This is a genomic window from Actinomyces sp. W5033, assembly GCF_051303165.1.
This window is the reverse complement of sequence record NZ_JBPPGD010000001.1, coordinates 195369-242786: the sequence shown is the minus strand read 5'-3', so window position 1 is coordinate 242786 and position 47418 is coordinate 195369. Positions and strand designations below refer to the sequence as shown.

Annotated in this window: 42 protein-coding genes and 1 tRNA gene; 26 read left to right on the top strand and 17 right to left on the bottom strand. The window is 71.7% G+C overall.

The annotated features are described in order from the left end of the window. Positions 1 to 103 precede the first annotated feature (103 nt). The 3 genes from hisG to ACSJJR_RS01060 form a co-directional block, all read right to left on the bottom strand. The gene (gene hisG / locus ACSJJR_RS01070; RefSeq protein ID WP_435941659.1) at positions 104 to 949 is read right to left on the bottom strand and encodes an ATP phosphoribosyltransferase; all 846 of its coding nucleotides are present in this window, start codon (positions 947 to 949) and stop codon (positions 104 to 106) included. A 75-nt stretch (positions 950 to 1024) separates the two neighbouring features. Beyond that, on the bottom strand, positions 1025 to 1288 hold the full coding sequence (locus ACSJJR_RS01065; RefSeq protein WP_435941658.1) for a phosphoribosyl-ATP diphosphatase: 264 nt from the start codon (positions 1286 to 1288) through the stop codon (positions 1025 to 1027). An 80-nt stretch (positions 1289 to 1368) separates the two neighbouring features. Then, positions 1369 to 2541: a DUF3866 family protein gene (locus ACSJJR_RS01060; RefSeq protein ID WP_435941657.1), complete on the bottom strand. Its 1173-nt coding sequence runs from the start codon at positions 2539 to 2541 to the stop codon at positions 1369 to 1371. A gap of 33 nt (positions 2542 to 2574) precedes the next feature. On the opposite strand from ACSJJR_RS01060, the gene ACSJJR_RS01055 reads away from it, so the two are divergent. From ACSJJR_RS01055 to ACSJJR_RS01015, 9 genes are all read left to right on the top strand, one after another. Further along, on the top strand, positions 2575 to 3555 hold the full coding sequence (locus ACSJJR_RS01055) for a helix-turn-helix transcriptional regulator (RefSeq protein ID WP_435941656.1): 981 nt from the start codon (positions 2575 to 2577) through the stop codon (positions 3553 to 3555). Continuing rightward, positions 3555 to 4529, top strand: a complete 975-nt coding sequence (locus tag ACSJJR_RS01050; protein ID WP_435941655.1) for a helix-turn-helix transcriptional regulator — start codon at positions 3555 to 3557, stop codon at positions 4527 to 4529. Before ACSJJR_RS01055 ends, ACSJJR_RS01050 begins: the two co-directional genes overlap by 1 nt. Before the next feature lie 167 nt (positions 4530 to 4696). Next, positions 4697 to 4978, top strand: a complete 282-nt coding sequence (tatA, locus tag ACSJJR_RS01045) for a twin-arginine translocase TatA/TatE family subunit (RefSeq protein ID WP_435941654.1) — start codon at positions 4697 to 4699, stop codon at positions 4976 to 4978. A 101-nt stretch (positions 4979 to 5079) separates the two neighbouring features. After that, complete coding sequence (gene tatC, locus ACSJJR_RS01040; protein WP_435941653.1) at positions 5080 to 5976, top strand: twin-arginine translocase subunit TatC; 897 nt, start codon at positions 5080 to 5082, stop codon at positions 5974 to 5976. 110 nt (positions 5977 to 6086) lie between these two features. Then, positions 6087 to 7073 carry a diacylglycerol/lipid kinase family protein gene (locus ACSJJR_RS01035; RefSeq protein WP_435941652.1) on the top strand — a complete coding sequence of 329 codons (987 nt, stop codon included), beginning with the start codon at positions 6087 to 6089 and terminating at the stop codon, positions 7071 to 7073. 30 nt (positions 7074 to 7103) lie between these two features. Beyond that, positions 7104 to 10073 (top strand): DEAD/DEAH box helicase, encoded by a 2970-nt coding sequence (locus tag ACSJJR_RS01030; RefSeq protein ID WP_435941651.1) that lies wholly within the window; start codon positions 7104 to 7106, stop codon positions 10071 to 10073. 80 nt (positions 10074 to 10153) lie between these two features. Continuing rightward, entirely contained in the window at positions 10154 to 11068 is a 915-nt protein-coding gene (locus ACSJJR_RS01025; protein ID WP_435941650.1) for a DUF808 domain-containing protein, read from the top strand. 1 nt (position 11069) lies between these two features. Further along, on the top strand, positions 11070 to 12692 hold the full coding sequence (lnt, locus tag ACSJJR_RS01020) for an apolipoprotein N-acyltransferase (RefSeq protein WP_435941649.1): 1623 nt from the start codon (positions 11070 to 11072) through the stop codon (positions 12690 to 12692). A 15-nt stretch (positions 12693 to 12707) separates the two neighbouring features. Further along, positions 12708 to 13472, top strand: a complete 765-nt coding sequence (locus tag ACSJJR_RS01015; RefSeq protein WP_435941648.1) for a polyprenol monophosphomannose synthase — start codon at positions 12708 to 12710, stop codon at positions 13470 to 13472. 118 nt (positions 13473 to 13590) lie between these two features. On the opposite strand, the gene ACSJJR_RS01010 is transcribed toward ACSJJR_RS01015, so the two are convergent. Then, positions 13591 to 13944 (bottom strand): RNA polymerase-binding protein RbpA, encoded by a 354-nt coding sequence (locus ACSJJR_RS01010; protein WP_435941647.1) that lies wholly within the window; start codon positions 13942 to 13944, stop codon positions 13591 to 13593. A 195-nt stretch (positions 13945 to 14139) separates the two neighbouring features. On the opposite strand from ACSJJR_RS01010, the gene ACSJJR_RS01005 reads away from it, so the two are divergent. Both ACSJJR_RS01005 and ACSJJR_RS01000 read left to right on the top strand, forming a co-directional pair. Next, positions 14140 to 15264, top strand: a complete 1125-nt coding sequence (locus ACSJJR_RS01005) for a 6-phosphofructokinase (RefSeq protein WP_435941646.1) — start codon at positions 14140 to 14142, stop codon at positions 15262 to 15264. 41 nt (positions 15265 to 15305) lie between these two features. Then, positions 15306 to 15899, top strand: a complete 594-nt coding sequence (locus ACSJJR_RS01000; protein ID WP_435941645.1) for a GNAT family N-acetyltransferase — start codon at positions 15306 to 15308, stop codon at positions 15897 to 15899. Between the two features lie 128 nt (positions 15900 to 16027). Here ACSJJR_RS01000 and ACSJJR_RS00995 read toward each other — a convergent pair whose 3' ends face one another. Then, entirely contained in the window at positions 16028 to 16477 is a 450-nt protein-coding gene (locus ACSJJR_RS00995; RefSeq protein WP_435941644.1) for a hypothetical protein, read from the bottom strand. A 147-nt stretch (positions 16478 to 16624) separates the two neighbouring features. Between ACSJJR_RS00995 and ACSJJR_RS00990 the strand changes: the two genes are divergently transcribed. The 4 genes from ACSJJR_RS00990 to ACSJJR_RS00975 all read left to right on the top strand — a co-directional run bounded on the left by ACSJJR_RS00990 (position 16625) and on the right by ACSJJR_RS00975 (position 20286). Continuing rightward, positions 16625 to 17746, top strand: coding sequence for an FtsX-like permease family protein (locus tag ACSJJR_RS00990; RefSeq protein ID WP_435941643.1), 1122 nt, complete (start codon positions 16625 to 16627; stop codon positions 17744 to 17746). Beyond that, entirely contained in the window at positions 17743 to 18477 is a 735-nt protein-coding gene (locus tag ACSJJR_RS00985) for an ABC transporter ATP-binding protein (RefSeq protein ID WP_435941642.1), read from the top strand. The genes ACSJJR_RS00990 and ACSJJR_RS00985 overlap by 4 nt, the downstream gene beginning before the upstream one ends. 10 nt (positions 18478 to 18487) lie before the next feature. Further along, a complete protein-coding gene (locus ACSJJR_RS00980) occupies positions 18488 to 19138 on the top strand; it encodes an SGNH/GDSL hydrolase family protein (RefSeq protein WP_435941641.1) in 651 nt (216 codons plus the stop codon). A 140-nt stretch (positions 19139 to 19278) separates the two neighbouring features. Continuing rightward, positions 19279 to 20286 (top strand): LacI family DNA-binding transcriptional regulator, encoded by a 1008-nt coding sequence (locus ACSJJR_RS00975; protein WP_435941640.1) that lies wholly within the window; start codon positions 19279 to 19281, stop codon positions 20284 to 20286. Between the two features lie 154 nt (positions 20287 to 20440). Here ACSJJR_RS00975 and ACSJJR_RS00970 read toward each other — a convergent pair whose 3' ends face one another. Together ACSJJR_RS00970 and ACSJJR_RS00965 are read right to left on the bottom strand one after the other, a co-directional pair. After that, positions 20441 to 22528, bottom strand: coding sequence for a glucose PTS transporter subunit IIA (locus tag ACSJJR_RS00970; protein ID WP_435941639.1), 2088 nt, complete (start codon positions 22526 to 22528; stop codon positions 20441 to 20443). 373 nt (positions 22529 to 22901) lie between these two features. Then, positions 22902 to 24443 (bottom strand): glycoside hydrolase family 32 protein, encoded by a 1542-nt coding sequence (locus ACSJJR_RS00965; protein ID WP_435941638.1) that lies wholly within the window; start codon positions 24441 to 24443, stop codon positions 22902 to 22904. A gap of 244 nt (positions 24444 to 24687) precedes the next feature. Between ACSJJR_RS00965 and ACSJJR_RS00960 the strand changes: the two genes are divergently transcribed. Further along, positions 24688 to 26316 (top strand): Hsp70 family protein, encoded by a 1629-nt coding sequence (locus tag ACSJJR_RS00960; protein WP_435941637.1) that lies wholly within the window; start codon positions 24688 to 24690, stop codon positions 26314 to 26316. Between the two features lie 54 nt (positions 26317 to 26370). Here the strand turns inward: ACSJJR_RS00960 and ACSJJR_RS00955 are convergent, their stop codons facing one another. The 6 genes from ACSJJR_RS00955 to gndA form a co-directional block, all read right to left on the bottom strand. Next, on the bottom strand, positions 26371 to 26883 hold the full coding sequence (locus ACSJJR_RS00955) for a MerR family transcriptional regulator (protein ID WP_435941760.1): 513 nt from the start codon (positions 26881 to 26883) through the stop codon (positions 26371 to 26373). 323 nt (positions 26884 to 27206) lie between these two features. Further along, a complete protein-coding gene (locus tag ACSJJR_RS00950; RefSeq protein WP_435941636.1) occupies positions 27207 to 27722 on the bottom strand; it encodes a bifunctional nuclease in 516 nt (171 codons plus the stop codon). A 70-nt stretch (positions 27723 to 27792) separates the two neighbouring features. Next, on the bottom strand, positions 27793 to 28437 hold the full coding sequence (ftsR, locus tag ACSJJR_RS00945) for a transcriptional regulator FtsR (protein WP_435941635.1): 645 nt from the start codon (positions 28435 to 28437) through the stop codon (positions 27793 to 27795). Positions 28438 to 28535: 98 nt separating this feature from the next. Then, a complete protein-coding gene (locus ACSJJR_RS00940) occupies positions 28536 to 28988 on the bottom strand; it encodes an FHA domain-containing protein (RefSeq protein WP_435941634.1) in 453 nt (150 codons plus the stop codon). Between the two features lie 111 nt (positions 28989 to 29099). Beyond that, a complete protein-coding gene (pepN, locus tag ACSJJR_RS00935) occupies positions 29100 to 31757 on the bottom strand; it encodes an aminopeptidase N (protein WP_435941633.1) in 2658 nt (885 codons plus the stop codon). Beyond that, positions 31757 to 33250 (bottom strand): NADP-dependent phosphogluconate dehydrogenase, encoded by a 1494-nt coding sequence (gene gndA / locus ACSJJR_RS00930; protein ID WP_435941632.1) that lies wholly within the window; start codon positions 33248 to 33250, stop codon positions 31757 to 31759. The genes pepN and gndA overlap by 1 nt, the downstream gene beginning before the upstream one ends. Positions 33251 to 33551: 301 nt before the next feature. On the opposite strand from gndA, the gene zwf reads away from it, so the two are divergent. From zwf to ACSJJR_RS00905, 5 genes are read left to right on the top strand one after another with little or no spacing between them, the layout of a single operon-like run. Next, the gene (gene zwf, locus ACSJJR_RS00925; protein ID WP_435941759.1) at positions 33552 to 35048 is read left to right on the top strand and encodes a glucose-6-phosphate dehydrogenase; all 1497 of its coding nucleotides are present in this window, start codon (positions 33552 to 33554) and stop codon (positions 35046 to 35048) included. Beyond that, entirely contained in the window at positions 35045 to 35974 is a 930-nt protein-coding gene (locus tag ACSJJR_RS00920; RefSeq protein ID WP_435941631.1) for a glucose-6-phosphate dehydrogenase assembly protein OpcA, read from the top strand. Before zwf ends, ACSJJR_RS00920 begins: the two co-directional genes overlap by 4 nt. A 26-nt stretch (positions 35975 to 36000) precedes the next feature. Continuing rightward, entirely contained in the window at positions 36001 to 36126 is a 126-nt protein-coding gene (locus ACSJJR_RS00915; protein ID WP_435941630.1) for a hypothetical protein, read from the top strand. Positions 36127 to 36184: 58 nt separating this feature from the next. Further along, positions 36185 to 37207, top strand: coding sequence for an HNH endonuclease family protein (locus ACSJJR_RS00910; protein WP_435941629.1), 1023 nt, complete (start codon positions 36185 to 36187; stop codon positions 37205 to 37207). Between the two features lie 9 nt (positions 37208 to 37216). Further along, the gene (locus ACSJJR_RS00905) at positions 37217 to 37678 is read left to right on the top strand and encodes an RNA-binding S4 domain-containing protein (RefSeq protein WP_435941628.1); all 462 of its coding nucleotides are present in this window, start codon (positions 37217 to 37219) and stop codon (positions 37676 to 37678) included. 8 nt (positions 37679 to 37686) lie between these two features. Here the strand turns inward: ACSJJR_RS00905 and ACSJJR_RS00900 are convergent, their stop codons facing one another. Beyond that, on the bottom strand, positions 37687 to 38556 hold the full coding sequence (locus ACSJJR_RS00900) for an HAD-IIB family hydrolase (protein ID WP_435941627.1): 870 nt from the start codon (positions 38554 to 38556) through the stop codon (positions 37687 to 37689). Positions 38557 to 38606: 50 nt separating this feature from the next. Next, positions 38607 to 39437 (bottom strand): aldo/keto reductase, encoded by an 831-nt coding sequence (locus ACSJJR_RS00895; protein ID WP_435941626.1) that lies wholly within the window; start codon positions 39435 to 39437, stop codon positions 38607 to 38609. Between the two features lie 70 nt (positions 39438 to 39507). On the opposite strand from ACSJJR_RS00895, the gene ACSJJR_RS00890 reads away from it, so the two are divergent. Continuing rightward, entirely contained in the window at positions 39508 to 41286 is a 1779-nt protein-coding gene (locus ACSJJR_RS00890; protein ID WP_435941625.1) for a glycoside hydrolase family 2 protein, read from the top strand. Positions 41287 to 41339: 53 nt separating this feature from the next. Beyond that, entirely contained in the window at positions 41340 to 41996 is a 657-nt protein-coding gene (locus tag ACSJJR_RS00885) for a DNA-3-methyladenine glycosylase I (protein ID WP_435941624.1), read from the top strand. 161 nt (positions 41997 to 42157) lie between these two features. On the opposite strand, the gene ACSJJR_RS00880 is transcribed toward ACSJJR_RS00885, so the two are convergent. Then, positions 42158 to 42234, bottom strand: a tRNA-Pro gene (locus ACSJJR_RS00880). A 128-nt stretch (positions 42235 to 42362) separates the two neighbouring features. Continuing rightward, the gene (pgi, locus tag ACSJJR_RS00875; protein ID WP_435941623.1) at positions 42363 to 44018 is read right to left on the bottom strand and encodes a glucose-6-phosphate isomerase; all 1656 of its coding nucleotides are present in this window, start codon (positions 44016 to 44018) and stop codon (positions 42363 to 42365) included. Positions 44019 to 44204: 186 nt separating this feature from the next. Between pgi and ACSJJR_RS00870 the strand changes: the two genes are divergently transcribed. From ACSJJR_RS00870 to ACSJJR_RS00860, 3 genes are all read left to right on the top strand, one after another. Beyond that, positions 44205 to 45317, top strand: coding sequence for a pentapeptide repeat-containing protein (locus tag ACSJJR_RS00870; RefSeq protein ID WP_435941622.1), 1113 nt, complete (start codon positions 44205 to 44207; stop codon positions 45315 to 45317). Continuing rightward, positions 45318 to 45779, top strand: a complete 462-nt coding sequence (locus ACSJJR_RS00865; protein ID WP_435941621.1) for a hypothetical protein — start codon at positions 45318 to 45320, stop codon at positions 45777 to 45779. It abuts the gene before it with no gap. A gap of 67 nt (positions 45780 to 45846) precedes the next feature. Continuing rightward, positions 45847 to 47157, top strand: coding sequence for a pentapeptide repeat-containing protein (locus tag ACSJJR_RS00860; protein ID WP_435941620.1), 1311 nt, complete (start codon positions 45847 to 45849; stop codon positions 47155 to 47157). Positions 47158 to 47418 lie beyond the last annotated feature (261 nt).

Below are 47418 nucleotides of genomic sequence, written 5' to 3'. Positions count from 1 at the left end.
CCGACGTCATGCGGGGGGTGGGGGGGTGGGGGGTGGGTTGGGGGAAGCCCTCCCCCCCCCCCCGCTGCCGCGCCGGGCCCCCGGCGCACGACGGCCCGGCGTCTCACAGACGGCAGGCGAGCAGGGAGGACACGAGGATGGCGCGCGCGCCGACCTCGTAGAGCGCGTCCATCACCCGGTTCATGTCCTTGCGCGGAACCATGGCGCGCACCGCCACCCACTCCGGGTTCTGCAGCGGGGAGACCGTCGGCGACTCGATCCCCGGCGTGATGGCGGTGGCCAGGTGCAGGTCGTTCATGCGCACGTCGTAGTCGATGAGCACGTAGGAGCGGGCGCGCATGACGCCCTCGAGACGACGCACGAGGGTCGCCAGTCCCGGCTCCTCGCGGTAGCGCTCGGTGGTGATGAGCACGGCCTCGCTGGCGAGGATCGGCTCGCCGAAGACCTCCAGCCCCGCGGCGCGCAGGGTCGTGCCGGTCTCGACGACGTCGGCGATGAGGTCCGCCACCCCGAGCTGGACCGAGGACTCGACGGCACCGTCGAGGTGGACGGTGGTGGCCTGCACGCCCTGCGACTCGAGGTAGCTGCGCACGAGCACGTCGTAGGAGGTCGCCACCCGCTTGCCGGCGACGTCGGCCAGGTCCCGCATGGTGCCCACGGGGGCGGCGAAGCGGAAGGTGGAGCGGGCGAAGCCCAGCGGCAGGTGCTCCACCGCGTCCACGCCCGAGTCCAGCAGCAGGTCGCGCCCGGTGATGCCGACGTGGACCGTGCCCTGGCCGACGTAGACGGCGATGTCACGCGGACGCAGGAAGAACAGCTCGACGTCGTTGTCCTCGTCGAGCAGGACGAGCTCGCGTCCGGTGCGCCGGGTGCGGTAGCCGGCCTCCTTGAGCATGGTGGTGGCGGGCTCGGACAGGGACCCCTTGTTGGGGACGGCGATGCGCAGCACGAGGGCGCTCCTCAGGTGGTTCGGGGTGGGGGGCAGGGCGTTGCCCGGCGGGCGGGGCACCCCACGGGGACGCTCTCACAGGTAGCGGTAGACGTCCTGGAGGGTGTAGCCCTTGGCGATCATCATCACCTGGGCGTGGTACAGCAGCTGGCTCAGCTCCTCGCAGGCAGCCTCATCGGACTCGTGCTCACAGGCCATCCAGGCCTCGGCAGCCTCCTCGACGAGCTTCTTGCCGATGAAGTGCACGCCCCGGTCGAGCTCGGCGACCGTGCCGGAGCCCTCCGGACGGGTGGCGGCCTTGTGCTCGAGCTCGGTGAACAGGTCCTCGAAGGTCTTCATGGCCTCAGGCTATCGGAAAGCCACGAGGCCACTGGTCAACCACCGGCCCGGCCGACTCGCCTAGCCACGCGCCGGCTCGCTCAGCCACGCGCCGGCTCCGGGTACAGCAGCCGGCACACGTGACGCCCGGCGGCGGCCGCGGCCAGGAAGGCGGCCGTGTCCTGCTCCAGGCCGCGCCCCATCGTCGAGAGCGTGACGCCGGTGTGCGCCTGGGCCTGGCGCAGTGCCTCCAGGAGCCCCTCGGTAGGGAGCTCGACGAGCCGGTGCTGTGCGGCGCCCGGCCTCGGCGCGCACAGGGCCTCGGCGTCCCCCCGCACCTGCGCCCCCAGGTCTCCCGCAAGGAGGGGCATGACGACGTCGGCCCCCGCCAGCGCGACCTGCCCGTAGGCGGTCATCGAGTGGTGGGAGACACCACGGTGGCGTTGACGCGCGTCCGCCTGGGACACGCGCAGGCAGGCCACCGGGCGCCCGCCCAGGGCGGCAACGGCGTTGACCACGTCCCCACAGGCCACCCCGGAGAAGCCCCATGGGGTGTCGGTGCCCAGGTTTCCCGGCCCCTGGGTGACGATGACGGCGTCGGCACGCAGGACGTGCCGGGCCGCCAGGAGCGCGTTGTGGACGCTCACCGCCTCGATGTCACCGCCCCAGGCCTGGCCGGCGGTCACGGTCCCGGCGAGCCACCCCACCTCACGCAGCCGTGCGACGGCGCGTGAGTAGGCCAGGGGCAGCGCGCCGCCGTCGGTCATGACGTAGACGGTGCGCGGCTGCGACAGGCCCTCGGGGCGACGCAGCCCGGCGATGACGGCCGGAAGGCTGGAGTGCAGGTCCGCCACCACCACCGGCATCCCCTCCAGGGCGAGGTCGCCGACCGCCCGGGACAGCAGACCATGGTGGGCGGTGCCCTGCTCGTCGACGCCGGTGACCATGACCTGGTCGGGCATGTACCGGACCTTGACGAGGTGGCCCTCACGGGGCGGGTCAGCGGCCAGCACGTCCAGGCGTGCGCTGACCATGGCGTGCCCGCCGGTGCCCAGGGCGCGGTCGAGGGCGGAGACCTCCAGGCGCACCCTCTCGGCCTGCCCGGGCACGCCGGTGACCTGCTCGTAGGCGATGGCGCGCAGCGTGCTGCCGGGACCCAGGCACCGTGCGCCGGCGGGAGCGGCGGTCACCCGCACCTCGAGCTCGGCGCAGGCGCGGCCAGCCGGCCCCCACACGTGCCGCAGTGAGAGCACCTCGCCGTCACGCCACATCATGGGCACAGCCTACGGTGGCCCTAGTCTGTGCGCGTGAGCCCCACCGTGTCCCAGGTCCCGGCAGAGGAGCGGCAGGTCAACCTCCTGCTCGCTCTGCGCCACACCCGCGACGGCATGAGCGCCACCGAGATCATCAGCCGGGTCGGCGGCTACGACCCTGACGGCGGTGACCGGGCACGGCGCATGTTCGAGCGGGACAAGGACGTCCTGCGCTCCATCGGCGTGCCCATCGTCGTGAGCACTGTGGCGGGGGAGCCCTGCTACCGGGTCGATGAGGACCACTACGTGCTCGAGCCCCTGCACCTGGAGGCCGCGGACGTCGCCGCCCTGGAGCTGGCGGCCTCCGCCTGGCGCGACGGCACCCTGCCCCAGCCCGCCCGGCGCGCCCTGACCAAGCTGCTCGCCGTCGCCCCCGCCCGCACGGGGGACGAGGTGGTGCCGGAGCTCAGCATCGACCTCGCTGGCCAGGACGTGCCCGCCGTGCTGCTGGCCGCCGTCGAGGAGCGCCGCCTGGTCGCCTTCGACTACCTCTCCGCCCGCACCGGCACCGTGCGCCACAGGATCGTCGAGCCCCACCGCCTGAGGCTGAGCGAGGGCGCCTGGTACCTCGACGGGCGCGACACGCGAGTGCCACCACCCCCACCCGGCACCGCCAGCGATGACGGGCGCCGCGTCTTCCGCCTGGCGCGTGTGCGGGGCGAGGTGAGCCCTGTGGGCCCGCCCGGGGCCTTCACCCCCGCCCCGCAGCCCGACGCCGCGACCGGCGCCACCGCCGTGCTCGCCCTCGCCCCGGGGCGCGCCCACGCCCTGCGGCGTCGCGGGCACCAGCCGCGCACGAGCCGTCGGGGCCCCGAGGGCTGGGACGTCGTCGCGGTCGGCTACGAGGACCTCATGGTCATGGCCGGCAGCCTTGCCGCCCTCGCGGACGCCGTCATCGTCCTCGAGCCCAAGAGCCTGCGCGAGGCCGTCCTCGACCACCTGCGCGGTGCCGCCGCGCTGACCCAGGAGCAGTGATGGCACGCCCCTCCTCCACCGACCGCCTCCTGCGCCTGCTGGCGCTGCCCGCCTGGGTGTCCGAGCACCCGGGAGCCTCCCTCGCCCAGGCCGCCGCCCAGTTCGGGGTCACCGAGGACCAGCTGCGCCGCGACGTCGAGACCCTGTGGGTCTCCGGCCTGCCGGGCGGCACGCCGGACGTGCTCGTGGACTTCGACGCCGACCTGCTCGAGGAGGGACGCCTGCGCCTGACCACCCCGCTGGGCCTCGACCGCCCTGTCACCCTCACCCGGGAGGAGGCAACGGTCCTGCTGCTGTCACTGCGGGTCCTCACCCGCCTGCTGTCCGCGGTCCCCGGCGCCACCGCGCCGCTGCACCGTGCCGAGCAGGCCCTGGCCCAGGTGCTCGGGGTCAGCCCGCAGGCGGTGACCGTGACCGAGGACCCGGTGACGACTGCCGTGACCCGGGCCCTGGCCGAGGGCAGGCGCCTGCACCTGGTGTACGCCTCTGCCACCGATGAGCGCAGCGAGCGCGACGTCGATCCCTTCGAGATCGTCTCCGACGGCTCCCACCTGTCCCTCAAGGCCTGGTGCACGCGCAGGCGCGCCGAGCGCACTTTCCGCCTCGACCGGGTGCTCGAGGCCACGGTGACGGCCCGGCCGGTGGCCCCTCACCGGCGTCTGCGCGGCCAGGGGCTGGAGCGGCTGGCGCACCGGCCCGAGACGGAGACCGCCTCGCTCCACCTGGCGCCGGCCGGCCGCTGGCTCGTGGAGCAGGCCGGCTGCGACAAGGTGGAGGAGCACGCCGACGGCACGCTCACCGTGACCGTGCGCGGGCGCAGCCGCCCGTGGCTCGTGGGGCTGGTGCTCAGCGCCGGACGTCATGTCCTGGACGTCCAGCCCTCCAGCCTGCGTGAGGAGGCTGCGGCCCGTGCGCGTGCCGCCCTGGCACTGTGGCAGGACGGGCCCCAGCAGGCAGCCGCGGGCACGCGCTGAGCGCTGGAGCCGCGGGCACGCGCTGGCGCTTGCCGGCTTGCTCACAGCCACCGGTCATGCGCCTACGCCGAGGGTGGAACACGACAATCGGTGCGCAGGCACCTTCTCGAGGTGCCGTTAGACTCTCAGTCGTCTCATCGGGCCGAAACCCAATTTGGAGTAGTGCTGTGAAGTTCTCACCCACCCACATCGTCGTCCTCCTCGTCCTCGTCCTGCTCATCTTCGGGGCCGGCAGGCTCCCGGAGATCGCCGGCTCCATCGGCAAGTCGATGAAGGTCTTCAAGAAGGAGGTCAAGGAGCTGCGCGAGGACGACCTCGGCACCGCCGCGACCCCCGCCCCGCCCGCCCAGATCCAGCAGCCGCAGCAGGGCACGTACTACACGCAGCCCACCCAGACCGGGCAGGCCGCCCCGCAGCAGTACACGGACGGCGCTGCCCCGCAGGCCTGAGCCCCGCCCGCCGAGCGTGACGTCTGGGGCGGTGCTGTCAGCCGTGACGGCACCGCCCCGTCCTACGCGCCCCACCACGTGACACCGGACAGGAGCAGGTCATGGCCAAGGAGCCGAAGGCCGGCAAGCCGACCAGCCGCAAGGACAACCCCGAGGCGATCATGTCGATCGGGGACCACCTGCGCGAGGCACGCAACCGTCTGTTCATCTCGGCGGTGGGCGTGCTCGTCATGGCGGTGGTCGGCTACATCCTCTACGACGAGGTCTTCTCCGTCATCACGCGCCCCATCGAGGTGGCCAACGCCAACGGTGCCAACATCTCGATGAACTTCGACACCGTCCTGTCCTCCTTCGACATGAGGCTCAAGGTGTCGATCTGGCTGGGGGTCCTGTTCGCCTCACCCTTGTGGATGTACGAGTTCTGGGCCTACGTCGGCCCCGGCATGACCCGCAAGGAGAAGCTCTACACCTGGGCCTACGGCCTGACCGGCCTCATCCTGTTCGGCTCGGGCGTCGCCCTGGGCGCCTGGATCCTGCCCCACGCCGTGTCCATCCTCACGAGCTTCATCCCCGAGTCCGGAACCGGCTTCATCCAGGCCACCCTCTACCTCAGCTTCGTCATGAGGCTGCTGCTGGTCTTCGGCCTCGCCTTCCTCCTGCCCGAGCTGATGGTGGCCCTCAACCGCCTCGGGCTGGTCAAGGGCACGACCATGCTCAAGGGCTGGCGCTGGGCCGTCCTGGCGATCTTCACCTTCATGGCCTTCGCCAACCCCCTGCCGGATCCCTGGTCGATGATCCTCATGGCGCTGCCGATCACCGGCCTGTACTTCCTCGCCTGCTTCATGTCGATCGGCCATGACAGGCGCGTGGCCCGGCGCCGCGCCAAGGAGGACGCAGAGCTCGACGCCGCCCTCGCCCACACGCCTGCCGCCCCTGCCCTTCCGGCCGCCGACGCCTCCAGCGCGGGCCATCTGCCTGCTGCCGCGAGCGGGTCCTGACACCGCCGCGCCCACTGCGGCGCGTACCAGTCTCCTCGCTCCTGTTCCCGGCGCGCGCCCTGCCCACCCGTGTGCCCTGCCCACCCCTCCCGACCTGGTTGTGAGACCCCATGCGTATCGCCCTCGCCGGCAACCCGAGCGCCCGGCACGGCCGCCACACGGACGCGGCCGAGCTCGCCCGGACCGGCCTTGTACGCCGTGGCCATGACGTCGTCGTCGTCACCGCCAGCTCCTACGACGCCACCCGTGAGGCTGCCACCGCGCTGCTGGAGAACCACGAGCTCGACGCGCTCGTCGTCGTCGGCGGTGACGGCATGGTCCACCTGGGTCTCGACGTCGTCGCCCTCACCCGCCTGCCGCTGGGCATCGTCGCCGTCGGGACCGGCAACGACGTCGCCCGGCACTTCGGCCTGCCCTCCAGGGACGTGGAGGCCAGCCTCGACGTCATCGACGCCGCCCTGCGCGGCGGCCACGTGGTGGACGCCGACGCCATCCACGTCTCGCGCCCCGACGCCACCCCCGTCGCCCCCGAGCACGAGTGGTGCATGGCCACCGTCGGCACCGGCCTCGAGGCCGCCGTCAACGCCCGGGCCAACGCCCTCGTGTGGCCCCACGGCGAGGCCCGCTACACCGTCGCCGTGCTCGGTGAGATCGCCCGCCTGCGCCCCTACGGCTACCGGGTGACGACGGACTCGGGCACCTGGGAGGGCGGTGCCCTCATCCTGTCCGCCGCCAACACCCGCTACATCGGCGGTGGCATGGACCTGGCGCCCCAGGCGAGCACCTTCGACGGCCTGCTCGAGGTCCTGCGCCTGGACCCACTGTCTCGCACAGGCCTGCTCGGGCTGCTGTCCAAGGTCTTCTCCGGCGCCCACATCGGTCACCCGGCGGTCCACGTCGAGCGCACCCGCACACTCGTCATCGAGGCCCTCGAGGGGCCTGGTCTGCGCCCACCCCCGCACCCCATGGCCGACGGCGAGCCGCTGACGACGCTGCCCCTGCGGTTGGAGGCCGTGCCGGCGGCCGTGCGCCTGCTCGTGCCAGCCCCCGGCGGCGGGCAGGCAGCCGGGGCAGGAGCCGAGGACACGCAGGACTGACGGCTGCCGGCCCCACGTAGGGTGGGGCTCATGACACCCTCAGCCTCCGAGCGCTACGCCGCCGCGCGCCGCCGCCAGGCCGCCTCGCGCACGGAGCTCGCACGTTTCGCCGCCGGCTACGACTTCCCCCTCGACGACTTCCAGGTGCGCGGCTGCGAGGCGCTTGAGCGCGGCGAGGGCGTTCTCGTGGCCGCCCCGACGGGCGCGGGCAAGACGGTCGTCGGGGAGTTCGCCGTCCACCTCGGGCTGGCCAAGGGGCTCAAGACCTTCTACACCACGCCCATCAAGGCCCTGTCCAACCAGAAGTACCTCAACCTCGCGCAGCGTTACGGCGAGGACAGGGTCGGCCTGCTCACCGGCGACACCTCCCTCAACCCTCACGCCGAGGTCATCGTCATGACCACTGAGGTGCTGCGCAACATGCTGTACTCGCTCTCGCGCGACCTCGACCGCCTCGGCTTCGTCGTCATGGACGAGGTGCACTACCTTGCCGACCGCTTCCGCGGTCCCGTGTGGGAGGAGGTCATCATCCACCTGGCCCCGCAGGTGCAGGTGGTCTCCCTGTCCGCCACCGTCTCGAACGCGGAGGAGCTCGGTGACTGGCTGGGTCACGTGCGTGGCACCACCGCCGTCGTCGTCTCTGAGCACCGGCCGGTGCCCCTGACCCAGCACATGATGGTGGGCCGGCGCCTGCTGGACCTGTACACGGTGCCCACCGAGGCGGTGGGCACCACCGGGGCTGCGGCCCACGAGGAGGCCGCGGCGCCGAGTGGGGCTCCGGGCTCCGGCACTGCGAGGACGGGTGCCTCGCCCTCCCTGCTGCCCCCGATCAACCCCGAGCTGCTCAAGGCCGTGCGCAGCGCCCGGCGCGCAGCCGCAGGGGAGACCACCGCGTCGGTGCAGGCACGCGGCAACCAGCAGCCGTGGAGACGGGGCAGGACGGCAGGCAGCCGTGCCCCGCGGCGGGCCGAGGGCGGTGCCCGCTGCGCCCGCCTGCGCCCGCCCTCGCGCCTGAGCGTCATCGACGCCCTCGAGGCAGCCCACCTGCTGCCAGCCATCGTCTTCATCTTCTCGCGTGCGGGCTGTGAGCAGGCGGTGGCCCAGGCAGTCGCCGGGGGAGTGGACCTCACCACCGACGCCGAGGCGCGGCGCATCCGCGAGGTGATCGAGCGGCGCACCGCGCAGGTGCCGGCCGTGGACCTGGCCGTCGTGGGCTTCCACGCCTGGGCGCACGCCCTCGAACGGGGCGTCGCCGCCCACCACGCCGGCCTGCTGCCGGTGTTCAAGGAGACCGTCGAGGAGCTGTTCAGCGCCGGGCTCGTCAAGGTCGTCTACGCCACCGAGACCCTCGCCCTGGGCATCAACATGCCTGCGCGCACCGTGGTCCTGGAGTCCCTGCGCAAGTGGAACGGCTCGGCGCACGTGACCCTCACACCGGGCGAGTACACCCAGCTCACCGGCCGGGCCGGGCGCCGCGGCATCGACGTCGAGGGGCACGCCGTCGTCCTGGCCGCCGACGACGTCGAGCCCAGTCTCGTCTCCTCCCTCGCCTCCCGGCGCACCTACCCGCTCGTCTCCGCCTTCCGCCCCACCTACAACATGGCGGTCAATCTCCTGGGCCGCTCGACGCGCCGACGCGCCAGGGAGGTCCTGGAGTCCTCCTTCGCACAGTTCCAGGCCGACCGCGGGGTGGTCGAGCTGGCCGCCCAGGCCCGGCGCCGACGTCGCTCCGTGGCCGGCCTGGAGGAGCAGATGACCTGCCACCTGGGGGACTTTCGCCAGTACGCGCTGCTGCGCCAGCGCATCGCCGACGCCGAGGCGCAGCTGTCCCAGCAGAACCGGGCCTCGCGCCGGGCCGGCACCAGCCGCGAGATGTCCTCGCTGCGCCGTGGGGACGTCGTCGTCTTCCCCACCGGGCGCCGCTCGCGCCACGGCGTGGTCCTGGAGGTGGGGCAGGACCGCACCGGCACCCCCGCCCTGACCGTCCTGTCGGAGGACTCGCGCGTGCTGACCCTCAGCCCGGACACGGTGCCTGACGGCGTGGTGCGTGTGGGCGCCGTGCGCGTGAGTGACGCGGTGGACCTGCGCCGGCCGCGTGAGCGGGACCGCCTCGTGGGCAGGCTGGTGCAGGCGCTGCGCTCGGGCAGCCTGGAGCAGGCTGAGCCAAGGCGCAGGCACGGGGCTGAGGAGGCGGGGCCGGGGACGGCGGCGACCCAGGAGCGGATCGAGGCGCTGCGCCACGAGATGCGCGCCCATCCGTGTCACGCCTGCCCCGACCGTGAGGAGCACGCCCGCGTGGGACGCGCGTGGTCCAAGGCCCTGGCGGAGGCGGACCGGCTCCAGGCCCGGATCGAGTCGCGCACCGGCACCATCGCCCGTGTCTTCGACGCCGTGTGCCAGGTCCTGCTCGAGCTGGGCTACCTCGAGCCCGTGGACCGGGGCCACCCCGAGCGCGAGCTGCGTGTGAGCGCCGCCGGCCGCCTGCTCTCACGGGTCTACGCCGAGCGCGACCTGCTCGTGGCCGAGTGCCTGCGCCGGGGCGTGTGGGACGGGCTGAGTCCGGCCGAGCTGGCCGCCGCCCTGTGCGCCTGCGTGTACGAGCCGCGCGCCGCCGCTCAGGGAATGCCCCTGCCGGTGCCTCCGGGCTCGGCGCTCGGGGCCGCCCTGCGGGCCGAGGCCGGGGTCTCGCGGCGTATCAACGACCTTGAGTCCCTCATGAGGCTGCCCGCCTCCTCGGGGGCCGAGCCTGCGCTCTGCGGCCCGGTGCTGGCCTGGGCCGAGGGGGCGACGCTCGCGCAGGTGCTGGAGGACTCCGAGCTGACGGCAGGCGACTTCGTCCGCTGGGTCAAGCAGCTGCTCGACCTGCTCGGGCAGGTCGCGTGCCTGCGTCCCGACCCTAAGGAGCCGAGCCTGTCAGCCTCCGTCTCCCGGCTGTCGGTGGCGGCCGCCGAGGCCGTCCAGGACGTCAGCCGGGGAGTCGTCTCCTGGTCCTCGGTCTGAGCCGGGGTTGAGGGGACGGTAGGCTCCTGGGCGCCCGCGCCGTTGCCAGCGGCGGTGACCTTCTTTCGTCAGGAGAACGCGTGTCCGGATTCTTCGCCCTGCTGGAAGACATCGCCACGCTTGCCAAGCTCACCCTGGCCACCGTCGACGACACCGCCTCCATGGCGGTCAAGACCTCCGCCAAGGTCTCGGCGGCAGCGGTCGATGACGTGGCCGCCACGCCGCAGTACGTCACCGGCATCACGCCCGAGCGTGAGATCCCCATCATCAGGCGCATCACGCTCAACTCGCTGCGCAACAAGATCCTCATCATCCTGCCGGTGGCGCTCGTGCTCAGCTGGCTGGCGCCCGGGCTGCTGCCCGTGGCCCTCATCTGCGGCGGCGCCTACCTGTGCTTCGAAGGAGGGGAGAAGATCCTCGAACCGGTCCTGGCGCGGTTCCTGGGCGTCCACCACGCCCAGGAGCACACCGGCCCGGTGGACGAGGACACCATCGTCCGACGGGCCACGACGACGGACTTCATCCTGTCCACCGAGATCATGCTGCTGGCGCTCGCCGAGGTGCAGGGCCAGTCCTCAGGGCGCCGGGTCGTCGTCCTCGTGCTCATCGCCCTCATCATCACCTTCGCCGTCTACGGGCTCGTCGCCGCGCTCATCACCCTCGACGACCTCGGGCTGCGGCTGGCGGCACAGGGGCGCACCGCGACCGTGCGCCGCCTGGGGCACGCGATCGTGCGCTCGGCCCCGGGGCTGTTCAAGGTCATCGGTGTCATCGGCACGGTCGCCATGCTGTGGGTCGGCGGGCAGATCCTGGCCCACAACATCGCCACGGTCGGGGTCACCGCCCCTCACCACCTCATGAGCCACGCGGCCGAGCTGGTGGACAACCCGGTGGCCTCCTGGCTCCTGTCGACGGCGACGGCCTGCGTCTTCGGCACCGTGGTCGGCTCCGTGCTCACGGTTCTCGTCCTGGCCCTCAGGAAGCTGGCTCGCTGACATGCTCGGCACGCGTCGCCGACGCAGCACCCGGCGCCGGGCGACCGGGCTCCACGCACGCGCAGCGCGTGGCAGCCTGGCGCGCCTGGGTGCCGGAGCGCTGGCCGGACTGCTGCTGTGGTCCGCCTTCCCGCCCCACGACCTGTGGTTCTGCGCCCCCGTGGCCCTGGCGGCCCTCGAGCTGGCCACCCGGCAGCGCCCGGCCGCCGAGAGCGCCACGACCTTCCTGCTGTTCGGTATCGGCCTGTTCGCGCCCCTGCTGCACTTCACCAGGGTCTCGATGGGCAGCCCCATCGGCTGGGTGGCGCTGACCGTCGTCGAGAGCCTCTACCTCGCCTCGCTCGGCGCCGCCTGGGCTGTGGTCTCGCGCAGTGGGCCGCTTGTGTCAGGAAAGTGGGCGCCGGCCGCACGCGTTGCGGTCTTTGCGGTGCTGTGGTGCGGTGTCGAACAGCTGCGCTCGAGCTGGCCCTGGGGAGGGTTCCCCTTCGGCCGTCTCGCCTACGCGATGGCGGACGCGCCGATGCTGCCGGTGGCCGCCTACGGCGGGTCGGTGGGGCTGAGCCTGCTCACCGCGCTGGTCGGCGGCTGCCTGGCGGAGACGGTGGTCCTGCTGCGCGCGCACCGCCTCCCAGGGGCGCTGGCCGCGGCCGCTGGTGCCGGCGTGCTCGTGCTGTGGCCGCTGGCGCTACCGGTGGACACCGAGGCGCAGGACGGCACGGCCCGGGTGGCCGCGGTCCAGGGCTCGGTGGCCCACGACGAGGAGGCCTTCGCCCGCGCTCTGGAGGTCACGGGCAACCACGCCGAGGCGACCGTGGCCCTCGCGCAGGAGACAGGGCAGGACCGCCTTGACCTCGTCGTGTGGCCGGAGAACGCCGCCGACCTCGACCCGAGGCAGTACGCGGCCAGCGCGGTGCTCGTCGAGCGTGCGGCGCAGGCCGTGGGGGCCCCTGTGCTCGTCGGCGCCGTCCCCTACGAGGACGGTGCGCGCTACAACGACGTCGTCGTCTGGACCCCTGGTGAGGGTGCGGGCAGCTTCTACCGCAAGCACCGTCCCGTGCCCTTCGGAGAGTTCGTCCCGCTGCGCGGGCTGGTGCGTGCCGTCACCGACCAGGCCGACCGCATCGGCACGGACATGGTGGCCGGCACCGGGCCCCACACTCTCACGGTGCGCGCGGCGGCCCAGGACCGTGAGGTCGTCCTCGCCATGGGGATCTGCTTCGAGGCCGCCTATGACGACGTGCTGCGCGCCGGCGTGCTCGAGGGCGGCGGCGTCATCGTCATCCCCACCAACAACGCCTCCTTCGTCGGTTCCTCGGAGCCGGCGCAGCAGCTCGCCCAGGGGCGGGTCCAGGCGGTCGTCCACGGGCGCAGCGTCGTGCAGGTCTCGACGGTCGGTGTCACCGCGGTCATCAGCCCCCGCGGGGTGGTGGTCCAGCGCCTCGACGATGGCGTCCAGGGCGCGCTTGTGGCGGACGTGGGACTGCGCCACTCGGTCACCGTGGCCGACCGGCTCGGCGGGTGGCCGGCCGCGACGGTGATGGCGGTGACGGCGCTGGTGACACTGGCGGGTATCGTGTCCCACGTTCGTGCACGGGGCCCGCGTGGACGCCGGCCCGGCCGCTGACGCAGGAGGAGCACCGTGAGGACCATCGTCGTCATCCCGACCTACAACGAGATCGAGTCCCTGCCCGGTGCGCTCGAGCGTGTGCGGGCGGCGGCGCCTGAGGCCCATGTCCTCGTCGTGGACGACTCGTCACCGGACGGCACGGGGGCCTTCGCCGACGCCCGAGCCGCTGAGGACGACCACATCCACGTGCTCCACCGCCAGGAGAAGAACGGCCTCGGCCCCGCCTACCTCGCCGGCTTCGCCTGGGCGCTGGACGCGGGCTACGAGCTCATCGTCGAGATGGACGCGGACGGCTCGCACCGCGCGCAGGACCTGGCGCTGCTCCTCCAGCGGGCACAGATGTCCGACGCCCCGGACCTCGTCATCGGATCGCGCTGGGTGTCGGGTGGTGCCACTGAGGGGTGGGACGCGCGGCGTGTGGCCCTGTCGAGGGCGGGCAACCTCTACGTCAACGCCATGCTCGGCACCCGCGTGAAGGACGCGACGGCCGGGTTCCGTGTGTACACCGCTGCCATCCTGCGCCGCCTGGACCTGGGGAGGGTCGAGGCCCTTGGCTACGGATTCCAGGTCAATATGACGCTGCTGGTTGAGGAGTGCGGCGGGAGGGTCGTGGAGATGCCGATCACCTTCGTCGAGCGCGAGGCCGGCCAGTCCAAGCTCTCGGGGGGCATCTTCACCGAGGAGCTGGCGCTGGTGACCAAGTGGGGGCTGCGGCGGCGCGCCGCCCAGCTCGGTGGACTCGTCAGCGGGCTGCGCCGGAGCAGGTCGCGACGCTGAGCCGTGCGGCCTTTCGCCCGGGGGAGCGCAGCCGGGGCAGGGGCAGCAAGCAGGACGGCGCGGGCGCCCGGACCGGGCGGCCGCGCCGTGTGCTGTGAGGGTGGGGCCAGTGGCGCCCTCAGAAGCGCTGGCGGTAGATCTCGCCAGAGCGCAGGAGCTCGAGCCGCTCCTCGAGGAGGACCTTGAGCTCGTCGAGGGAACGGCGCTCCAGGAGCATGTCCCAGTGGGTGCGCGGCGCCTTCTTAGGCTCGTCGGACTCGGCATCCTCCTCGCCGCGCAGGTTCGCGCTCTGACCGCACTCGGGGCACTCCCAGGTGGCCGGGACCTCCGCCTCCAGGGACATGGGGACGGTGGTCACGTGGGCCATCGGGCACTCGTAGGTGATCATCTGGCGCTCGGCGAACTCGACGCCCTCCTCGGACTCCATCGACTTCGCGCCGATGGTCATGCCACGCAGTGCGCGGTCTGCCATGCTGTTGCCTCTCGTTGAAGATCATCGCCGGCCCCGAGGCCTGGGAGGCGACACGGGGACCGCTGGCTGCAACGCTCCGACCACCCTGTTTGTTCCTGGTGGGGCGTTGTCCTGTCCGGGCTCCATCCTACCGGGTGCGCGCCGGTGCCCCGCCCCAGCAGGCGCGTACCGACGGTGGGCAGGCATAATCGTGTCATGGCCACCAAGCGCATCGGCATCCTGACCGCCGGCGGAGACGCCCCTGGACTCAACGCGGCGATCCGCGGCTTCGGCAAGGCGGTGATCCAGGAGCACGGGTGGGACCTCATCGGTTTCCGTGACGGCATGCGTGGTCTGGCCGAGAACCGCTTCATGCCCCTGGACTCGGCCTCTCTGTCGGGCATCCTCACCACCGGCGGCACCCTGCTGGGCACGAGCCGGGACAAGGTCCACCGCATGGTGGTGGATGGCGAGGAGCGGGACATGGTGCCCACCATCGTCGAGAACTACGCCCGCAACGAGCTCGACGCCCTCGTGTGCCTCGGTGGGGGAGGCACGGCCAAGAACGCCCGGCGGCTCATGGACGCCGGGCTTAACGTCCTCCACCTGCCCAAGACGATCGACAACGACATCGTCGAGACGGACTCGTCCTTCGGCTTCTCCACCGCCCTGGAGATCGCCACGGAGGCGGTGGACCGCCTGCACTCGACGGCCCACTCCCACCACCGCATCATCCTCACTGAGATCATGGGCCACCGGGCGGGCTGGCTGGCGCTGGGCGCCGGCATCGCCGGGGGAGCGGACGTCATCCTGCTGCCGGAGATCCCCTACGACGTCGATGCCATCGCGGAGAAGATCGAGCGGCGTCGCTCTCACGGCTCCTCCTTCTCCGTCGTCGCGGTCGCGGAGGGGGCGCTGTCGCGTGAGGACCGTGAGGAGATCAACCACGCCCAGGCCCTTGTCAAGGAGGCGTCGTCGCCGGAGTCGAAGGCGGCCGCCAAGCGGGGCGTCAAGCGGCTGGAGGCCTCGCACCGGGCCAACACCTTCACCCTGGCCAGCCAGCTCGAGCAGCGCACGGGGCTTGAGGCCCGGGTGACGATCCTGGGCTATGTCCAGCGCGGAGGCACGCCGAACGCCGCCGACCGCCTGCTGGGCACCCGCCTGGGCGTGGCCGGGGCGCGGGCGATCGCCGATGGCAGCTTCGGTGTCATGGTGGCGGACCGTGGCCATGGCACGGAGCTCGTGCCGCTGCGCCGGGTGGCGGGCAAGGTCAAGTACGTGCCGCGTGACCACGAGTGGATCCAGGCGGCACGCGCCGTCGGCACGGCTCTGGGGGACTGAGTCTCCTGCGCGAGGGCTGCGAGGGGTGGTTGGATAGCCCTATGAGCAGCAACGTCGCTTCCTCTTCCTCAACCGAGACCGTCTACCTGCGTCCGTTGCGAGACGACGACGCCGAGGCCGTGCGCCGGGCCTTTACCGGCTCCTCGGGGATGTCGCTGGAGGGCAGCGTGGTGGACCTCGAGTCAGCCCAGACTTATGTCAGAACGCGTGCGGACGCCGCCTCGCCTCTGCACGGCTGGGCGATCGTCGGTGGGGACGACGCCCTCATGGGGCTTGTGTCGGTCGCTGCGGACGAGGACAACGCGACGGGCGCGCTCAGCTTCTGGATGAGTGACGACTACCGTGGGCGCGGGCTGACCCGCCGCGCTGTGGCCACGGTGGCGGACTGGGCGCTGGCCGACGACGGCCTGGTCCTGGACCGTCTCGAGCTCGAGCACGTGGCCTCGTACCGCCACGCCGGCAACATCGCGCGCGCGGCGGGCTTCCTGCAGGAGGGCCTGCTACGTGAGGCGCGCGTCGTCGAGGTGCACGACGGCGAGGACGTGGTGATCGTGCGTGAGGACGTCGTCGTCTACGGCCGGCTCAAGGACGACCCCGAGCCGATCGTCGCGCGCCTGGAGATGCGCGAGGGCTGAGCGTCCGCGCGCTTGCTAGCGGGCGGCGCCAGATGTCCATCGCCGATAATGTACATTATGTCATTATGGCGGTGCGCGTGCCCCCTCGTTCAGCCGCCCAGCCCCTCACCGGTTATCGTCGCCCCACGTCACCACCGGGTGTGGGCGACATGCACCCGGGTCACCTGCACGTTCATCCTGCGCGCCGCACGGCGCGCCTGATGCGTCGCCCACAGCACGCTCGTGCCGCTGATGACGGACAGGGCCCCCAAGGGCCACAGCACAACCGCCGCCAGCCCGCTCGTGCCGACGATCATGAGCAGACCAATGACGAACCCGGCCAGCCCCACGACCGTTCCCGTGCGCCACACCGGGCTGAGGGCGCCCACGACGTCATCCGTCTGCGCCTCGACCCGCAGCCCGGCGCCGCTGCCCTGCACCGACGGCGCCCGGCCGCCTGCGGCCTCGCCCGCACGCGGGCCGGAGGCCTCCGCCGAGCGCTCCTCGTAGACCCCCATGTCGCGCAACGGTCCGTGGGGCCCCATGATGAGGCCGTCGCGAAGATCCTCGGGCATCTGAGTGCGTCCCTGTGTGGTCATGCAGCCCACCGTAGGCGTGGCTCCTGCGCTTCCTCCACGCGAAACCTGTGAGAGGCCTGAGAAGCCGTGCCCCGGTGAGCGTGCCGTAGGACTTAGGTCTACTGTTGCCCCGGGGCGACCCGGCCCCTCCCACCCCACTGAGGACCCATGTTCCTGGCACTACGCGAGATCCGACACCAGCCCGCCCGCTTCGCACTCATAGTCGCGATCATCGCGCTCGTCGGCTACGTCTCCTTCTTCCTGTCCGCCCTTGCCATCGGCCTGGCCCACTCCTACCGGGCCGCTGTCGATCAGTGGGGCGCCTGCGCTGTCGTCCTGACCGACGTGTCGAACTCCTCCATCGCCGCCTCCCGGCTCACCCAGGACCAGGTCGACGCCGTGTCCGCGGCCGCTGAGGACCATGGGCTGGTGGCCACGCCGGTCATCGCCCAGGGCACCGTCATCGAGCGCGTCGGCCGGAGCCCGTCCACCGAGTCCAGCCGCACGCGCACGGATGTCTACGCCCTGGGCATGGACCTGCGGGCGCCCCTGGTTCCCGACGTCGTCGAGGGCTCTGCCATCGACGACCCCGAGCACGAGGTCCTGCTAGACGCCTCGCTGGCCGTCGAGGGGTGGGCGGTTGGTGACAGCCTCACCATCGCCGGCACCGACCATCAGTGGAGGGTCGTCGGCCTCACCCGGGACGTCACCTTCCAGGCCTCCGGGGTCATGACTGTCGATGCCGGGGCCCTCGCCTCAGCCACCGCCACCGCGCTGTCCCCCGTCCCCAACGCCGTCGTCCTCAGCGGCGCCGACTGGCAGGAGGCCCCAGCTGCGCTCGTCGGGTCGCTGAGCGAGGCTGGCCTGAGCACCCTGAGCCCCGCGGACTTCATCGCGGCGCTGCCCGGCTACTCGGCACAGGTCCTGACCTTCAGCCTCATGATCATCGCCCTCATCCTCATCGCGGCCCTCGTCCTGGCGATCTTCCTCTACGTCCTGACGCTGCAGAAGCGCGCCGTGCTGGGCATCCTCAAGGCCCGCGGCGTGCCGACGTCCTACCTCGTGGCCTCCGGTGGCCTTCAGACAACAGTGCTGGCCACAGCCGGCGTCGCCGTCGGCCTGGGCCTGACCGTGCTGACCGGCCTCGTGCTTCCGGACACCGTCCCGTTCCGGGCCTCGGCCCCGCTTATCGCTGCCATCACCGGGGCCTTCATCATCTTCGCTGTCCTCGGCGGGCTCATCTCAGTTCGCGTCGTCGCTCGTATCGACCCGGTGGAGGCCATCGCATGAGCAGCTCCTCCCCGGTGCTCACCCTGGAGGGTGTCGCCAAGGAGTACGTCCAGGGCAGCGAGTCCGTCCAGGCGCTCGAGCCGACGAGCCTTGCCCTCGCCGCTGGTGAGCTGGTTGGCATCCTCGGCCCCTCAGGGTCGGGCAAGTCGACACTGCTGACCATCATGGGAGGCCTGCGCACGCCGACGCAGGGGGCCGTGCTGATCCACGGCGCGCCCTTCTCCGAGCTGGAGGAGAAGGAGCGGGCACGGGTACGTCACGCGCGGCTCGGCTTCGTGCTTCAGGCCGCCGGGCTGGTGCCCTTCCTGCGCCTGCGCGACCAGTTCGTCCTGCATGACAGGGTCGCCCGCAGCCGAGCACGTCGTGCCCACCGCGACCAGCTCGTCGATGAGCTCGGTCTGGGGGGCAGGCTTGAGGCCTACCCGGAGCAGATGAGCGGCGGTGAGCGCCAGCGCGCCGCCATCGCCGTCGCGCTCTACCACGACCCTGACATCATCCTGGCCGACGAGCCGACTGCGGCTTTGGACTCGAGCCGTGCCCGGACCGTCGCCGAGCTCCTGGCTGCCCAGACCCATGAGTGGGGCAAGGCGACCGTCATGGTCACGCACGACGAGCGCCTGCTCGACGTGTGCGACCGCGTCCTGGTCATGAGCGACGGCGTCCTGACCGAGACCACGCACGCCGAGGTCGTGCGCTCCGGCCCTGTGCCCCCTGGGACGGGGCAGGACTGAGGACGGCCCCGTGCCCTCGCTCCCCCGGCCCCTGCCCCACCCCACTGCCGTCTTCTTCGGGGACTCGGTGACCACCGGCTGGCAGGCCGTCACCCACCCGCGCAACCGCTGGAGCTCTCTCGTGTGTGAGCACCTGCGCTGGCGGGAGGTCAACCTCGCCGCGGACGGCATGGGCTTCTTCGCACGACGCGGCGGCCACCTCCCCGGCGGTGGGAGGGCCCCCTCCTGCCAGGACACGACCTGGCTGGAGGCCGTCGTGCGTGCCGAGCCCGACCTCGTCACCGTCAGCCTGGGGCTCAACGACGCCCCGCTGCTGCCCTCCCACCTCGACCTCGTCCGGCAGGCCGTTGAGCACGACCTGTCCTTCCTCGCCAGCCGCCTGCGCGGCGTCCCCGTCATCGTCGCCCCCTACTTCCCCGCCCTGGGGACCGGGCCCCGCTTCGAGGTCGTGCGCCGCCTGGTCCATGAGCAGGCCACGACGCTGGGCCTCGTGTCAACGGACGCGATGAGCCTGGCCATCGACGCCGAGGCCGACAGGCTGAGCATCGACGGCATCCACCCCGACGACGCCGGGCACGCCGCCATCGCCCGCGCGATGATCCACGTGTACGAGCAGCTGGTGCCGGCCCTGTGCTCGCCGGGTCCCGGGCAGGTGGGATAGGACGTGGATGGGACCAGGCGCCTCAACGGTGCGCCGCACCCGCAGACGGCTGCGAGTGGCTGCCTCGTCCACCCGATTCTGACGCACAAGTGACATAGAGTTGTCGCAGTGCCCGTGTCCCCTCAACGAGGAGTCCCTCTGTGCCGCAGCACCGTGAGCCGACGCTTGCCGATGTCGCCGAGCGGGCCGGAGTCTCCCTCACCACCGTCTCGCGGGTCCTCAACAACCGCGGGTACCTGTCCGAGGCCACGCGTGAGCGCGTGGCCAAGGCCATCGAGGAGCTGAGGTACCGCCCCAACCAGGTGGCGCGTGCCCTTCACGGCAAGTCCACGCAGAGTGTCGGCGTCATCGTGCCCACGGTGTCCCTGCCGTTCTTCGGCGAGCTCTCGGCGGAGATCGAGGACGCCCTGGCGGTCCATGGCTACCGCACCCTCATCTGCAACTCCCTGGGGCGTCGCGACCGTGAGCGGGACTACCTCGACCTGCTTGTCTCCCACCGGGTTGACGGGATCATCTCGGGCGCCCACAACGAGGACCTCAGTGAGTACCAGACCATCCACATGCCCCTGGTGACGGTGGACCGGGACCTGTCCCCCACGGTGCCGAACGTGCGCTGCGCCAACGAGGAGGGCGCCCGCGCGGCCACCGAGCACCTGCTCACACGCGGCGCACGACGCCCAGCGCTGCTCACCTCTCGCACGGGTGCCCACAACCGCCGTGAGGCCGGCTACCGGGCGGTGCTCGAGGAGGCCAGCATCGAGCCGTATGTCCTCACGGTGGACTTCCACACGCCGGACCAGCAGCGCGCACGGATGGTCCGTGAGGGCCTGGACGCGGTCAGGGGTGAGGTGGACGCGGTCTTCGCCACGGACGACCTGTCCGCCGCCGACGCGGTGGAGTGGGCCCACGAGCGGGGGCTGGCCGTGCCCGGCGAGTTCAAGGTGGTCGGCTTCGACGGCACGGCGGCCTTGCGCAGGGCACTTCCCGGGCTCACCACCGTGCAGCAGCCGATCCGGGCCATCGCCCGCGTTGCCGTTGACCTGCTCCTGGGGCAGATCGAGGCCATGAGCGACGACGGCGAGGTCCCCCACCCGGCGCACCCGGTCATTGAGCTGCCGGGGACCCTGCTCCAGGGACGCACCACCTGATCCCCACGGACGCACCCCCTGTGGCCCCACCACAGGGTCTCCCCGTGCTACCCGTGGGCCGCAGCCGTGCTGTCAGATGGTCGTCTATCACATGAGGGAGGGCCGGCTCCCTGTGTCGCAGGGGGCCGGCCCTCCCTCATGGGGGCGCGGGGCGTCAGGTAGTGGCCGTCGCCGCCGCGGGAGCGACACTGTAGAAGGCGTCGCCACGCTGGACGTCGCCAGTGTGCTGGTCGCTCAGACCGTCGAAGGCGGTCGCGTTGGACACGACGACGGGGGTGACGGTCTGGAAGCCCGCAGCCTTGACCGCGGCCCAGTCCACGTCAACCAGCGGCTGGCCACGACGGACCTTGTCACCGGCCTTGACCCGGGCGGTGAAGTGCTTGCCGTCGAGCTGGACGGTATCCATGCCGACGTGGATGAGTAGCTCGATGCCGGAGGCGGAGCGGATGCCGTAGGCGTGCGCCGTCGGGAAGGCGACGAGCACCTCACCGTCAACAGGGGAGACAACCGGCCCCTCCGCGGGGTCGATGGCTAGGCCCGGGCCGAGGATGCCGGAGGAGAAGGTCGGGTCGGCGACCTCGGACAGGGCGATGGCACGGCCCGCGATGGGAGCCGTGACGGTGAAGTCGTTGGCGGCCTCGGCGGGCAGCTCAACGGCCTCGACAACCTCGTGGGCGGCGACGGCGGCCGCCTCCATGGCCTTCTCCTGCTCGTCGGTGACGACCTCGTCGCCGGCGAGGGAGGCCGCGCCCCGGGTGGAGCCGTAGACGAGGGCGGCGACGAAGGCGACGACGAAGACGAGGGCCTCGATCATGAGGTAGGCCGGGATGTCGTCGGTGATGATCGACACGAAGCCGACGAAGCCGGCGGCTCCCAGGGCCGCACCGCGCACGTCGAAGGCGGCCACGAGGCCCGCGCCGAGGGCGGCCACGCCCATGCCGATGAAGAAGGGCCAGCGCAGGCGCAGGTTGACACCGAAGATGGCGGGCTCGGTGATGCCGAAGACGGCCGAGGCGCCACCGGCGCCGGCCAGACCCTTCATCTTGGCGTCCTTGGTCTTGAAGAAGACCGCCAGGGCGACCGCGCCCTGCGCGACGTTGGCCACGGAGGCGATCGGGAAGATGAAGTCACCCACACCGCCGTTCTGCGGCAGCAGCGGGATCTCGACGGCGGGGAAGGACTGGTGCAGACCCGTGACGACGATCGGCGAGTACACGAGGCCGAAGAGGAAGCCGCCGACGATGCCGAGCGTGTTGTAGCCCCAGTTGATGCCGTCGGTGATCCAGATGGACAGCTCACGGGTGACGGGGCCGACGACGACGAAGGTGAGGAAACCTGTGACCAGGATGGTGATGAGCGGGGTGAGCAGGAAGTCGGTGGTGCCCGACAGGCGCTTGTGCAGCCACTTCTCGATGACGGACAGCAGCCACGCCACGCACAGCACCGGGATGACCATGGCCTGGTAGCCGATCTTGTCGACGTGGACACCGAAGAGGTTCCACGCGTCCGCGGCGGGGATCTTCCCGGCGGCCACCAGGTCGGCGATGCAGGCGCCGTCCGTCAGGGAGCACTTCGTGCCGATGCCCTGGTAGAGCCAGAAGTTGCTCGTGGCCACGGAGTCGGCCATGTTGTAGGCGCTGAGCAGGGAGGTCGACACCATGGCGGCACCCATGGCCGCACCGAGGTAGACGTTGCCTCCGAAGCGCTTGGTCGCGGAGAAGCCGACGAGGATCGGCAGGAAGGCGAAGGCCGCCGACGAGACCATGTTGATGAGCGCGTCGTAGTCGGCCAGCCAGGCCCAGCGCTTGACGAGAGGCTCGTCACCGAACAGGCCCTCGGCCGACAGCACGTTGTGCAGCGCCATCATGAGACCGCCGGCGATGAGGGCAGGCAGGATCGGGACGAAGATGTCCGCGATCATCTTGATGAAGCGGGAGACGACGTTGCCGCTCTGGGCGGCCTCCTGCTTCGCCTCGTCCTTGGAGACCTCCTTGACCTTGCCGGTCTTGATCATCTCGGAGAAGACGATGTCGACGTCGCCGGGGCCGACGATGATCTGGAACATGCCGCCGGCGAGGAAGGTGCCCTTGAGGTCGGGGTCCTTGTCGAGAGCCGCCTGGTCGACCTTGTCCATGTCCGCCAGAACGAGCCGCAGGCGTGTGGCGCAGTGCGCCGCCGCGTTGATGTTCTCAGCACCACCGACGTATGTCAGGACATCTTTGGCCACGCGGGCGTGATCCATTGCCACCCGGGTTTCCTTTCTCTGGGGCCCGGCCGCTCAGCGATGAGCAGGGATGGGAGACGGGACGCGGGGACGCCACGACATCCAGTCCGGCCGGACCTGTGTCAAACGTTGGTCACACTACCGTGACCCCCTCAGTCCTGACAGACTCAGTCAAGGTGATGCGGATCACATGCGAGGAGGGGTTGTCGCAGCGCCGCCCCCTCCCCTCCCCCGCGGCGGTGGCGGCGCCCAAGGTGGCTGCGGCGACACGGGCAGCGAAGACGCACAGGGAGGCCGCGGCCACGGGCGGCCGGGCCGCCCGTGGCCGCAGACCTGGTGTGAGCACTGGAAGGCCCGGGCCCGGCGGAGCCCGCCGGGCCCGGCAGCGGGGTCAGTCGAGGAGGGCCGAACGCAGGCCGACGACACGCAGCCCTGCGTCACAGTCCACACGCGCACCGGTCGCCGTCGGCGCCACGAAGGAGCGCGAGGTCGCGGCGCAGTCGCCGTCGCCGACCAAGACCTCTGTCACCGAGCGGTCGTGGATGACCTCCAGGCGCAGCGGCGTACCCGGCTCGAGCTCGACGACCCGCACGGACTCGGGGCTGTGGTAGCGCGAGTGGGAACGGTCGATGACGAGCCGGGGCGCGCTGCCCGCGACCAGCTCGACGGTGACGAAGCAGTCCTCGTCCCCGATGGTCAGGCGCACGCCAGGGTCCGCGGCGGCCTGGGCTCCGTCCGCGGGCTGCACACGCTCGAGGTCGAGCACAAGGTGCCAGGAGCGGTGGCCCTCAAGGGCTGCCAGCACCGGCCCGAGCGCGTCGGCCCCCGGCGCGTCCTGCCCCAGGGGCACGGTTGGCCGCTGCACGAGGCGCCCACCTCGCAGGCTCAGGGCGCGGGGGATGGTGAGGCAGTGGACCCAGCCGCCCGTCCCGATCGAGGGCTGGTCATCCTGGCCGGCGTTGCCCGCCCACCCGGTCAGCAACACCGGTCCGGGCTCCGAGGGACGCCTGGCGAAGACCTGCGGGGCGTAGAACTCGAAGCCGTGGTCCACCTGGCGCAAGGTCCCGTCGCAGTCTCGCAGCTCGGTGCCCACGAGGTGCCCGACGGCGTAGACGCAGGGGAAGACCGTCTGGTAGCCCCCGGCTGCCTCGCTGGAGGCGCCCTGCGGGCAGAAGATGAGAACGTCCCACTCCTCCTGCGTCAGCTCGTCAGTGAGCCTGACCAGGCCCGGGCACTCCCACATGTAGCCCAGCGCGTCGAGGCGCCCGGCGGCGTCAGGGAAGGTGAGCTCGCCGTCGAGCTCCCAGGACAGCAGGTCAGCCGAGCGGTACAGCAGCGCGGCACCCGTGCAGTCCTCGCGCTGGACGCCCAGCAGCATCCGGAAGCCGCCCGGACGCTCAGGGTCACGCGCCACCTGGGGGTCGCGGAAGTGGGCGGTGTAGCCGGGTGCGTGCGTGGGCAGCAGGGGGTTGGCGGGCCACTTGGTGAAGGTGGACAGGTCCGCGCTCGTGACGAGGCACTGGCTGGCGGTGCGCTCGTCGGTCTGCGGGTCCTTGAGGTTGCCGGTGTAGAACAGCTGGTAGGGGGCCGCGGCCGGGGCGCTGGTCAGCTCGTCGCCCTCCAGGACGACGGCGTTGCCGGAGTAGGCGCCGTTGGCGTCGTAGAAGGAGTCCGGCACCACGGCGGGGTCGTGGTGCTCCCAGTGGAGCAGGTCGGTGGAGGACGCGTGCCCCCAGTACACGAGACGGCGCTGTCCGTGCATCGGCGTGTACTGGTAGAAGGCGTGGCAGGTGCCTGCGTCGATGAGCAGGCCGTTGGGGTCGTTGAGGCGGCCCACGGGCGGGGCCAGGTGGACCAGAGGGTAGTCCGGGTCCGACTGGGCCGTGGATGCCGCGGCGGTCTCGCGAGCGAGCGTCCTGAGGTTCTCGGTCATGCGTCGAGGGTACAGGCAGGCACCGACGCGCACGGGCGGTCGGGCGCAGCGGTGGGCGGCGTGCGCACCTGCCCCGAGCCCGCGCCGCCCACCGCACGTGGGCGGGCGCCCCCCACCTCGACCGGGCCGGCTCCGCCTGCCCTGGGCGTGCGTTGTGTCACGACAGTCGTGGACAGGCTCGGGCTGCCTCAGCCCCAGGAGATAGGCTGCGGCCCCCAGCATCATCGACACGAGGAGCAGGTACATGACCGCCGAGCGCACCGCCTCCCGCCGGTCCGCCACCAGCCGCCAGGGTGGGCGCCGCCCACGCGCCGCCGGGTCGCGTGCCTCAGACCACGCCGTGCGCCTGGGGATCGACCTGGGCACGACGCGCACGGTCGTCAGCCTCGTGGACCGCGGCAACTACCCCGTCCTGGGCTTCACCGACACGCGTGGCGACCGCCAGGACTACCTGCCCTCACTCACGGCCCTCACCGAGGAGGGTCTGGTCCACGGCTTTACGGCCCAGGAGGCCGCACGCAGCGGCGCCCCCGTGCTGCGCAGCCTCAAGCGGCACCTGGGCTCGCCCGCCGTGTCCTGGACGACCCCGGTGCGCATCGGCTCGCAGGTGCATGACGCCGGAGAGGTCCTCACCAGCTTCCTGCGCCACCTGCGCGCCGAGCTCGAGGCCACGCCGGAGCTGGTCGGCGTGGATCTCACCGCCCCTGGGCACCAGGTGGCGGTGGCGGTGCCGGCCCACGCCTACGGCGCGCAGCGCATGCTCACCCTGGACGCCTTCGCGGCTGCGGGCTTCCACGTCGTCCACATGCTCCACGAGCCCTCAGCGGCAGGCTTCGAGTACACGCACCGCCAGGGCGCGACCGTGACCTCACGGCGCACGCGGGTGCTCGTCTACGACCTGGGTGGAGGCACCTTCGACACCTCCCTCGTCGATGTCGCGGGCACCGACCACGAGGTCCTGGCCTCGCGCGGTCTGCCGGACCTCGGTGGTGACGACATCGACCTCGTCCTGTCCCAGCTCGTGCTGGCGCGCGCGGGCGTGGCCGAGCAGGACCTCACCCTCGCCGAGCGTGACGACCTGCTCGACCAGTGCCAGCAGGCGAAGGAGTCCTTGTCGCCCCAGACGCGGCGCCTCGTCGTCGAGCTTCGCGGGGAGCCCGTGGTCCTGCCCGTGGCCGAGCTCTACGAGGCCACGCGCCCCCTGGTGGAGCGCTCGCTCGAGGTGCTCGCGCCCCTGGCGGGGCGGCTGGGTGACGGTGTCCCTGCCCTGGCGGACGTGGCTGGGCTCTACCTCGTGGGAGGAGCCTCGGCCTACCCGCAGGTGCCCAGGCTGCTGCGGGAGGTCTTCGGCAGGCGTGTGCACCGCTCGGCCCAACCCGGCGCCTCGACGGCGATCGGACTGGCCATCGCGGTGGACCCCGGATCGGGCATGACGCTGACGGACCGTCTGTCGCGTGCGCTGGGCGTCTTCCGCGAGGCCGAGGGCGGTGGCGCCGTGACCTTCGACCTCGTGCTGGCCCCGGACGCGCTCCTGTCGCACGACGGCCTGTCGCAGGCGGGCACCGGTGTCGTCGAGCGGGAGTACCGGGCGGTGCACAACGTGGCCCGCCTGCGTTACGTCGAGTGCGCGGGCACCAGCGAGGACGGCGGGCCGACGGGGCGCGTGTCGCCCTGCGGCGAGCTGTTGTTCCCGGTGGACCGCGGCCTGCGCGAGGTGGAGGACCTGACGCAGGTGCCCGTCGTGCGTACCGGTGAGGGACCGCTGCTGCGTGAGCGCTACGAGGTCGGCGCCGACGGCATCGTGCGGGTGACGCTGACCGACCTGACCGACGGCTACTCGCGGTCGCGTCTCATCGGGCGCCCCGAGTCCTGACAGCACGCCCCTGGCTGCGGGCCCAGGCCCTGTGGGATGGGGTGCGTGCGCGGATCACATGGCGCGACGGCGGGCGGCGCGGCGCTTGGCGAGCTCGTCCTCGATGACGGGCTCGGCGTGCTCAGTGGGCAGGGTGGCGAGGGTACCCTCGACCTCGTGCCACACGCGTCCGACGGCGATACCGAAGACGCCCTGACCGCCCTGGACGAGGTCGATGACCTCGTCGGCGCTCGTGCACTCGTAGACGGAGGCGCCGTCACTCATGAGGGTGATGCTCGTGAGGTCGTCAACGCCACGGGCGTGCAGGGCGGTGACCGCGGTGCGGATCTGCTGGAGGGAGACGCCGGTGTCGAGCAGGCGCTTGACCACCTTGAGCAGGAGGATGTCGCGGAAGGAGTACAGGCGCTGCGAGCCGGAGCCCTTGGCCCCGCGGATGGAGGGCTCGACGAGGCCGGTGCGCGCCCAGTAGTCGAGCTGGCGGTAGGTGATGCCCGCGGCGCGGCAGGCGACGGGGCCACGGTAACCGGTGTGGACGTCGAGCTCGGGGAGCGGGTCCCCGAAGAGCATACCCTGGGTGCGCTGGGGCGCGAGCTCGTGACTGACCGCTTCGTTCGCGCTCACTTGCCTGCTCCTGTCGGTTCGGGATCCGTGCTCGGGGCGCACGGGCTGCTGGTACGGCGCCTGTGTGCCCCAGCGAGGACCACGATAAGGCCGGGGGCAGCCGTCCTCAACGAAGGCCACGCGGCGCCGCCCGATGGACATCATCTCAACCTGAGGATGAGGTTCATCGGGCGCCAGGGCGACCCGGACCTTCGGGCGGGATTCCGGGGAAACGGGCGTTCCCCCATAAGGTAGTGGTGTGAGTTATTACACATTTCGAGTCACATGCGTCACATGCGTCCCGCGTGTCGCCAGGGAGGAGAGGGACGCCCCGCGCCTGAGGGGATGACCGCGCCCGGGCCGGCGTCCAGCGCCGAGCGCAGACGAGCCACCTGCTCCGACACGGTCTCCTCCGCCAGGTCAACCGAGCGCAGGCGCAGCAGCGCGGAGGAGGCCCACAGTCGTGCGTGCCTCTCGTAGGCGAGGATGAGGGCGTCCGCCGGGCAGCAGGGCACCAGGTGCTCGTCGCCGTCGGCGGAGCGCACCCGGGCGCCCGTGCACAGGCCCCCGTCCGCATCGACGTCGAGCACAAGCCCCTCCAGCTGCGCCCCGACGGCGTCCAGGACAGCGGCCAGCAGCACCGACCAGGTCGATGAGGCAGGCCCCTCCCCCGAGGACAGCGTGAGCCCGTCACGGGCACCGACCGGCACCGCCACCACCCGGGGACCGGCCTCCTCGACGAGGATCGCGACGAGCCCTCCGTCCTCCTGGGAGGCGCGGACGCCCATGAGCCGCATCTCGTTCACCTGTCCAGGCTAGTGTCGCCGCGCCCCGGTGTCCTGGGAACCGGCAGGCCGATGAGGCCAGCCGCGAGGGTCACACGAGTGCGTCCACCGCACGACGCAGCAGCAGCGCGTGCAGCTCGCCAATCCTGAGCGCCAGCTCGGAGGCGGCCTGCTCACCCGCGACGGCCGAGCGCGAGCGCTTGTGCTGGACCGCCTGGTCGATGACGTCGGCCTCCCTCTCGGCCGAGGCCCGCAGCATCCTGAGGTTGCGCAACGGGATCCCCAGCGCGTGGACCTCTAGCGCGAGAGCGACCGTCTGCACCGCGCGGCCGTCGAAGCGCCCGTGCGCGTCAGCAGCCACGAGGCCGATGGAGATGAGCTCGTCGAGCTCCTCCTCCCCCACACCCGTGCGCTCCAGGAGGCCGTCAAGGTCCGTCGGCCCGTCGTCCAGGAGCCTGCCGTCGGCGGCGACCACCCGGGCGACGGGTACCGCGGAGGCACCGGTGACGTCGAGCTCGGCCAGACGCTCACGGATGACGGAGATCGGCAGGTACTCGTCGCGCTGCGCCGTGAGCGCGAAGCGCAGCCGCTCGACGTCGGCCTGCGAGTACCGACGGTAGCCGTTGCCCACCCGGTGCGGGCTGATGAGGCCCTCAGCCTCCAGGTAGCGGACCTTCGAGATTGACAGCGCGGGGAAGGAGTCCTTGAGCAGGGCGACGACCTCACCGATCTTCATCCCCGGCTCATGGGAGACCTTCTGCGGCCAGGAGAGGGACGAGGCCGGCGCCTGGCCGGCGGAGGCGTCCCTGCGGGCCGCGCCTGCGGCGCCCGTCCTCACTGCGGGCCCGGGGCCGGGGCCGGACCGGGGTGGTAGGTCATCCGGTACTTGCCGATCTGGACCTCGTCGCCGGCGCGCAGCACGGCCTGCTCCACCCGCTCACGGTTGACGTAGGTGCCATTGAGCGAGCCGGAGTCGCGCACGGCGAAGCCGCCGTCGCTCTGGCGGATGAACACCGCGTGCTTGCGCGAGACGGTGACGTCGTCGAGGAAGATGTCGGCACGCGGGTGGCGGCCGACGGTCGTCTGCTCGGCGTCAAGCAGGAAGCGTGAGCCCGTCGCGGGGCCCGCGCCCACCAGCAGGAGGGCGGTGCCCACGGGCAGCGCGGTGATGGCGGCGCGGTCCTGCTGGGACAGACCGAGGAGAGGAGCCTCCCGCTCGTCAGTGAGGTCGACGGCCCCGAAGGTCTGGGTGGACGAGGTGTCCGGCTCGATCGGAGTGCTCGACAACTGTTCCCCCTCAGGTCGGGTGGCGCCAGGACGCGCCGTACGCTCTTACCATACCGTCCCGTCCGCGGCCCATCGAGCCGCCGGCGCGACGGTGCGGGTCCTGCCCGGGCCTCAGCGCCTGGCCCGCAGCGCGCGGGCGAGGTCGTCACGCTGCTTGAGCACGAGGCGCCGCAAGGCTCCGGGTGCCTGGGCGTGGTCCGCGAGCCAGGTGTCCACCGCCTCCAGGTCCTCGGCGTCACCGCAGGACGGGAAGAGCCCCATGACCACCCGCGTGGCCGTCTCCTGCCCGCGCGCGTCCCACAACCCCTCCAGAGCCTCGAGGTAGCGACCGGTCAGGGGCGCGGTGAGGGCACGGTGAGCGTCCACGCCGTAGCCGTCCAGCAGGGCCTCCAGGTGGTCGTTGCTCAGGGACTCGTCCACCAGCGCGCGCTCGAGGACGTCCTCCTTGAGCCGGGCCGCCGGCATGGAGGACAGGGCCCGCAGGTGGCGGGTGACGTTGGAGGCCTGCGGGGCGCGGGCCAGCGCGGTGTCGAGCTCGCCCGGGAGGGTGCGGCCCAGCTGGGCGAGCGCGGTGAGCAGGCGCCAGCGCAGGTCCGAGTCCACCACCACCCCGGCCACCTCGCCTGCCAGGACGGAGCGCAGGCGCTGCTCGAGCAGGTCGCCCTCCCCCACCGTCAGCAGCAGTCCCTGGCCGGCGGCCTCGGCCCAGGCGCGCAGGCGCACGAGCTGGGCGTCCGATCCCGGCTCGGCGGCGAGCAGCAGCTGCCAGGCACAGGGCTGCGGGGCGGGCCCGGTGCCCACGAGCGGGGCGAGGGCCGCGGCCCGCTCGGACGGCGAGGTGTAGCGGGTGGCCACGAGGAGGGCGTCGGCCAGCAGCCGCGCGAGGACCGCCGGCTGGGTCGAGTCATCCGCCTGGGTCAGGACGGTGTCGATGAGCTCCTGGGGCGCCAGCAGGGCGTCACGGGCCAGCTGTGTCAGGCTGGACCACCACACCGCCCGTGCCAGCGGGTCCCTCAGACGTCCCAGGGCCCGCCGCGCGGTGGCGAGGGAGTCCGGGTCGGGACGCACGACGGCGTAGGTGAGGTCCTCGTCGTTGAGCGTCACGAGGTCCGGCACCGCCAGGCCCACCGCGGCGGGGACCTGCGTCTGCGGGCCCTCGAGGGTCACCGGCAGGCGGTGGGTGCGCACGAGGTCGCCGTCGTCGTTGAAGGAGTACAGGCCGACGACGAGCGTGTGCGGGCGCAGCACGGCCTTGCCCGTGGACAGGTCCGTGCCCTCCTGGTGGATGGTGAGACGGGTCAGGCGCCCGCCGTCGGACTCGATCTCGTCGGTGAGGACCGAGGCTCCTGACGTGGACAGCCACACCCGCGCCCAGGTCTGCATATCCCGGCCCGAGGCGTGCGAGAGCGTGCCCAGGAAGCCCTCGAGGTCACCGTTGGCGAAGGCGTGCTCACGGAACCAACGGCGGGCGGCGGTGACGAAGACGTCCTGGCCGACGTGGGCGACGAGCTGGGTGAGGACGGCGGCGCCCTTGGCGTAGGTGATGCCGTCGAAGGTCTGGCGTGCTGCCTCGACGTCATCGACGGTGGCCGTGATGGGGTGGGTCGTCTGCGGCCGGCAGTCCTCGGCGTAGGCCCACGCCTTGCGCCCCAGGGCGAAGGTCGCCCAGGCCTCGGTCCACTCGGTGGCCAGCGCCTGCGCCCAGGTGCCCTGGTGGTCCGCGAAGGACTCCTTGAGCCAGGTGTCCTCCCACCAGCGCGGGGTCACGAGGTCCCCGAACCACATGTGGCACATCTCGTGCAGGATCGTGTTGGCACGCCCGGCGTGCTGCGCCCGGGTGACGGGCCCCTGGAAGAGGTAGGTCTCCTCGTTGAAGGTGACGCAGCCCGGGTTCTCCATGGCGCCGATGTTGTACTCGGGCACGAGGACGCTGTCGTAGGTGCCCCAGGGGTAGGGGTAGTCGTAGGTCTCGTCGAACAGGTCCATCCCGGCGCGGGTGACAGCCAGCAGCTCGTCAGCGTCCAGGTGCGCAGCCAGGCTCGCCCGGCAGGACCAGGACAGAGGCACCGGGGCGTCATCGGGACGCAGGCGCGAGGACCACTGGCCGTGCACGCGGTGCCACGGCCCGGCGGCCATCGCGGTGAGGTAGGAGGGCAGGGGCCTCGTGACGCTCATCGTCGTCACCTCGACGCCGGCACGGCCGGCCACCGCCTCCACCGAGGCCGGCGCCCCGTTGGCGAGCACCGTCCACCCCTCGGGGTGCACGACCGTGAGGCTGAAGGGCGCCTTGAGGTCCGGCTGGTCCGCGCACGGCCAGGCCCGGCGCGCGTCCGAGGGCTCGAAGTGCGTGTAGAGGTAGGTCGCGCCGTCCACGGGGTCGTGGAAGCGGTGCAGGCCCTGTCCGGTGTTGGAGTAGCGCCCGCGGGCCTCGATGACCACCCGGTGCTCGCCCTCTGCCAGGACGGGCAGAACAAGGCGTGCGCCGTCCCAGCGAACGGGCACCGGCCCGCCATCGACCGTGACGTCGCTGACCTGCTGCCCGAGGAAGTCGATCCACAGGCCCTCGGCCGCCTGCCGCAGGCTCAGGACCAGCTCGCTGCGCACGCGAAAGCCGGTGCTCCCGGCCTCGGTGGCCCCGGTGACGTCGATGACGACGGCGAGGCTGCTCAGGGACAGCACCCCGGAGCGCCAGGCCGCCTCCTGCCTAGAGAGGTTGGTCGGCGAGGCCAGGCGCTGCGGTGCGTGGGAGACCGGCGTCGGCAGGCCCATCAGCCCCACTTCTCCTCGGCCCGGTCCTCCTGCGACCACAGCACGTGGTACACGCCCTCGGGGTCGTCCGTGCGGTGGTAGGTGTGCGAGCCGAAGAAGTCCCGCTGGCCCTGGATGAGGGCGGCGGGCAGGCGCTCGGCGCGCAGCTGGTCGAGGTAGGCCAGCGAGGAGGCGAAGGCGGGTGCCGGGACCCCGGCGAGGGCCGCGGTCGCGACCACCTCGCGCCAGGCGGGCAGAACCTGCTCCAGGGCGGTGGCGAATGCCGGCGCGACGAGCAGGGAGGCGAGCTCGGGCTCGGCGGCGTAGGCGCGGGTGATGTCGTCGAGGAAACGCGCCCGGATGATGCAGCCGCCACGCCAGATACGGGCCATGGCACCCAGGTCGATGCCCCAGCCGTAGGTGGCCGAGGCGGTGGCGATCTCGTCGAAGCCCTGGGCGTAGGCGGCGATCTTCGAGCCGTACAGGGCCTGGCGGACGGCGTCGGTGAAGGACTGGCGCTCCTCGGCGGTGCTGTAGCCGCCCTCTCGCGCGCCGGCGTCCAGGCGGGCCTCGCGCACGGCCCGGCGCTGGGCAGGTGAGGAGGAGGCGGCGCGGGCGAAGGTCGCCTCGGCGATGGCGGGCACGGCGACGCCCAGCTCGAGGGCGGTCTGCGTGGTCCAGGAGCCGGTGCCCTTCTGCCCGGCGGCGTCAAGGACGACATCGACGAAGGCGGCGCCGGTGGCGGGGTCCACGCGCTCAAGGACCTCGGTGGTGACGTCGATGAGGTAGGAGTCGAGCTCCGAGCTCTTCCACGAGCGGAAGACGGCGGCGATCTCGCCGACGCTGAGCCCGCCGACGTGGCGCAGGAGGTCGTAGGCCTCGGCGATGAGCTGCATGTCCGCGTACTCGATGCCGTTGTGGACCATCTTGACGAAGTGGCCCGCCCCGTCTGGGCCCACGTGGGTGCAGCAGGGCGTGCCGTCCACCTGCGCGCAGATGGACTCGAGCATGGGACCGAGGCGGTCGTAGGACTCCTGGGTGCCGCCGGGCATGATCGAGGGGCCCAGGAGCGCGCCCTCCTCCCCTCCGGACACGCCCATGCCGACGAAGTGGATGCCCTGCTCACGCAGCAAGGCCTCGCGACGCCGGGTGTCCTGGTAGAAGGTGTTGCCGGCATCGACGATGATGTCGCCCGGCTCGAGCAGGGCGCGCAGCTGCTCGATGACGGCCTCGGTGCCGGCTCCCGCCTGCACCATGATGATGACCACGCGAGGGCGGCGCAGGGAGGCGACGAAGTCGGCGATCGCGCTGGCCGGGACGAAGGCGCCTTCGTCGGCGTAACGGTCCATCAGCCGCTCGGTGCGCTGGTGGGAGCGGTTGAAGACGGCGACGGCGTGTCCGTGCCGGGCCAGGTTGCGGGCGAGGTTGGCGCCCATGACGCCGAGGCCGTAGACACCGATGTCGGCGCTGGCGGGGACCGGGGTGAAGGTCGTGGCGGCACTGGTCGTGCTCATGGGGGGACTCTTCCTGCTGGTGGCGGCGGGGCTGGGGTCCGCACCGGTGCGCGGGCCCTTGCGGGTTCGGTCGGAGCCTAGCGCGGCTGCCCGGCCGGGACGGTGGGCGCATGAGGGAGGCAGCCTGCGGTGCGGCCTCACCCGGGACGGGTGCGGACGAAAGTCCCAGGCACGTCGTGCCGGTGCACGTGGGTGCCGCTCAGTACAGTGGGACGGGCACGCGCACCGTGCGCGCCGCACGAGAAGGAAGGCTCATGTGAACGCCTCCGGCAACCCGCTCCTGGACCCCCGCGACCTGCGCATGCCGCGTGTCGCGGACCCGTGCGTGCTGGTCATGTTCGGCATCACCGGGGACCTGGCGCGCCACAAGCTCCTGCCTGCCGTCTACGACCTGGCCAACCGGGGCCTGCTGTCCCCCTCCTTCAGCCTTGTGGGCGTGGGCCGCCGGGACTGGGACGACGACGCGATGCGCGACTATGTGCGCGCCAGTGTCGAGGCCCACGCGCGCACCGCCTGGCACGAGAGCATCTGGGAGCAGCTGGCCGCCGGGATGCGCTTCGTCACCCTGGAGTCCTTCGAGGACAAGGCCGCCTACGCCCGCCTCACCCGGGTGGTGGAGCACCTGGACACGACGCGGGGCACGCGCGGCAACCGCGCCTTCTACCTGTCGATCCCGCCGGGCTGGTTCCCCGCGGTGACCGAGCGCATCGCCGCCTCCGGCCTCGTGGAGGCCTCCGACTCCGCCTGGCGGCGGGTGGTCATCGAGAAGCCCTTCGGCCACGACCGCGCCTCCGCGGCACAGCTCGACGCCCTGGTGGGGCGCATCGTGCGTCCCGACGACGTCTTCCGCGTAGACCACTACCTGGGCAAGGAGACGGTCCAGAACATCCTGGCGCTGCGCTTTGCCAACACGTTCTTCGAGCCGCTGTGGAACCAGCGCTACGTGGACCACGTGCAGATCACGATGGCCGAGGACATCGGCATCGGCTCGCGCGCCGGCTACTACGACACCATCGGCGCCGCCCGTGACGTCATCCAGAACCACCTGCTGCAGCTGCTGGCCCTGACCGCCATGGAGGAGCCGACCTCGATGGAGGCCTCCGCCGTGCGCGCGGAGAAGGAGAAGGTCCTCGCCGCCGTGCGCCTGGAGCGTAACGGCGTCCTGGACCTGTCCGCCACGGCCGCCCGAGGGCGCTACGCGGCCGGGTTCCAGGGCGGCGCCGAGGTCCCTGGGTACCTGGAGGAGGCCGGCGTCCCCGCCGGCTCGACGACGGAGACCTTCGCGGCCCTGCGCCTGGAGATCGCCAACCGCAGGTGGGCGGGCGTGCCCTTCTACCTGCGGGCCGGCAAGCGCCTGGCACGGCGGGTGACGGAGGTCGCCGTCGTCTTCCACCGACCGCCCTTCCTGCCCTTCGACCCCGCCTCGACCGCGGCTGTCGGCGCCAACGCGATCGTCGTGAGGATCCAGCCGGACGAGGGCGTCACCATGCGCCTGGCCTCCAAGGTCCCGGGCACGCAGATGGAGCTGCGGGACGTGCTCATGGACTTCGCCTACGGCGGCTCCTTCAACGAGGAGTCTCCCGAGGCCTACGAGCGCCTCATCCTCGACGCCCTGCTCGGCGACGCGCCCCTGTTCCCGCACCAGCGGGAGGTGGACCTGTCGTGGAGGATCCTCGACCCGGTGATCGAGCACTGGGCGCGCTCGGGCGAGCCGGAGGACTACCGGCCGGGCTCCTGGGGCCCCGACAGCGCCCACGCCCTGCTCGCCCGCGACTCGCGCACCTGGAGGCGCTCATGATCACCACGCTCACGGCCACGTCGACCGAGCGCATCGTCTCCGAGCTGCTCGACGCCGAGGGCACGACAGGCGGCTCACGGGTGCTCACGCTCCTGATCTCGACCAACGCCGCTGACCTGGAGCAGGCGCTGTCCGCCGCGCACGGGGCCTCACTGGACCACCCGAGCCGGGTTGTCGCCGTCGTCCACCCGGAGGAGGCCTCGCAGGCCGCCGCCAGCACCCTGGACGCCGAGATCCGTGTGGGTCACGACGCCGGGGCGGGCGAGACCCTCGTGCTGCGCCCCCACGGCGTGGCCGCGGCACACCCGGACACGCTGGTGGTGCCCTTCCTGCTGCCGGACGTGCCCGTGGTCACCTGGTGGCCGACGACCATGCCTGTGCACGCCGCGACGGACCCGTTGGGGCGCCTGGCCTGCACCCGTATCACCAACACCCCGGCACAGCCGGACCCGGCGGCGGCGCTCGACGCGATCGCGCCCGGCCACACGCCCGGGGACATCGACCTGGCCTGGACGCGCATGACGCTGTGGCGGGCGATCGTCGCCTCCACCCTGGGCCCTGTGCTGCGTGAGCACGAGGTCCGGCACGTCGTCGTGGCCGGCGAGCGGGCCAACGCCTCCCTGTCGCTCATGCTGCACTGGCTGCGTCTGCGCCTGGGCGTCAAGGCCACGCGGGTGTACGTCGAGGGGTTCTCCGGTATCGCCAAGGTGGCGGTGCACACCTCCGGTGGCACGTGGTGCATTGAGCGTGCCGACCAGGAGCGGGTGCGTATCTCGACCCCCGACGCCACGCAGACGCAGGTCGTCACGATGCCGCGCCGCCAGCCGGTGACGACCCTCAACGAGGAGCTGCGGCGCCTGAGCCCGGACGTCGTCTACGAGGAGGTCCTGGCGGCGCTGGCCGCCGACCACCGGGCGCGTCGCTGACCGGCACCACCTGCCACCCCGCGAGGATGCAGGTGGTACCGGGCACGACGAGCCCCGAGCGTGTGCGGGCCGCCGCGGCCGGCGCCGGGTTGCGGCTCGAGCGTGAGGAGTGGTACGAGCTCTTCCGGGCCGCCGGCCACATCGTCCCCTGAGGCGGGCGCGCTGCCCCGTCCTGGGGACCGTGTCGTCACCGCGGCCTAGCCTGGGTCCATGCGGGTACGGGCGGCACGAGGTGCGAGCAGGACGACGACGTGGCGGTGGGCGCGGGCCGTGGGCCTGCGGGCCTTGGTGTTTGCGCTGCTCGCCGCCGTGGCTGTGGCCCCCGGATCCCTCGCGGCGCCGTCCACCTCCTGGGACTCGCGCGGTGAGGCCGTCCTCAGTGCGGAGCAGGCCCTGGACGCTCTCGCCGCGCTGCCCGCTGACGCCCCCGCCCCCGTCTCCTGGGCCGACGGCGGCTCGCGCACCGGCTGGTTCGGCCAGGCCTGGGAGGACGTCGACGGTGACGGCTGCGACACCCGCAACGAGATCCTCTCGCGGGACCTGCAGGAGGCGGACTACTCGCGTGCCGAGGGCCGCCAGACCCTCGAGGAGGGTGCGGGCCGTGGCGCTGCCGTCTGCCCGGATGCCACGGTGTGGTCCGGCACGCTCCATGACCCCTACACCGGTGACCTCATCCGCTTCACCCGGGGGGCGCAGACCTCCGCCGCCGTGCAGATCGACCACGTCGTGCCCCTCAACTACCTCTACGCGCACGGCGCCTGGGCCTGGGACGCGCGCACGCGCCTGCTGGCGGCCAACGACCCGCTCAACCTGCTCGCCGTGGACGGGCGGGCCAACCAGGACAAGGGGGCCTGCGGGCCCGCCACCTGCCCGGTGGGCTCGACGCGCACCGGCACCTGGGACCCGGCCGGTGGCCACGGCTGGTGGCCCGAGGACGGCTCCTACCGCTGCGCCTACGCGGCGCGCTTCGTGTCCGTGCTTGCCGCCTACCGGCTGGGGGTGCCAGATGCGGACGCGGCCTCGCTGCGCAGCGTGCTCGAGGACTGCGCGGCAGGAGGTGACGGCACCACCGGCACGGTGTCACGAGCCGTGGCGGCACTGGGACGGGCTCTGGCCGCGCAGCCGGGGCCCCTGGCCGCGCTCGCCGTCGGGGCGGTGCTGGTGGGGGCGGGCCTGCTGCTGCGTGGCCGCACCCGCCTCGACGCACGCCGTCGGCGTGGCGGGCGCCGTTAGTATCCCGGCATGACGAGCGAGGACGCGCAGGTCGTGCAGGCACGGCTGGCCGCCGCCGAGGCGGGCGGCCCCGCATCGGTGCGTGTGGACGTGTGGCTGTGGAGCGTGCGGCAGGTCAAGTCACGCTCCGCCGCGACGGCGGCCTGCAAGGCGGGGCACGTTCGCGTCAACGGCGCCACCGCCAAGCCGGCGCAGCACGTCGTCGTCGGCGACGAGATCCGCTACCGGGTGGCCGGCTTCGACCGCGACCTTGTGGTGCTGCGCCTGCTGACCAAGCGGGTCGGTGCGTCCGCCGCCCGCACCGCCTACCTCGACCGCACTGCCCCACGGCCCTCACCGCTGGACGCCCCTGCCGCGATCGTGCGCGACCGCGGCGCGGGCAGGCCCACGAAGAAGGAGCGCCGGGCACTCGACCGGCTGCGCGACGCGGGCCCCGCCATCGACATCGAGCGGATCCTCGACGAGCCCTGAGACGCCTGTCAGCGTCCGGCAGGCAGCCTGTCCAGCAGGAGGCTGACCGTGCGCACCACGCCGTCCTCGGTGTTGGCGGGCGCGACGTAGGGTGCCGCCCTGAGAAGTCCGGGGTGGGCGTTGGCCATGGCGAAGCCCAGGCGGGCGTGGTCGTAGAGCTCGAGGTCGTTGAGGTAGTCGCCGAAGACGGCCGTCTGCTTGGGGCTGACGCCCAGGTGCTCCTGGACGATGCGCAGCGCCCGCCCCTTCGAGCCGACCGTGCTCATGACGTCCGTCCAGTGCAGCCCGGAGGCGACGGCCTGCAGGTCGGGCACGGCCTGGCGCACCTGGGGCCCCGAGTCGCGCTCGGCCACACCGAAGTCGTAGACCGCGATCTTGAGGACGTCGTCGAGAGGCAGGGCCGTCAGGTCCGCCACGAGGGTGCGCTGCTCGTAGTAGGTCGCGACCTGGGCGGTGAAGGAGCTGTCCCCGCGCTCGGTGTAGGCCATGTGCCTCGTGGCGACGACGGCGCCGACGTCGCCACCACGGGCCTGCACCACCCGCACGGCCTCGATCGCGCGCACCGCCTGCTCGCGCGTCATCGGGTCGTGGTGGAGCTCGACCCCGCCGACCAGTGAGAACAGGCCGTTCTCCGGGATGATGGGACCGTCGTCGATGGCGGGGCCCAGGACGGCGCGCAGGTTGGCCAGCTGCCGGCCCGAGGCGGGGCAGAAGGCGACGCCGTGCGCACACATCCGCTCGATGATCGCGCCGAGCCCGGCAGGCGGGCGCGAGTCCTCGTCGAGGAGCGTGCCATCCATGTCGGTGACCACCAGCCGCAGGTCGATCTCGGCGGGCAGCTCGGCAGCGGGCGTGGGCGTGGGGCGGGGACTCATCATGGGGTGATCCTCCCCCGCCGTCGGCCCGCACGGCAGGTGCCGGGGCAGGATCACATCTCCTCGTAGACGGCGGGGTCCTGTCCCTTCAGGCGCCCGCCGCTGCGCCCCAGCGCCGTGAGGGCGGCGACCTCCTCGGGTGTGAGGAGGAGCCCGGCGGCCGCCAGGTTCTCGACCTGGCGGCCGGGGCTGCTCGACTTCGGGATCGGGACGACGCCGCGGGCTACGTGCCAGGCCAGGACCGCCTGGGCGGGCGTGATGGCGTGGGCCTGGGCGACGGCGAGAACCACCGGGTCGCTCAGCAGGTCGGAGGAGCGTCCGATGGGGCTCCAGGCCTCGGTGAGGATGCCGCGCGAGGCGTCGTAGGCGACCTGCTCTGTGTTGGGGAAGCGGGGGTGGGACTCGATCTGGTTGACGGCCGGCAGGACACCGGTCTCGTCCTCGAGGCGCTGGATGTGCTCGGGCAGGAAGTTGGACACACCGATGTGGCGCACGAGACCCTGCTCACGTGCCTCGATAAGAGCCTGCCAGGTCTCGACGTAACGGTCCTGGGCGGGGTTGGGCCAGTGGATGAGGTAGAGGTCGATGGGGCCCAGGGCCCGCATCCTGGCGGCGGACTCCTCGACCGCCCACAGCGCGCGGTCGCGTCCGAAGTGGCGCCCGGGGACCTTGGAGGTGATGATGAGCTCCTCGCGCGCGGCGTGGCCCTCGTCAACGGCGCGCGCCACCGCCTCGGCCACGACCGCCTCGTTCTCATAGGAGAAGGCGGAGTCGATGAGCCGGTAGCCGACCTCGATCGCGGAGGTCACGGCCCGGCCGCCCTGGCGTCCGTACAGCTTGTAGGTGCCCATGCCGATGGCGGGCAGGTGCAGGTCGTTGCTCATGCACTCAGCCTACGGGCTGACGTGGCCGACGCCACATAGCATGGGCACCCCATCCCCCGTGAGGAGCGACATGGACGCTGAGCACCGCCACCCGGACCCGATGTGTGAGAGGGCGCAGTCCGTGCTGCTCGACGGCTGGTGGGAGCACGTGGTCCTGCCCGGCGCCGACCTCGACCGCCAGGACCTGCCCGCCCACGGGTGGGAGCCGGTCCGTGTGCCCTTCGCCATCGAGACCCCGGACTCCGGTGTGTCGCGCCAGCTTCAGCCGGACGAGACGCTGGTGTACCGCCGTCGGCTCACGGTCCCCGGCTCGTGGGCCGGGCGGCGCCTGCGCCTTGTGCTCAGCGCGGTGGACCACTCCTGCCAGCTGAGGGTGGGCGGCCGGGTCGTGGCAGAGCACGTGGGCGGCTACCTGCCGGTCGAGGCGGTGCTCGGCCCCGAGGAGACCTCCGGCGGCCCGGACGGTGCGGGCGGTGGCCTGGAGCTCGTCGTGCTGGTGACGGACCCGACGGACACGGCCTGCGTCCAGCGCGGCAAGCAGGTGCTGTCACCCCGGACGATCTGGTACACGGCGACCTCCGGCATCTGGGGCACGACGTGGGTGGAGCCGCTGCCGCAGGTGGCCGTCACCGGCCTGCGGGTGGAGCCCTTGCCCGGGCTCGACGGTTTCAGGGTCCGGGTGGACACCGACGGTGTGGGGCCCACGCGCTGCGAGCTGACCCTGGTGTCTGCCGACGGTGACGAGACCGTGACGACGGGGCGCACCGGCACCTGGACCCGGGTGCCGGTCGAGCGGCCGCAGCTGTGGAGCCCCCGCTCCCCCGCCCTGTACCGGGTGAGGGTGCGCGTGGACGAGGACGAGGTGTCCAGCTGGGCTGGCCTGCGCTCGGTGGGCGTGGGCCCCGAGGGCGGCAGCGGCAGGAACCGCAGGGTCCTGCTCAACGGGGAGCCGGTGCTCGTCAACGCGCCCCTGTCACAGGGGTACTGGCCATCGTCGGGCATGACCCCGCCCGATGAGGACGCGATCGAGCGCGACCTGCGCACGCTCAAGAAGATGGGTTTCAACGCGGTGCGCGTGCACACCAAGGTCGAGAGCCGCCGCTTCTACCACCTGTGCGACCGGCTGGGGCTCATGGTGGTGCAGGACATGGTCTCCGGCGGCCGGGCACCGCTAGGTATCCGCGCCTCAGGAGTCGTCCAGGCGCTGGGACTCACGGTCCCGGACCGCTCAAGGCTCTTTCACCAGTGGACCGGGCGCGGCCGGGCGGCGGACCGGGCGCAGTTCGCGCGTGAGCTCGCCGCAATGGTGCGTCACCTGCGCTGCCACCCGTCCGTCATCATGTGGGTGCCTTTCAACGAGGGGTGGGGACAGTTCGACAGCCGTCTGGCCGAGGCCGCAGTGCGGCGCCTGGACCCCACCCGCCTCGTGGACGCCGTCTCCGGCTGGTTCGACCAGGGTGGCGGGGACCTGCGCTCACGCCACCGCTACGTGCTGAGGCTGCGTCCGGCGCCGCGGCGTGACCGCCGCCCGTACTACCTGTCCGAGCTCGGGGGCCTCAACCTGGCCGTGCCCGGGCACGTGTGGCGTGACGAGCCGCAGTTCGGCTACGGATTCAGTGCCGACGCCGGGGCGCTGGCCGAGGCGATGACGCGCCTGTACCGAGAGCAGCTCATCCCCCTGGCCCGCCGTGGCCTGACGGCCTGCACGTACACGCAGGTCAGTGACGTCGAGCGGGAGACCAACGGCCTGATGACCTACGACCGCGAGGTGACGAAGGTGGAGCCTTCGCTCATGGCCCTGCTCAACGGCGAGCTGGAGGAGGCCTTCCGGTCGGCGCTGGCGTCCTAGACGGCTCGCTGCCGGAACCTGGGCGGGCCCGCCGGCGGGCCGATAATGGTGCCGTGAGCAGTGCCCCTCAGCCGTCGAGCCCTCGTGGCGCCGACCTCGTGCGCGGGCAGGACGGCCTGTGGCGGCCGGTGTGGGCAGCCACCGATCCGCTGCTGCGCGAGTACTACGACACGGAGTGGGGCGTGCCCGTGCGCGATGAGCGCGGGGTCTTCGAGCGTGTGAGCCTGGAGGCCTTCCAGTCGGGGCTGTCGTGGGTGACGATCCTGCGCAAGCGCCCGGCCTTCCGCGAGGCCTTCGCGGGCTTCGATCCCGACGTCGTCGCCTCCTTCGGCCCCGAGCACGTCGAGCGGCTGCTGGGTGACGCGCGGATCGTGCGCAACCGGGCCAAGATCGAGGCGACGGTGAGCAACGCGCGGGCCACGCTGGCCCTGCGTGAGGCCGAGGACGTCGAGGGTGGTCTGGCCGGGCTGGTGTGGTCCTACCGGCCGGCCACCGCTCTGGCGCCACGCACCCTCGCGCAGGTGCCCACCCGCTGCGCCGAGTCGCAGGCGCTGGCCCGCGAGCTCAAACGGCGCGGGTTCCGCTTCGTCGGCCCGACGACGGTCTTCGCGCTCATGGAGGCGATCGGGCTGGTCAACACCCATCTGGTCGGCTCCTGGCGGCGCCAGGCCGTCAGTGCCCTCCAGGGCGGGGCACCGGGCTGCGAGTAGCGCCGTCGAGCACCGGGTAGCACCGCGGCGGCCCACAGCAGCGCCCGCCGGGTGCTCGGCTTCTACCTAGGACTGGTCACCCACGGGCACTGACTGCCGAACAGCAACGAGCGGCGCCCGGAGCCCCATCGTGGAGGCCCGGGCGTCGCTCGTCTATTTCCTGGTCGGGCTGGCGGGATTTGAACCCACGACCCCTTGACCCCCAGTCAAGTGCGCTACCAAACTGCGCCACAGCCCGTTGCCTCGCGGACACCGCCCGCTTGGAACGAGAAGAACCTTAGCCCATGAGAGGCTCAGGGCCGAAATCGGTGGGCGGTGACCCCCGTCACCGCCCACCAACCGGCACGCCGGGACCCCGGTGCGCCCTCAGCGGCGCTCGGCGCGGTAGCGGCGGATGAGCTGCTGGGTCGAGGAGTCCTGGGCCTCAAGGGCCGCCTCGTCGCCCTGGACGGCCGGGGCGATCTCCAGGGCCAGCTTCTTGCCCAGCTCAACGCCCCACTGGTCGAAGGAGTCGATGCCCCACACGATGCCCTGAGTGAAGGTGATGTGCTCGTACAGGGCGATGAGCTGGCCCACCACCGAGGGGGTGAGCGCCGGGGCCAGGACCGACGTCGTCGGCCTGTTGCCCGCGAAGACGCGGGCGGGGACGATCTCCTCGGGCGTGCCCTCGGCACGCACCTCCTCGGCCGTCTTGCCGAAGGCCAGGGCCGCCGTCTGGGCGAGGTAGTTCGACAGGAACAGCTCGTGCACGTCCACCTCGCCGTCCTTGACCGGGTGCTGCGGGGTGGCCACGGCGATGAAGTCCGCGGGGATGAGCTGGGTGCCCTGGTGGATGAGCTGGTAGAAGGCGTGCTGGCCGTTGGTGCCGGGCTCACCCCAGAAGACCTCACCGGTGGCGGTGGTCACGGGCGTGCCGTCCCAGCGCACGCTCTTGCCGTTGGACTCCATCGTCAGCTGCTGCAGGTAGGCCGGGAAGCGGTGCAGGTACTGGGCGTAGGGCAGGACGGCGTGCGTGGCCGCCTGGAAGAAGTTGACGTACCAGACGTTGAGCAGGCCCATGAGCATGGGGACGTTCTCGGCCGGGGGCTTGGTCGCGAAGTGCTCGTCGACGGCGTGGAAGCCGGCGAGGAAGTCGCGGAAGCCGTCCGGGCCGATGGCGACGGCGAGGACCGTGCCGACGGCGGAGTCCACGGAGTAGCGCCCGCCCACCCAGCTCCAGAAGCCGAAGGCGTTGGCCGGGTCGATGCCGAAGGCGGCGACCTTGTCCAGGGCGGTGGACACGGCGACGAAGTGCTTGGCGATGGCGCCCTCGGTGCTGATGCCCTTGGCCTCGAGGGCGGTGAGGAACCAGTCGCGGGCCATGCGCGCGTTGGTCAGCGTCTCCAGGGTGGTGAAGGTCTTGGAGGCGATGATGAACAGGGTGGTCTCGGGGTCGAGGTCCTTGACCTTCTCGGCGCAGTCCGCCGGGTCGATGTTGGAGATGAAGCGGCACTCCAGGCCGTCCTGGACGTAGGGCCTCAGGGCCTCGTAGACCATGACGGGGCCGAGGTCGGAGCCGCCGATGCCGATGTTGACGACCGTGGTGATGCGCTTGCCGGTCACACCCGTCCACTGGCCCGAGCGCACGCGCTCGGCGAAGGCGTAGACGCGCTCGAGCACCGCGTGCACGTCGGCGACGACGTCCTGACCGTCGACGGCGAGAGCGTCCGTGGCGGGGCGGCGCAGGGCGGTGTGCAGGACGGCCCGGTCCTCGGTGACGTTGATGTGCTCGCCGGCGTACATGGCGTCACGGCGGCCGGGCACGTCGACCTGCTCGGCCAGGGCGGCCAGGGCGTCACGCACCTCGTCGGTCAGCAGGTTCTTGGACAGGTCAACGAAGAGGTCGCCGAGCTCGTAGGAGAAGCGCTCGGCGCGCTGCGGGTCCTGGGCGAACCAGGTGCGCAGGTCCGGCCGCAGGTCGGCGTGCAGCTTGGTGAGGGTCGTCCAGGCGGGTGTGGTGGTGGGGTCAACCGGAGTCAGCATGTTCGTAGCCTAGCGGCGAGTCCCCAGCACCGTCCCGTGGTCGCCGTCGTCAGTCCGTTTTGTCCTCTGGCGTGGGCGGCCGGGTCCGTGCCGACGGGCGGTCCCGCTCCCGGCCGGGCGCCGCCGGGCGGGCGCACGGTCGATACGATGCCGGTGCCGGCAGTAAGCGCACAGGAAGGGACACAGATGTCCACGAGTAGTAGCGAGCCACGAGCAGGACAGCCCCTGGCTCATCGGGTGGCCCTGTGGTTCGGGAGCCTGCCTCTCCTTCGTGCCGTCCTCGTCTGGGCGGCCGTCGTCCTGGCTGCGTTCACGCTCGCGGGATGGGTCACCGGCGATGGCGGACTGTGGACGTCGCAGCGTCTGCTGGCCGCGTGGCAGGGCGAGCGCGCCCCCGCGACTCCGTTGGACACCCTCATGGTGCTCGTGCCGACGGTGCTCGTCGTCGTGGTCTCCGGGTTCCTCCTCATCAGGTTGCGCCGGTGGGCGGGCACGCAGCAGTTCATGATGACGAGTGGGCTCACCCCGGCCGAGGCCGAGGAGGCGGACCACCGGTTCGAGGCGGCGATGGCGCAGTTGTCCGGGCGCCTGGTCGAGCAGAAGCTGGAGGGAGTCCGCGCTCTTATCGAGGTGGCCGACACCTACCGCTGGACGTACCGGCAGCGTGTGGTGGATGCCCTGTGCGACTATCTGCGCCGCCAGCGAGGGTCCTACACGTACGACGTCGAAACGTCGGGCGGGGCCGACTGGGTGGGGCCGACAACGACCTTCGTCAGTCTCGACCAGCCTGTTGAGTCCCTGGTGCTGGAGGAGATGCGCAGGCACCTGAGACGGCGTCGCGACGCCACCGGGGCCTGCGAGGCCGTCACCCAGGAGGTCGAGGACGATCAGCTGTGGTGCGAATGCAGCTTCAACCTGGACGGCGCGATCCTGGCCGAACGGGTCGACTTCGACCACCTGACGATCAACGGCAAGATGAGTCTGCGCGACGCGAGGCTTCTCGAGGGTGCGGACTTCACCCGCACCTCCTTCCTCCTGGCCGACTTCACTCGTGCCTGGTTCCATGGAACCGTCTCCTTCGCGGGCGCCTCGTTCCGGGAGCGGGCAGAGTTCTGGGGAGCCCGTTTCGACGCCGCCGCAACCTTCCAGGACGCCCAGTTCGCTCGCGGCTGCCTGTTCAGGGAGACGGACTTCATGGGCAGGGCCTCGTTCAAGAACGCTCGCCTGAGCGACGACATCGTGTTCCTCGGGGCCCGTTTCCACGACACGGCCGACCTGTCGGGTGCCGAGTTCCGGTAGATGGCCACCTTCGAGAACGCCATGTTCGGTGCCACGACATCGTTCTCGAACACGCTGTTCCACTACGACGCTGTCTTCGCGTTCGCCGTCTTCGAGGACGCGATCTCTTTCCGCAGCGCCCGGTTCCAGGGTGACAGCTACTTCAAATGGACCAGCTTCGACGCACCTCCGGACCTGGTGGGGACGGTCTTCGCCCGGGGTGCGTACTTCCAGGAGGCGTGCTTCTACGGGGGCGAGCCCAAGGGCGCGTCCTTCGCGGGCGACGCCGTCTTCCTTGACACGGGGTTCTCCCCTGGCGCTGCCATGACCGACTGCCTGTTCAACGACCGCGCCAGGCGTGATCCGGGCATCGCCATCGCCTTCCCACCGGACCTGGGGCTCGAGAAGACCGGCCTGCCCCCGGGCGCCTCGTGGGCGCGCTTCGACGACAAGGGCAACGTCGTCGAGGTGCTCCCTGCCTAGCGGAGTACCCACACCTAGCGCCAGCCGCAGCGGCACCCGGAGACCCGATGATCGGTAGCATGCGGTCGTGAGCAGCAAGCGCGGTGAGAAGGCCGACACGTCCAACAGGAACCGCTCCACGGAATCCCATGTCGGATCCTGGCCGCTCTTCTGGACCATTCTCCTGTGGGTGGTGCTGGCGCTCGCTGTGTTCACAGTGCTGGGGTGGCTCTGGGGAGAGGGTCCGTCCTGGTCCTGGCAGCGGTGGCTGACGAACTGGCGAAGTGCTGGTGACAAGGCTGGCCCGCTGGACATCGTCAAGGTGTCGCTGACCACCATCGGTGGCATCGGAGGAACCGGATACCTCGTCATCAAGTACCGCGAGCGTGCCAGCGCCGAGCGCGCCGAGAGGGCCGCAGAACTTGCCAGGAAGGACATCGAGCAGGAGAAGGCCGAGCAGAAGCTGCTCAACGCCGTGCAGCAGCTGGGAAGCGAATCCCCGCAGGTGAGGATCGCCGGGGTGTACGCCCTCGCCGACGTCGCCGACACCTACCGCGGCGGCTACCGGCAGCGTGTCGTCAACATCCTCTGCGGCTACCTGCGGACGCCGCGCGGGACATGGGAGACGATCACCGACACGAACACTGAGGATGGCGAGACCACATCCGAGAAGGTGTACGTGAGCAACGATGGCGCTGTCGAGTCTACTGTCCTGGAGGTTCTCAGCAGGCATCTGCGCAAGCGCCGAGAAAAGACGGACACTCACGGCGCGGTCACTCAGGACGTCGACGACGATCAACTCTGGTGCGACTGCACCATTGGCCTTCACGACGCCGTGATCACTGAATCCTTGAATTTCACAGGCGTAACGTTGGCGTCCGACGTGTCCTTCCAGGGCGCGACGTTTAATACCTTCGCTATCTTCCGAGGTGCGTCCTTCGACGCCCACGTCACATTCCGGGGCGCGACCTTCAACGCCAACACCAGCTTCTGGGACACGACCTTCAACGCCAACACCAGCTTCCAGGAATCAACCTTCAACGCCGACACCTTCTTCTGGGGTGCGACCTTCAACGCCAACACCAGCTTCCAGGAATCAACCTTCAACGCCAACACCAACTTCTGGGGTGCGACCTTCAACACCTACACCTTCTTCTGGGGTGCGACCTTCAACGCCAACACCAGCTTCTGGGACACGACCTTCAACTACGACGCCCACTTAGAGCGCGCGACCTTCAACCGATCAGCAGGACCGACTGGTATTCCACGCGAGCTAGTGGATGATGAGACCGGACTGCCGGAAGGCGCCCGGTGGGCTCGTTGTAATGACAAGGGAGAGGTCATCGAGGAGGGCTCCCCCGAGCCGGACAAGCCCTCCGATGCCGCTGGTAGCTCCTAGACGATCCTTCGCTGGGCGGATAGCTCCCGGCAGACTGTCTCTGCGCAGGACGGACTGGACTCCCCGAGACCGGGCTCGGCTGCCCGGCCCAGCCGTTGCGGTATGGCCCACACGGTCGCTCACACTCCGGCGATGCCAAAGGTCGGGATGACGATGCTCGACACCACGATGGTTTCAGTTTCCTCGTTCTTCGTGGGTGGATTCTGCCTCATGTCCGCTGGATCAACCCAGCCATCATGGCACGGCGTCGGCCGGGCGCCC

Coding starts and splice junctions, on each gene's coding strand:
- ACSJJR_RS01065 (WP_435941658.1), bottom strand. CDS start 1,288: ATGAAGACCTTCGAGGACCTGTTCACCGAGCTCGAGCACAAGGCCGCC.
- ACSJJR_RS01060 (WP_435941657.1), bottom strand. CDS start 2,541: ATGATGTGGCGTGACGGCGAGGTGCTCTCACTGCGGCACGTGTGGGGG.
- ACSJJR_RS01050 (WP_435941655.1), top strand. CDS start 3,555: ATGGCACGCCCCTCCTCCACCGACCGCCTCCTGCGCCTGCTGGCGCTG.
- tatC (WP_435941653.1), top strand. CDS start 5,080: ATGGCCAAGGAGCCGAAGGCCGGCAAGCCGACCAGCCGCAAGGACAAC.
- ACSJJR_RS01035 (WP_435941652.1), top strand. CDS start 6,087: ATGCGTATCGCCCTCGCCGGCAACCCGAGCGCCCGGCACGGCCGCCAC.
- ACSJJR_RS01030 (WP_435941651.1), top strand. CDS start 7,104: ATGACACCCTCAGCCTCCGAGCGCTACGCCGCCGCGCGCCGCCGCCAG.
- lnt (WP_435941649.1), top strand. CDS start 11,070: ATGCTCGGCACGCGTCGCCGACGCAGCACCCGGCGCCGGGCGACCGGG.
- ACSJJR_RS01010 (WP_435941647.1), bottom strand. CDS start 13,944: ATGGCAGACCGCGCACTGCGTGGCATGACCATCGGCGCGAAGTCGATG.
- ACSJJR_RS01005 (WP_435941646.1), top strand. CDS start 14,140: ATGGCCACCAAGCGCATCGGCATCCTGACCGCCGGCGGAGACGCCCCT.
- ACSJJR_RS01000 (WP_435941645.1), top strand. CDS start 15,306: ATGAGCAGCAACGTCGCTTCCTCTTCCTCAACCGAGACCGTCTACCTG.
- ACSJJR_RS00995 (WP_435941644.1), bottom strand. CDS start 16,477: ATGACCACACAGGGACGCACTCAGATGCCCGAGGATCTTCGCGACGGC.
- ACSJJR_RS00990 (WP_435941643.1), top strand. CDS start 16,625: ATGTTCCTGGCACTACGCGAGATCCGACACCAGCCCGCCCGCTTCGCA.
- ACSJJR_RS00985 (WP_435941642.1), top strand. CDS start 17,743: ATGAGCAGCTCCTCCCCGGTGCTCACCCTGGAGGGTGTCGCCAAGGAG.
- ACSJJR_RS00970 (WP_435941639.1), bottom strand. CDS start 22,528: ATGGATCACGCCCGCGTGGCCAAAGATGTCCTGACATACGTCGGTGGT.
- ACSJJR_RS00965 (WP_435941638.1), bottom strand. CDS start 24,443: ATGACCGAGAACCTCAGGACGCTCGCTCGCGAGACCGCCGCGGCATCC.
- ACSJJR_RS00960 (WP_435941637.1), top strand. CDS start 24,688: ATGACCGCCGAGCGCACCGCCTCCCGCCGGTCCGCCACCAGCCGCCAG.
- ACSJJR_RS00955 (WP_435941760.1), bottom strand. CDS start 26,883: ATGCTCTTCGGGGACCCGCTCCCCGAGCTCGACGTCCACACCGGTTAC.
- ftsR (WP_435941635.1), bottom strand. CDS start 28,437: ATGAAGATCGGTGAGGTCGTCGCCCTGCTCAAGGACTCCTTCCCCGCG.
- pepN (WP_435941633.1), bottom strand. CDS start 31,757: ATGGGCCTGCCGACGCCGGTCTCCCACGCACCGCAGCGCCTGGCCTCG.
- gndA (WP_435941632.1), bottom strand. CDS start 33,250: ATGAGCACGACCAGTGCCGCCACGACCTTCACCCCGGTCCCCGCCAGC.
- zwf (WP_435941759.1), top strand. CDS start 33,552: ATGCCGCGTGTCGCGGACCCGTGCGTGCTGGTCATGTTCGGCATCACC.
- ACSJJR_RS00920 (WP_435941631.1), top strand. CDS start 35,045: ATGATCACCACGCTCACGGCCACGTCGACCGAGCGCATCGTCTCCGAG.
- ACSJJR_RS00915 (WP_435941630.1), top strand. CDS start 36,001: ATGCAGGTGGTACCGGGCACGACGAGCCCCGAGCGTGTGCGGGCCGCC.
- ACSJJR_RS00910 (WP_435941629.1), top strand. CDS start 36,185: ATGCGGGTACGGGCGGCACGAGGTGCGAGCAGGACGACGACGTGGCGG.
- ACSJJR_RS00905 (WP_435941628.1), top strand. CDS start 37,217: ATGACGAGCGAGGACGCGCAGGTCGTGCAGGCACGGCTGGCCGCCGCC.
- ACSJJR_RS00900 (WP_435941627.1), bottom strand. CDS start 38,556: ATGATGAGTCCCCGCCCCACGCCCACGCCCGCTGCCGAGCTGCCCGCC.
- ACSJJR_RS00895 (WP_435941626.1), bottom strand. CDS start 39,437: ATGAGCAACGACCTGCACCTGCCCGCCATCGGCATGGGCACCTACAAG.
- ACSJJR_RS00890 (WP_435941625.1), top strand. CDS start 39,508: ATGGACGCTGAGCACCGCCACCCGGACCCGATGTGTGAGAGGGCGCAG.
- pgi (WP_435941623.1), bottom strand. CDS start 44,018: ATGCTGACTCCGGTTGACCCCACCACCACACCCGCCTGGACGACCCTC.
- ACSJJR_RS00870 (WP_435941622.1), top strand. CDS start 44,205: ATGTCCACGAGTAGTAGCGAGCCACGAGCAGGACAGCCCCTGGCTCAT.
- ACSJJR_RS00865 (WP_435941621.1), top strand. CDS start 45,318: ATGGCCACCTTCGAGAACGCCATGTTCGGTGCCACGACATCGTTCTCG.